Here is a 57671-nt window from a genome sequence, read left to right on the forward strand (position 1 = left end):
CAGCCCCACACGGCTCGAATCCCACCGCACCCTCGATACGACCCCGCACGACTCGATCCAGCCCCACACGGCTCGAATCCCACCGCACCCTCGATACGACCCCACACGACTCGATCCAGCCCCACACGGCTCGAATCCCACCGCACCCTCGATGCGACCCACACGACTCGATTCGGTCCCGCACAGCCCGATTCCGCGCCGCCCGAAGCAGCGATCGCCGGTCCGCGTCAGGCGGCGTTGATCGCGGTGATCAGCGTTCGATTGCCTGCCGTTCGGGTCGTGATGATCTGGGTGAAGGTCTGCGGTTGCTCACCCGGTCGTTGCTGGGTGAGCCGGACCTCCCAGTGCGCCTCCCCCGCATCGGTGCCCGCGCGGGTGATCTGCACGCAGTACAGGGTGCCGGTGGGGACCTGGTTGATGCCGCGCTGGATCTGGTCGGCAGCGGGCACATTCGCGTCATTGGCGACGACGCCGCGCGCCGCGAACCCGGAACGCTGCACGTAATACGCACGCTCGAAGGCGAGGATCGCCGAGGGGCCATCGCTGGTGCCGCCCGGATCCGTGCCGGAGATGACATCGCCGGTGCGCCGCTGTTCACAGCCCGGCGTCGCGACCTGCGACGGTTGATCGCCGGGTGCGGTGGTCCCTGGAACGCGTCCGGTGGTCCCCGGCACGACGGCCGCCGAGGTCGCCGCGGCGGGGCGCTTCTGCTCACCCGAACCGCCGAAGACGAACATCAGCACCGAAACCACCGCGAGCACCACACCGAGCATGATCAGCACCGCGACCACCCGATTGCCGCCACCTGCCGGTTGCTGATCGCGACGTCGCGGCGGATGCCGCAGTGCCGGGCCGGGATTACCGCCGGACCGATCGATGATCGTGGGCACAACGGCCTTGGTTTCCGCAGGTAGCGGCGATTCGGTCGGGACGGTGCGGGTCCGGTCCCGGCTCTGCTCCGCCTCCGGTGGCGCCACGGCGGGATGACGCGGTTCCAGCCATTCCTGCCAATCCCCGGACGGCCGGGCACGCAGTGGCCGCTCGGGTGGGTCGAGCGGATCGACCCGAGGGCCCCGTCGTTGGCCGGAACCGCGCCGCGCGCCCGGACGCCGCCGCCGCTTCGAGGCGGGGGCGGCTGGCCGGATCATGGGCAGTCCGGTATCGAACGGATTGCCCTGGTTCCGGCTCGAGGAGCCGGAATCAGAGCTCGTCATCGTCGAATTCGCCGATCACCGCAGGCGGGACGGTCGCCAGCACGGTCGGCACGGTGACGCCGAGTTGGCCGTCGCGCGGGCGGCGATCCTCATCCGATTGCGGTGACGGCGGCATCGCCAGACCACCGGTGCTGCCCGGCTGGTTCGCCGGTTCCGGCGCGGAGGGGCGCGACGGTGGTGTATCCGTGGCGGCCGGTGCCTGCGGCGCCGGTGCTGGCATCGGCGCGGGAGCCGGTTTCGTGGCGGTGGATCCATTGGGCGGGATCACCGAGCTGGTCCCGGCATTCGGCGCGGGCTTGGCCGACAGACCCGATCCGCCGCCGAAGTCGATCACATTCGTGGGTTTGCTCGCGGACTCGCCGGTGGTCGGGTTCGTGGTGCTGCCCGGATGGATGAGTTCCGGAATCGCCTTGTCGATCGCCTTGTCCGCGGAGGCGGCCACGGTGTCCATGGCGTGCGTACCGACTTCGGCGATCTTATCGATGAGGTGAGTGCCGATATTGACCCCGGCCTCCATGGCGGCGGTGCCGACCGAGACACCCGCGTTGATCAGGTACTGCTGCAACTGGAGTTGGGCCGCCTGCACCGGGTCCAGTGGCGTTGTCGTGGTCACGCCCGCGGTCGTCGTGCCGTCCGTCGTACCGGGCACGACCGTCTGCTGGGTGGTGCCAACGCCCTGCGGTGTGGTGACGGTGAGCGGTCCCATCCCGTCGAGTCGGGCGGTGTGGCCGTCCATTTCCGATTGCGCGGTGCTGACCGCGGTGACGGCGTCCCGCAGCGCCTGGGTCGCCCGCGCAATCACGGCATCGGTATCCGAGGACGCGCTCGCGGTGCTCATGATCTGCCGGGCGTCCCTGCGGAAGTCCGCGATGATCTGCTCCACCTTCTGCGCGGCGCGGGCGCTGGTGGCATGGGCGTCACCAAGCACCGACAGGTACTCCGGTCCGCGGTCGGAGATATCGCCGATCTGAGTTTGCGTGGTGCGCAACGCCGGAACGGCATCGTCGGCGGCGCGCGAGGTCCAGGTCGACTCGAGTGCGTGCAGGCCGTCGCGGTGCGGGCCCTCGGCATCGGCGACCTGTGTGGACGCCGCGGACAGCGCGTCGACCACGGACCGGTCCGGTGTCGCGACGCCGCTGCCGAGCGAGGCGCGCAGCTGTAGCAGCGGCTCCACCAGCGCGGCCACGATCGGCGGATCCACATTCGGGTCGACGGTGCTGACGGGGGTATCGGCGGCGGTGTTGGCGGGCCGCCGTCGGAGCAGTCGTCTCATGCCAGCGCTTCTCCTTGCCGGGCAACAGCGCCCGCGGAATCTACGTCGATGCCCTGCATATCCGCGCTGTAGTCGCGCAGTACCTGCCCATAGGCGGCCACCAATTGTCCTGCGGTAGAAAGCGCTTGGACATGTTCGTGCACCTTCTCGGTGAATCGGGCCACAAATGTGGCGCCGATCGGTCCGAGATCAGCGACGAGTCGCTCCGGATTCACCGCGCCACCCGCGACAGCCGAGGCCGAGGCCAGCTGTTGCGACACCGTATTCGCGATCGCGGTGTAGGCGGCCATCGCCGCCGGGTCGAGCTTCAGCGCGTCCACTGTTCCCCCTTAATTACGGAAACCAATCTGTCGCCTCATATTTCGACACTCCGAGCGTACTTGGGACCCGGACAATGCGCGCCCGATCCCGTGGTCGGATCGAGTCTATGCGGCTGCGGCTGGCGCTTATGCGACACCAGTCCGTTATGACAGAGGCCGAGGTAGCGATTCCGGAAACGATCACTTTCACCTCTCGGCGGTCATATGCTTAACGCTACGAGGTTGGTCCCATCATCACCCTGGCGATCCACGCCCAGGGTGCCCAAGGTGAGAGGGGTCAGTAGCGTGAAGAACAGCAAGCGTTTTCGAAACTGGTCGGTCAGATCCGCAGTGCTCGTCGGTGCCGTGTCGGCCGGACTCCTGATGGCGGGCACGGCGCAAGCAGAACCACTGTGGCCGGGTGGCCCAGATATCGGCACACCGGCGATCATTCCGCCCATTCCGCCAGCTCCCGTTTACGCACCGTGTGCCGAGAACGCACGGATGTGTATGCGGCTGTCCACGAACGAAGCCTGGCTGATGGAAGACGGCAAGGTGACCTACGGTCCGACCCCGATCTCCCACGGTCGGCCCGGGTATGAGACGCCGCCCGGGGTCTTCCGGGTCTCCTTCAAAAGGGAGGACTTCTGGAGCACCATGCACAACGCTCCGATGAAGTGGGCCGTCTTCTTCAACGGTGATATCGCCACCCATATCGGCCCCATCGAGGAACAGTCGCACGGCTGCATCCGGATGACCCCCGAGGGCGCCGAGGCGACCTACCACCACCTCAACCCCGGTGACATCGTCGAGGTCGTCCGCTGACACCGTCACCGAGCAAGGCCTGAGCGGAATCGACCGCCATGGCGTCTCGTATCCGTCGGGTCGGCGGCAAAGTCGTTGCGCACCAACGCCAACCATCGCATCGCATCGCATCGCATCGCATCGATGACACCTCACATGGCCGAGCTCGGGCCCCGTTCCGGACCGACGGCTGACCGGTTCGCGCGGCGAATGCGATCGGTCGTGACAAGGCCCTCATCGACGGGCCCGAGAACCGCTGGACCGAACCAGTGGCACAGCAGCAGGGCGAGCTCGACATCGAGGCGATCCTCGCCGATCGGGCGGCCGCGGCGGTCGACGGCGCGCTGGACACGATATTTCACCGAGTTGAAGTGCAGGTTCAGCTCGTCGGCGGCGGCCTTGTAGCTCGCGCCGTGATGTAGGAAGACGCGCAGGGTGTCGCGCAGTCGCGCATCGTTGTCGGAGTTGGTCGCCAGCGGCCCGAGCACATCGCGCACCCAGTCCCGAGCCTCGGGCAGATCGCCGCTCAGCAGTGCGGCCGCGGCCAGCCCGGGGTCGCCGGACGCCGTGACGCCCTCGCTGCGTGGACCCGCGGCGATGGCGACGTTGCGGACGCTCTCGGCCTGCCGATGGGAGCGGCGGAAGCCCTCGACACCGGGCAGTGGCATGCCGAGGGCGATACACGGAGCATCGTGGCGCCCGGCGATGAACCGACGCACCAGCCCCACGACGGTCGGCGCGGGCTCGGCGCTCAACGGAATCCAGCCCCAACCGCTGACTCGATCGGCGGCGACGAACAACGCACTCCCCTGTGTCGGTAGCGATTCGGTGAGCTCGCGCAGGAAGCGTTCCAGCCGCACCAACTCGTTGCCCTTCACGTCGTCGGAGTACCAGAGAATCAGTGCGAGGTGAATTCGCCTGAGCGGGTAGCGGATTGCCGCGGTGACCGCGTCCAGATCCACTTCGCCGTCCTCGAGCAGCTCGCGCACACGGACGGCGCGCACGCTGTTGCGGTGCTCCGACCACCGATCGCGCTCGACGTCGTACACCCCGACGACCTGCTGGGAAATCCAATCGATATAGCGGAAGGAGACCGTTGTCATCCGCTCGTAGACATCGAGGCTCAGTGTCGGATCGAGGTCTGCGACGCGGATCTCGTCCAGGATCACATCGAGCAGCGCCTGCTGACCGAGCCGGTACGCCCGCACGAGCGCATTGGAGGAGACATCGTGTTGGGCCAGGCGCCGCGCATACTCCAGCGCGGCGGTCGGCGGTTCGACGCGCTCGATCGGGATGTCGTAGTGCAACGCGTGGAAGACCGCATCGATATTTCCCTCGACGCTGGCGCCCAGTAATTCGATGAGCTGCGAATTACCCCGCAGTTCGGAAATCTCGGCGGCCAGGGTCTGCTGAATCGACCGGGATACCTCGCCCAGCCTGGCACGGAGCAGCCCCTCGATCCGCGCGGCGTTCTCTATGACGACTGCATCGTCGAACCGGCGCCGGTCAGCCATAACCAACAGTAGATCGCTGCGCCGACCAGGGTGATCGATTTCCTGATGCGGTTGTCTTCCCACGACAACACCGGCCGCGGACTTCGTATTTTCGCGACGGTGTTTACCAGATGTCCGATTCCTATCGTTTGGTGTATCCCTTCGAGACCCCCAGACCAGGAATTGTCCATGAACCTTTCGGAACTCCCCGACCTACGCGCCACCCGCGACCCGTACGGACCGAGCATCGCCGACGATGACGTCGAGTTGAACAACATTCAGTTCCTCCGGACCGTCCAGCGGGCCGCGGCGACCTTACGCAGCCAGGGCATCGGCGCCCAGGACGTGGTCGCCGTGATGCTGCCCAACACCGTGAGCCTCGTGGTGACCCTGTTCGCCGCGTGGCGTATCGGTGCGGCCGTCACCCCGCTCAGCCCCACACTCGTCCCGTCCGAGGTCGCATACCAGGTGGCGGACGCGGGGGCGAAGGTGCTGGTCACCGATCGGCAGATCGAACTGGCCACACCCGCGCTGTTGCCGGTGCGTGAGCTGACCGCCGAACCCCCGGCCTTCGCCGATCCGGTCCAGCAGTCCGACGACGCGCTGGCTCTGCTCATCTACACCAGCGGCACCACCGGCCGCCCGAAGGGCGTCATGCTCGACCACGCCAATCTGAAGGCGATGTGCCGCATGGTGATCGACGCATTCGAGCTGACCGGCGCCGACCACAGCCTGCTCATCCTGCCGCTGTTCCATGTCAACGGCATTGTCGTCGGCACGCTGTCGCCATTGCTGGCCGGTGGCCGGACCACCATCGCGGGCCGGTTCAGCCCGAAGACCTTCTTCGAGCGGATCGAACGCAGCGGCGCGACCTACTTCTCCGCCGTACCGACCATGTACACGATGCTGGCGGATCTGCCCGCGGATGTGCGACCGGATACCTCGGCCGTGCGATTCGCGGTATGCGGCGCGGCACCGGCCAGCGTCGAACTGCTGGACAAGTTCGAAAGCCGTTACGGCATACCGATTGTCGAAGGATACGGACTGTCCGAGGGCTCCTGCGCGAGCACCGTCAACCCGATCGGCGGCCAGCGCAAGCCGGGCACCGTCGGGCTGCCGCTGCCCGGCCAGACCATCCGGATCGTCGACTCCAACGACCTCCCGGTGGCCGACGGTGAACTGGGCGAGGTGCAGGTGCACGGACCGAATGTCATGCGCGGCTACCTGAATCGCCCCGAGGAAACCGCCAAGGCGCTCGCGGGCGGCTGGTTGCACACCGGCGATATCGGACGCATCGACGAGGACGGCTATCTCGTGCTGGTCGACCGCGCCAAGGACATGATCATTCGCGGCGGCGAGAACATCTATCCGAAAGAGATCGAGACCGTCATCTATCAACTGCCCGAAATCGCCGAGGCCGCGGTCGTCGGCCGGGCCGATGCGGTGTACGGCGAACAGCCGGTGCTGTTCGTCTCGCTGAATTCCGGCGCGCAGATCGACGCCGAGAGGATCCATGAGCACGCGCGCGGCGCGCTGTCGAAATTCAAGCTGCCCGTGGCGATCACAATTCTCGACGAGCTGCCGAAGAACGCCGTCGGCAAGATCGACAAATCCTCGCTGCGTAAATCGCTGCACCTCCAGGGTGCCTGAGATACATTCGAAAATTAGGAGTTCACAATGAGTTTCACAAAGCCGGATCTCCCAGCCGTCGATCCGGAAACATTTCTGCGGAAGCCGCTGATGGAGCGGATGCGCATCCTCGCCGTCAGCTGGGGCGAGCACGGATTCGGTTCGCCGCGAATGGTGCACACGATCTACATCCTGAAGCTGCTGCTGTGCTACGCGCTGGGCGGCATTGTCGTGGCGACCGTGACCTCGGATCTGCCTGCGTTCTGGCATGTTTCGCAGTGGTGGGACCAGCCGATCGTCTACCAGAAGGCGGTGCTGTGGACCGTCCTGCTCGAGGCGATCGGTGTCGCGGGCTCGTGGGGACCGCTCGCGGGGAAGGTAAAGCCGATGACCGGCGGCATCCTGTTCTGGGCCAGGCCGGGCACCATTCGGCTGCGGCCATGGCGCTGGGTGCCGTTCACCGGGGGTGATCGCCGCACCTGGTTCGACATCGTGCTCTATGTGGCCATGCTGGTCGCCGTGGCGGTTCCGTTGGTTCTGCCCGGCGTGCACAGTGACTCGCTATCCGCCGCGGTCCCGGACAACACCTCGGGCCTGGTCGCCCCCGCGCTCATCGTGCCCGCAATCGTGCTGCTGGTGCTAAACGGCCTGCGCGACAAGACGGTCTTCCTCGCCGCTCGCGGCGAGCAGTACCTGCCCGCGCTCGTCTTCTTCACCGTGCTGCCATTCGTGGACATGATCATCGCGCTGAAGCTGCTGATCCTGGTCGTCTGGGTCGGTGCGGGTGTGTCGAAGTTCGGCAAGCATTTCGCCAATGTGGTCCCGCCGATGGTCAGCAACAGCCCCTCGATGCCGTTCACCTGGATCAAGCGGGCGCATTATCGCGACTTCCCGCGTGACCTGCGGCCGTCCCGGGTGGCGGATCTGATGGCGCACGTCGGCGGCACCTTCGTGGAGATCGTCGCACCGCTGACGTTGTTCTTCTCGACGAATATCTGGCTCACCGTGGCGGCAGCGACCGCGATGGTGGTGTTCCACCTGTTCATCGTCTCGACCTTCCCGCTGGCGGTGCCGCTGGAGTGGAATGTGCTGTTCGCCTACACCACGATCTTCCTGTTCCTCGGCTTCCCCAACTGGGACGGCTACAGCGTCACCGATATGTCCGCACCGTGGCTCACCATGGTGATCGTGGCAGGGCTGGTGTTCTTCCCGATCCTGGGCAATTTCCGCCCCGACAAGGTGTCCTTCCTGCCCTCGATGCGACAGTACGCGGGTAACTGGGCGTCGGCGGTGTGGGCGTTCGCGCCCGGTGCCGAGGCCAAACTGGATCGGGTGACCAGGACGGCGCGAAATCAACTCGACCAGTTCATCGAGTTCGGCTACGAACCGCAATGGGCCGAGATCACCCTGCAGAAGACCATCGCCTGGCGCACCATGCACAGTCAGGGCCGCGGCCTGTTCTCGGTGCTGCTGAAATCCCTGCCCGATATCGATACCCGGACGGTGCGCGAGGCGGAATTCATCTGCAATTCGCTGATCGGGTTCAACTTCGGTGACGGACACCTACACAACGAGGATCTGGTCCGGGCTGTGCAGACCGAGGCACAATTCGAGCCGGGTGAGCTGATCGTCGTCTGGGTCGAGTCGCAGGCGGTGGGCAGCAAGGTTCAGCACTACAAGGTGATCGACGGGGCGCTCGGGGTGATCGAGCGCGGTACCTGGAAGGTCGCCGACGCGGTCGCCGAGCAGCCGTGGTTGCCCAACGGTCCGATCCCGACCGAGGTGAGCTGGTCGCTGACCGAACCGAAGCCCACTGCCGCACCGGTCATCCTGGATGAGCACGGGCATGGAGCGCTGGCATGAGCACCGCAACCGTGGTGGGCGGCGGCCCCAACGGGCTCGCCGCCGCCGTCGCCCTCGCGGCGGCCGGAGTACAGGTCACCGTGTTGGAGGCGGCGGACGAGATCGGTGGCGGCACCCGCTCCAGCGAGGCGATCGTGCCCGGTCTGCTGCACGACCACTGCTCGGCCACCCATCCGATGGCCGTCGGCTCGCAATTCCTCGGCAGTCTCGGCCTCGACCGGTACGGGCTGCAGTGGCGCTGGTCCGAGATAGATTGCGTACATCCGCTCGACGGCGGTTCGGCGGGGGTGCTGCATCGCTCGGTCGAGGAGACCGCGGCCGGGCTCGGCCGAGACGGGGCACGCTGGCGGCTGGCATTCGATCGCCCGGTGGCCCGGTACGACGCGCTGGCGCAGGACATCATGGGCCCGCTGCTGCGAATGCCACACCACCCGCTGACGCTGGCCCGATTCGGCATTCCGACCATACTGCCCGCCTCGACGCTGGCACGGGCATTCCGGACCGCGGCGGCCAGGGCGTTGTTCGGTGGCATCGCGGCACATACCTTTCGGCCGCTGCATCAGCCGCTGACCTCCGCGATCGGACTGGGCATCATCACCGCCGGGCACCGGCACGGGTGGGCCGTTGCGGCGGGCGGATCGCGATCGATCAGCGGCGCGCTCGCCGCGCTGCTGGGCGATCTCGGCGGCAAGATCGAGACCGGGACCCGCATCGACGCGATATCGCAGTTGCCGCACACCGACATCACGATGTTCGACCTCGCACCCGGCGCCGTCGCCGATATCCTCGGCGATCGGCTGCCGCGCCGAATCGCCAAGGCGTACCACCGTTTTCGGCAGGGACCCGGGGCTTTCAAGGTCGACTTCGCGGTCGAGGGCGGCGTGCCGTGGACCAATCCGGACGCGCACCGCGCCGGGACGGTGCATCTTGGCGGCGACTACGCCGAGATCGCCGCCGGTGAACGGGATATCCACGCGGGCCGGATGCCGGAGCGACCCTTCGTCCTGGTCGGGCAGCAGTACCTGGCGGACCCGCAGCGCTCGGTCGGCAATGTCCATCCGCTGTGGACCTACGCCCACGTGCCCAACGGATATACCGGCGATGCGACCGCGGCGATCATCGCCCAGATCGAGCGGTTCGCGCCTGGTTTCCGGGAGCGCATCGTCGGGCAGACCGTGCGGACGACGACGGAGATGGCGACCTACAACCCGAACTATGTCGGTGGCGACATCATGACCGGCGCCAAGGATATTCGTCAGTTGGTCTTCGGTCCGCGCACCACACTGTCGCCGTACGACGTCGGCGTGCCGGGAATGTACATCTGCTCCGCGGCCACGCCACCCGGTCCCGGCGCGCACGGTATGTGCGGCGCCAACGCCGCGCAATCGGCGCTGCGCCACCTGGAAGAAATCGGCTAGCAATCGGGTCGCCCGAGATCGATGTCACTTCGGGCCGACCGGCCGCACACCGATAGCGGCACCGCATGTTCGCAGGTCCTGTGTCCGCCTGCCAATGAATCCCCCGGTTCTCGTCTCCCCGAGACGATGATCCCGATCGAATTCCATACGACAGTAATGGCAGCTAGCAACGGTGCGGCATACCAAGATTCCAAATACCCAGAAAGCATCAGGAATGACCACTTCGTACGTTCAAGAAATCCCCGGGCTCGGACTGGGCACCGGAAAACTCACCGGCCGCGTCGCCTTCGTCACCGGTGGCACCCGCGGTATCGGCGCCGCGATCGCCCGCAGCCTCGCTGGCCAGGGCGCCACAGTGGCCGTGGGCTACAACAAGGACGGCGCCGACCAATTCGTCTCGAACCTCACCGAGCAGGCCCGGGCGCACGGCGCCACCGCTTCGGCCCATCAGGGCGATATAAGCTCCGCCGCCGACTGTCGCCGCACCATCGCCGAGGTGATCGAAACCCATGGGCGACTGGACATTCTGGTCAACAACGCGGGTATCACCATGGACAAGACGGTGGCCGCGATGACCGAGGAGGACTGGCACACCGTGCTCGCGGTCAACCTGTCCGGCGCCTTCTTCCTCTCCCAGGCCGCGCTTGCGCACATGGTCGAACGGGGGACCGGACGCATTGTCAACGTATCCTCCGTGGTCGGTGAGACCGGCAATATCGGCCAGGCCAACTACGCCGCCGCCAAGTCGGGGCTGTTCGGGCTGACCAAGACCCTGGCCAAGGAGGCCGCCTGCCAGCTGGACAAATCCGGCCTGCGCACCGACTACGGCATCGGCATCACGGTCAACGCCGTGACGCCCGGCCTGATCGCCACCGAGATGACCGACCGCATTCCGAAGCAGGTGATGAGCAAGCTCACCGCCCAGATCCCGGTGGGACGGGCCGGTCGCCCCGAGGAAGTCGCCAGGGTCGTGCACTTCCTGGCCGCTGACGCCTCCGCCTACATCACCGGACAGGTGTGGAGCGTCAACGGCGGCATGGACATGTGATCCGGGCACCGTCGAACTATCCACCCGAGAGGAGCCATCGTGACGAATACCGTTGATACCGAACGCAATTACCCACCCACCACCGCCCGTGGCGCGGACGAGCTCGCCGCTCCGCTCGATCTGCTGCTGCTCGGGCCCGCCTTCGGCCTGCGCCGCCGCATGACACCGAACACCTCCTGGGCACATATGGCCGCCAATCTGGCCCGCAAGCCGGGGACTGTCGCCGAGCGCGGCCGATCACTGGTCAAGGAATTCGGCCTTATCGCCCGCGGTTCGGCCACCCGGGAACCGGCCAAGTACGACAAGCGCTTCGCCGACCCCGCGTGGCAACAGAATCCGCTGCTGCATCGAGCAGTGCAGGCCTACCTGGCCGCATCCGAGACCGCCGAGACGCTCTACCGAGACGCCGATCTGGACTGGCGCGATGGCGAGCGGATGAAATTCGTATTCGACAATGTGATCGAGGGCGCGTCGCCGAGCAACAACCCGCTGCTCAGCCCGCTGGGCTGGAAGGCGCTCATCGATACCGGCGGACTGAGCGCGGTCCGCGGCCTGCGCCGATTCCTGCGCGATATCGCCAGTCAGCCGCGAGTTCCCGCGATGGTCGAGCCGGATGCGTTCGCGGTCGGCGAGACGATCGCCACGACACCGGGCGCGGTCGTGCTGAAAACACGGATGTTCGAGTTGATCCAGTACACCCCGCAGACACCGACGGTGCACACGGTTCCGCTGTTGATGGTGCCACCGGTGATCAACAAGTTCTATGTCATGGATATCGCACCCGGCCGCAGCATGATCGAGTATTTCGTGCAGCGGGGCCAGCAGGTCTTCGCGATATCGTGGCGCAATCCGCATGCCCGGCACCGAGATTGGGGATTCGACAGCTACGGCGCCGCCATTGTGGAAGCACTCGACGCGGTGCGGCGGATCGCGGGGACCGAGCGCGCGCATCTGATGGCGAGCTGTTCCGGCGGCATTCTCGCGGCCATGGTCGCCGCGCATCTCACCGATATCGGCGAGGACGATCGGCTGGCGAGCCTGACGCTCGCAGTCACCGTACTCGATCAGTCCAAGGCAGGTTTCGCCTCGGCGGCGCTCGGCGAGAAGGAGGCGCATACGGCGATCAGGATGTCCGATCGCAAGGGCTATCTCGACGGACGCGCGCTGGCCGAGGTATTCGCGTGGCTGCGGCCGACCGATCTGATCTGGCGGTATTGGGTCAACAACTACGTCCAGGGGCGCGCGCCCGCGGCGTTCGATGTGTTGTTCTGGAATGCGGACACCACGCGCATGACCGCGGCCCTGCATCGGGATATGGTGCTGCTCGGGCTGCACAACTCGCTGACCGAACCGGGTGCGGTGCGCATGCTGGACTCGCCGGTGGATCTGTCGAAGGTGACCGTCGATTCATATGTGATCGGTGGTATCGCCGACCACATCAGCCCGTGGCAGGCCACCTATCGCAGCGCACGTCTGCTGGGCAGCGCGCAGCAGCGGTACGTGCTCTCGACCAGCGGACATATTGCGGCGCTGGTCAATCCGCCCGGAAATCCCAAGGCGTCCTACCGATTCGGGCCCGCCGACACCGAAAGTCCTAACGAATGGCTGGAAACGGCGGAGCGGGCCGCCGACTCCTGGTGGCCCGATTACGTCGCCTGGCTCGCCGAGCGCGGCGGACCCGAAAAGCCCGCGCCACAACAGCTCGGCGCCGAGGGCCTGCCACCCGTCGGTCCGGCGCCGGGCACCTATGTCCACGAACACTGATGTCGCGCAGTGAGCCGATGATCGCCGCCACCGGGGACCACATCATCACCGTATTCGGCCAACGGATTCGAGTGCGTACCCGGCCGGGACGGGGCATACCGCTGGTGTTGTGCAATGGCATCGGCGCCGGGCTCGAGGTGCTCGCGCCGATTGTCGACGGGCTCGACCTCGAGATACCGGTCGTGAGTTTCGATGTGCCCGGCACCGGCGAGTCACCGCATTCCCCACTCCCCTATGGGTTTCCGTATCTGGCCTGGCTGCTCGGCCGCATCCTGGACAAACTGGGCATCGACCGCGTCGATCTGCTCGGCCTGTCGTGGGGCGGCGCGGTGGCACAGCAATTCGCTTTTCAGAACCCGCGCCGATGTCGCAGGCTGGTGTTGGTGTCGGCGGCGACCGGCGTACTGATGGTGCCCGCCCACCCGCGGGTGCTGGTCAAGATGGCCACACCGCGCCGGTTCCGGGATCCGGAGTACGCCACCGATATCGCCGCGGCCAGCTACGGCGGCACCGCACGCACCGATCCAGAGCGCGTCGCCGAACTGTTTCACCGTCAGGTGCACGCGGGATCCTTGCGCGGCTACCTGTACCAACTCCTCGCGGGTTCGCTGTGGACCAGTCTGCCCGCGCTGTGGGCGATTCGGCAGCCCACACTCATTGTCGCGGGCACCGACGACCCGATCATCCCGGTCGTCAATGCCCGCATCATGCACCGAATGCTGCCGCATTCGACGCTGCACCTACATCCGGGCGGACATGTCGACGTCGTTACCGACGCGGCCACATTCGGTCCGGTGATCAGCGGATTTCTCCGATCGGCCCGCGCGCGCCCGCGTCCGACTCGAGCGCCCACAGCTGGGGACCGGTACCGCATTGACGACGAGCGCCGGGCACCGCGAATATGAACTATGGGCAACGAGAACCTGCACAACAGGCGACACACCCGGCCTCCTGGGATGCCGATCGCCTGATACGAGCAGCTGGTGCGCGACGAATCCGATGTGGCACAGGCACGTGTGTTCTACGACCTCCTCACCGCCGAGGCCGAATCACTGACCGCCACAATCGACAAGAGACTGACCAGACGTGGCAGTCCAAGGGCGACAACCGAATCCCGACTGCTCATTCGGGAACTGCGCGAAGTGCGCCGATGCCTGGACCAGCTCCGGACCCGCTTCCCCGAGGTCGCCCGATCGAAGCGTTGACCGGGCCATCGATCGCCCGGTCAGCGCTTCATCTTTCGGCTGCCACCGCCTCAGCGTTCGGAAACCAGCTCCGGCTCCGGCTCGCCAGCCGCGTCCTGCGCCATCACCGCCTCACCGCGCGCAACCATGCCCGCCTCGTCGGAGAGTTTCAGCTGTGGGATGAACAGTGCGAGCACGAAGGCGATCGCCGCGCCCGGGATCAGGTACCAGAAGCCGGGGACCAAGGCGTCCACGTACGCGCCGACGATGGCGTCGTGCAGCACGTCGGGGAGGTGTTTGACGACCGAGGGAACCAGGCCGCCCGGATCCAGTTTCGCCGCAGCGGCTTCGGGGCCGTGGGAGATGAAGACGTCGGTGAGACCTTCGGTCAGCCGGTTGGTGAAGATCGAGCCGAAGATGGCTACGCCCAGTGCACCGCCCATTTCGCGGAAGTAGTTGTTGGCGCTGGTCGCGGTGCCGATCTGGTTGGGGGTCACCGCATTCTGCACGACCAGCACGATGATCTGCATGATCAGGCCGAGGCCGGCGCCCATGACGAACAACATTGCGGAGACGACCCACATCGCAGTGTCGGCGTCCAGGCGGGTCAACCACAGCATATCCACGATGATCAGCGCCGCGCCGAGGGGCGGATACGCCTTGTAGCGGCCGGTTTTGGTGACCATGGTCATCGAGGCCATCAGCGCGATCATCAGGCCGACCATCATCGGGATCAGCAGCAGACCCGATACCGAAGCCGAAGCGCCCGTCGCCATCTGGAGATAGGTGGGAATGAAGGCCAGGGCAGCGAACATCACCAGGCCGACCAGGAAGCCGATCGCGGAGGTCAGCACGAAAGTGCGGTTGCGGAACAACCAGAGCGGGAGCATCGGCTCCTCGGCGCGCGCCTCCACGAGCACGAAGGCCGCGACCACGGCGATGAACGCGGCGATCATCGTAACCATAACTGTTGAGCCCCAAGCGTATTGCTTGCCACCCCAGTCGGTGATCAGGATCAGCAGCGTGGTCGCCGCCGACATCAACACAACACCGAGGTAGTCGGGCCGGGTCTTGGGCCGGTGGCTCGGAATACTCAGGTAGCGGAACGCGATGAACAGCGCGGCGATACCGATGGGCACATTGATCCAGAAGCACCAGCGCCAGCCGAGATGATCGGCGAAGAAGCCGCCCAGCAGCGGACCGGCGACCGACGTGATGCCGAAGACCGCGCCCATCGGGGCCATATATTTGCCACGGTCCTTGGCGGGCACCACATCGGCGATGATGGCCTGGGCCAGGATCATCAGACCACCGCCGCCGACACCCTGCAGGCCACGGAAGGTGATGAACTCCCAGAAACTCGTCGACGCCGCGGCGCCGATGGAGGCGACCGTGAAGATGGTGATGGCGAACAGGAACGGCCAGCGACGGCCGAACAGGTCACCGAATTTGCCGTAGATCGGCATCATGATGGTCGTCGCGAGCAGATAGGACGTCGCGGTCCAGGCCATATGGGAGATGCCGCCGAGGTCGCCGACGATGGTCGGCATGGCGGTACCGACGATCGTCTGGTCCAGGCTGGCCAGGAACATCCCTGCGATCAACGCTCCGAAGATGAGCCAGATTCGTCTCTGGGTCAACACAATTGGCACGGGCGGCGATTCAGCCGTGACGGTCATTGCTTACCTCTCCTTCTCCTGCCGCCCGGCTGCTCGAACAGCCGGGCGGCCATCGCACCGTGTTCGTGTACCGCTGCCGCCAGCGATACGGTCGGATCATTTGCCGAGGACATGGCCGCCCTCGTGGTGATAGTCGTCATGAATCCCGCTGCCAGACCGACGAATTCGGGTGACAGGCCGGCGCCGAGCCGTGCCGAGAGGAGTTCGCCGATGACGCTCTCCAGTCGAGCACCCGAGGCGACGAAGGCCGCGACCACCCGTGGCTCGGTCTTGATGAGCTCGGCTACCAGCGAGATACCCTCGCGCACAACGGTTTCGGATTCGAATCCGTGGGCGAACAACCAGGTGAGATCGTCCATCAGCACACCGCTCGGTCCGCCAGCGATGAACTCCGCACGCAGCTCCGGTGTGCCGATCTCGTCGACCGGTCCGACAACCGCGTCCATCTTCGTTTCGTAGTAGTTGAAGAACGTGCGCGGGGAAACCCCGACCGCTCTGGCGATGTCCTCGACGGTGGTGGCGTCGAGCCCCCGCTCGACCGCCAGCCGCCGCGCGGCCATACAGAGGTCGAGCAGGGTCTGGCGCTTCTTCTGCTCCCGCAACCCGATCGGTCGCTCGTCGCGATTCGCCTTGGACATGTCCGCCAAAGTAGCACAAACTGCAATTTTTCATAAACTGCAAGTTCAGGGGCCACCTGTGACGGAGCCGGCCTGCAAGGGCCCTGAGCTCAGATGACCGCCACGCCGGGGACGATCGCACCCACTCGTGCCATCCGGAAACGACCGGAGGAACAACCCGTCACACAGAGGTCATCCTACGAATTCGTGCGTGCCTGAATCTCCTTGCGACGTAGGAGAATTGACGCGCATCTGGAACCTAATTAACTCCGATATAACTCAAGTTTCATCGACTCGAGATGCAATTTTCGCTACTGTTGACCTTGCCTACAGCGAGGTGGGATTTCGAGAACCTCACATCGGTCGGGGGGATTACGCCCGTAGGAGAACTCCAAGTGAAGTATCCAGTGTGCGCTCGTGTGTTAGGTCCATTGACGCTTGCTCTCAATAATCACAACGCAACGCCAACCGCGCAAAAGCAACGCCAACTACTCGCATTACTTCTCGTCCGGCACGATACCGTCGTTCCGGTCACCACCCTGGTCGAAGAGCTGTGGAACAACGATCCACCGCGCAGCGCCGTCACCGTCGTACAGACCTACGTGCTCGGAATTCGCAAGAAGATGGCCGAACAACTCGGCATCGGACAGGCCGAAGTGGCCGAACGTTTTCTGCGCACCCGCAGCAAGGGCTATTCGTTCGACGTCAAGGACTGCCTGTTCGATTTGCGTGATTACCAAACTATGTCCGAGGCCGCCCGCTGTGCCGCCAAGACCGGCGACGACTACCGAGCGGTCGACCTGTTCACCGCCGCGGAGGCGCTGTGGAGCGGTCCGGCGCTGGTCGATGTGGAGGGCGGGATGCCACTCGCAGCGGAGATCTCGCATCTGGATCACCTGCGGCTGACCAATATCGAACTGCGCGTCGAGGCCGAGCTGCGGCTCGGCCGCTATCGCGAAGTCTGCCCCGACCTGGCCCGACTCACCGTGCAGCACCCACTGCACGAGCGGCTGCAGGCGTATTACATGTTCGCACTGTGCCGTTCGGGCCAGCGCGCCCGCGCGCTGGCCTCCTACCAGCAGTTCAGTAGGTCGATGCAGCGCGAACTCGGCCTCGACCCGTGCCAGAAGCTGCAGAAGTTGCATCAGGACATCCTTGCCGCCTCCGACGTATCGGTGAGTGCCATGCTCAACAGCCGCCACGCCGGATATCTCATCGGTTGGTACTCCCCCGAATTCCGCTCGGCGCGAGCAAAACCCGCCTAACCGTCCCGCAACAACTCGTCCACCAGCGCGGTCGAATGCGTCGCCGACCGCATGGCCGGATGATCGAGCACCTCGTACAGAAAATCCCGGGTCGTCTGCACCCGTGCGCCCGAAATCCGGAATTCGGCCAGCGCCCGCCGCATGCGCGCGAGCGCCCGGTCCCGGTCCGGCGCCCAGACGATGAGTTTCGCCAGCAGCGAGTCATAGTGCGGCGGAATCGAATAACCGGCGTGCACATGCGTATCCACGCGCACGAAAGGACCGCCCGGCGGTGTGAATTCCGCCACAATTCCGGGAGCCGGTGCGAATTCGGCCGACGGGTCCTCGGCATTGATCCGGCATTCAATTGCCGCGCCGCGCAGGGAAATATCCTGCTGGGCGATGCCGAGCGGTTGCCCGGCCGCGATCCGGATCTGCTCGGCGATCAAATCGATACCGGTAACCATTTCGGTGACCGGATGTTCGACCTGAATTCGGCAGTTGACCTCCATAAAATAGTAATTCCCTTGGCGATCCACCAGAAATTCCACGGTTCCGGCACCGACATAGCCCGCTTCCAGCACCCCGTCCACTGCGGATTTGCCCATCCGCGCCGCGAGCCCGTCCGGCAGCCGGGGCGCGGGCGATTCCTCGATGAGCTTCTGATGTCTGCGCTGTACCGAGCAGTCGCGCTCCCCAAGGTGCACACCGTTGCCGTAGCCGTCGCACAGCACCTGGATCTCGACATGCCGGGCGCCCTCGAGGTACTTCTCCAGATAGACTCGACTGTCGCCGAACAACATTCGCGCGGTCGCCCGGGTCTGCTGGTAGGCGTGTGGAAACGCCGCACTCTCACGCACCACCTGCATGCCGCGCCCGCCGCCACCAGCGGCCGCCTTGATGATCACCGGATAGCCGATCGAATCGGCGAGCGCGTGCGCCGCATCGGGTTCGAGCGGATCGAGACTGCCCGGCAGCAGCGGCAAGCCCGCCTTGGCCATCAGCGTGCGCGCCGACTGCTTATCACCGAGTTGGGCCATGACATCGGCGGGTGGACCGATCAACGTGACCGCCGCCGCACGGCAGGCATCCGCGAAATCCGGTGACTCCGAGAGGAATCCGTATCCGGGATGGATGGCATCGGCTCCGGTCAGCTCGGCGGCGGCCAGCACCGCCGCGGCATTGAGGTAGCTCCGCTTGGCCGCCGCCGGCCCGATCTGCACCGATTCATCGGCGAAGCGCACCACCGCCGACTCGGCATCGGCGACCGAGTGCACCGCGACGGTGCGCACACCCAGCTCCCGGCAGGTGCGCGCGACCCGCAGCGCGATCTCGCCGCGATTGGCGATCAGAATCTTGTCGAACATGGTGTCTCGCACTCTCTTACGCCACCGAACGGACCGGAACCTGCTGCCGTGCACCGAATCGGCGGAATCGCGCCCGCCGCTCGGCCGCGAGGTCCGCACCGCTGCGCCCGGTCAGCTCCCGCAGACTCGCGGTCAGCGCCCGGTGCAGCTGATTCGCCGCCGCCAGCGGTGCGGTGCCGACATCATCGCCCGGTTCGGGCAAGACCGCGTCGACGACGCCGAGCCGCAGCAGATCACTGGCCGTAAGTGACAGCGCGGCAGCGGCTTTCGGTGCGGCGGCGGGATCGTTCCATACGATGGCCGCGCAGCCTTCCGGGCTGATCACCGAGTACGTGCCGTTCGCGAACATCAGCACCCGGTTGGCGACGCCGAGTGCCAGCGCACCACCGCTACCGCCCTCACCGATCACCACACTGATCACGGGCACCCGCAGCGCCGACATCAGCCGGATATTCTCCGCGATCACCACGGCCTGCCCCTGCTCTTCGGCAGCCGCACCGGGATAGGCCCCGGGAGTGTCGATCAGGGTGATCACCGGCAGCCCGAGCTTTTCGGCAAAACGCATGAGCCGCGCGGACTTTCGGTAACCTGCCGGTGTCGGCATGCCGAAGTTGCGGGCCATCATCTCCTTCGGCTCATGGCCCTTCTGGTGCCCGATCACCACGACCGGCTGTGCACCCAGCCACGCGATGCCACCGACAATGGCGGGGCAGTCCCCGGAAATCCGATCCCCCCGCAACTCGTGGAAGCCGTCGAAGGCGAGGGCGAAGTAATCGAGCGCGGTCGGCCTGCTCGGCGTCCGCGCACGCCGGACCTGCGCCCAGGGATCGCTGTCTGGCATCCGGGACGGATCGGTGATGGTCCCTGCATCGAGTTCGGTGACCGCATCGCCGGTCTGGTCGACCGGACCGGCGACTCGCAGCAGGGAACCCAACGCCTGCCGCAGACCCGCGCGCGGCACGATCATATCGATAAGGCCACGCTCCAACAGGAATTCGGCGGTCTGGAACCTCGGCGGCAACTCCTGGCGGATGGTCTGCTCGATCACGCGGCGGCCCGCGAAGCCCAGCCGTGCACCCGGCTCGGCGATCAGCACATCCGACAGCGTCGCGAACGAGGCCGCGACACCGCCGTAGGTCGGATCGGTGATCAGGGTGATGGTGAGGATTCCGGCGCGGTCCAACTGTTCCAGCGCCGCACTGGTCTTCGCCATCTGCATCAGCGATAGCGGCCCCTCCTGCATCCGCGCCCCACCGGAAGCGGTCACGATGAGCAGCGGAATCCGTTCGGCGAGTGCAGTTTCCGCGGCAGCAGTGATCATTTCCCCGACCGCGGTGCCCAAACTGCCGCCGAGGAAGCGGAAATCCATTGCCGCGACGATCACCGGATTGCCCTCGATCTCCGCGAGCGCACACAACACCGCATCGTGCATGCCGGTGCGTGCCCGCGCGGCGGCGAGCCGGTCCGGATAGGGCTTGGTGTCGGTGAAGGTCAGCGGGTCGTCGTCGGTGGGGATGACGGCGAGGGGTTGGTAACGGCCCTCGTCGGCGAGCTGGACGATGCGCTGCTCGGCGGTGATCGGGGTATGTCTGCCGCATTCACCGCAGACGCCGAGGTCGCGGGCGAACCGCTTGCCGTACAGCGGAATCAGACAGGCCGGGCAGAGCACCCAGTCCGCGGCGCCGTCCGAGCCGAGTGCTGACTTCATCACGCGTATCTCCTGTGCTCGAGGAAGGTGTGACCCACAGCCTGCGCGCGCCCGCTCGAGAACAACTCGACTCCGGCACTCGAGTCAGGTTCGAGGACCGCCTTCGATGCTCGAGTACACGATCGAAGGGAGATAACGCCATGAACCCCAACGCATCCGGTGGTGCGGAATGAGCCGCCGCGTTGTCGTCACCGGACTCGGTGTCCGCGCGCCCGGCGGTTCCGGTAAGGACGAGTTCTGGAAACTGCTGTCCGAAGGACGCACCGCCACCCGCCGGATTTCATTCTTCGACCCGACACCGTACCGATCCCAGGTGGCTGGCGAAGCCGACTTCGACCCGATTCGGGAGGGCCTCTCGCCGAGGGAGATTCGCCGCATGGACCGGGCGGTGCAATTCGCCGTGGTGTGCGGACGGGAAGCGGTGGCCGATAGCGGCATTGATATCGGATCGCTCGACCCGCACCGGCTCGGCGTCAGCCTCGGCAGCGCGGTGGCCGCCGCCACCAGCCTCGAACAGGAGTACCTGGTGCTGTCGGACTCCGGTAAGAACTGGCTGGTCGACCAGACCTATCTGTCCCCACACATGTTCGACTACATGGTGCCCAGCGTGATGCCCGCCGAGGTGGCCTGGAGTGTCGGTGCCGAGGGCCCGGTCGCCATGGTCTCCAACGGCTGCACATCCGGACTGGATTCGGTCGGCCACGCGGTGCAATTGATCCGCGAGGGTTCGGCCGATGTCATGCTGGCCGGGGCCGCGGATACCCCGATCACGCCGATCGTGGTGGCCTGCTTCGACGCGATCAAGGCGACCACCTCGCGCAATGACGACGCCGAACACGCCTCGCGCCCGTTCGACAATTCGCGCAACGGCTTCGTACTCGCCGAGGGCGCCGCGATGTTCGTGCTGGAGGAGTACGAGAGCGCGCGCAAACGCGGCGCACACATCTACGCCGAGATCACCGGATACGCAACACGCTGCAACGCCTACCACATGACCGGCCTCAAGGCCGATGGGCGGGAAATGGCCGAGGCGATCCGCGTCGCACTCGACGAGTCGCGCATCGACCCCACCGGCGTGGACTACATCAACGCACACGGTTCGGGCACCCGACAGAACGATCGGCACGAAACCGCCGCGGTCAAGCGCAGTCTCGGCCAGCACGCCTATGCGACACCGATGAGCTCGATCAAGTCGATGGTCGGGCATTCGCTCGGTGCGATCGGCTCGGTCGAGATCGCCGCCTCACTGCTGGCCCTGGAATACCAGGTGGTGCCGCCGACGGCCAATCTGCACGAGGCCGATCCCGAGTGCGATCTGGACTATGTGCCGCTCACCGCGCGCGATCACCGGATGGACACCGTACTCACCGTCGGCAGTGGATTCGGCGGCTTCCAGAGCGCGATGGTATTGCGCAAACCGCAGGAGGTGGCGGCATGATCCTGGTAACCGGAATGGGTGTGCTCGCGCCGAACGGCCTTGGCGTCGAACGGTTCTGGGATGCGGTACTGGACGGTCGCGGCGGTATCGCGCCACTCACGCGGTTCGACGCGAGCCGCAGCAGCGCGCGATTGGCGGGGCAGGTTGCCGATTTCGACGCGGGCGAACATCTGCCGAGTCGATTGCTGCCGCAGACCGATATTTCCACCCGGATGGCGCTGGTCGCCGCGCAGTGGGCGCTGGACGATGCCAAGGTCGATACCGCGGCACTGACCGACTACGACATGGGCGTGGTCACCGGAAATGCCTCCGGCGGTTTCGAATTCACCCACCGCGAGTTCAATAAGCTGTGGTCGCGCGGTTCCGAACATGTGAGCGTCTACGAATCGTTCGCCTGGTTCTACGCGGTGAACACCGGGCAGATCTCGATCCGGCACGGTATGCGCGGACCGAGCAGCGCGCTGGTCGCCGAACAGGCGGGCGGATTGGACGCGGTCGGACACGCCAGGCGCACGGTGCGTCGCGGTACCCCGCTGGTGGTCACCGGCGGGGTCGACTCGGCGCTGGATCCCTGGGGCTGGGCGGCACATCTGGCCAGCGGTGCGGTCAGCACCTCGGACGCACCGGAGCGCGCCTACCTGCCCTTCGATGTCGAGGCGTCGGGATATGTGCCCGGTGAGGGCGGGGCGATGCTGGTGGTCGAGGATGCGGCGGCGGCCCGAACCCGTGGGGTGCCGAAGGTGCACGGCGAAATCGCCGGATACGCATCGACATTCGATCCGCCCCCGGACTCCGCAAGGCCCTCGGGTCTGCGCCGAGCGGCCGAGCTCGCACTCGCCGATGCCGGTGTCGGGCCGGAGGACATCGATGTCGTATTCGCGGACGCGGCGGGCGTGCCCGACCGCGATCGAGACGAGGCGGCCACCATCGAAGCCGTCTTCGGGGCCGGCACAGTCCCGGTCACGGCGACGAAACCGCTGACAGGACGACTGTTCTCGGGTGCGGGCCCGCTCGACATCGTGACCGCGCTGCTGGCCATCCGCGATTCGGTGATCCCGCCAACCGCCCACACCACCACCCTCGCCGAGGACTACCGGATCGACCTGGTTCTCGGCGCACCCCGGCCCGCCAGCGTCGGCGGCGCCCTCGTCCTGGCGCGTGGCCGTTGGGGTTTCAACTCCGCGGTCGTCGTACGCGCCGTCACCGACTGATTCGAATATCTAGGGAGCCGATCATGACCATGACCATCACCGAATTACGCCGGATCCTCGTGGAATGCGCGGGCGGCGAGGACATCGCCGAGCTCGCCGGCGATATCGCCGGCGTCGACTTCGAACAGCTCGGCTACGACTCCCTGGCGCTCATCGAGACGGCCTCCCGGATCCAACGCGATTTCGGCGTGACGATTCCAGAGGAGCAGCTCATCGATGTCAAGACGCCACAGGAGCTGGTCGATATCGTCAACAGTCAGGTGCCGGGTGCGGCATGAATATCGAGGTGATGAGCCACAGCAGGGTGGTGCAGGCGCCGCCCGAGATCGTCTACGCCCTGGTGGCCGATGTGACCAAGTGGCCGGTGATCTTCGCGCCGAGCGTACTGGTGCGCCATCTGCACCGCGGACCCGATGACGAGCGGTTCCGGTTGTGGGCCACCGTCAATGGCGAGGTGAAGAACTGGACCTCCCGCCGGGTGCTCGATGCGGCGCAGCGGCGCATCGTCTTCGAACAGGAGCGCAGCCAGGCGCCGATCACGTCCATGGGCGGTAGCTGGTCGATCCGCGAAATCGACTCCGACACCACGAAGGTAACCCTCGACCATCGCTTCACGGTGGTGGACGGGGCCGACCGGAATGTGGTCGCGGGCGCGGTGGATCGCAATAGCGAAACCGAACTGGCCGCGCTGGCGCGCATAGCGGAGCTCGGCCATCCGGTCGAGGATGTCGTGCACACCTTTGAAGACACTGTCACGCTGGATATTTCGGCGGCCGAGGCATACGACTTCGTCTACCACAGCGAGCGCTGGCCCGAACACGTCCCGCATGTCGGGCGGATCGAGCTCACCGAGGACGCCCAGGGCGTGCAGCTGATGGAGATGGATACCGTGACCGAGGGTGGTATCCCGCACACCACCAAATCGGTGCGCGTCTGCTCGTCCAATGAGCGCATCGACTACAAACAGCTGCTGCCACCGACCATGCTCTTCGGGCACAGCGGCGCATGGGAATTCACCGACGGTCCCGATGGCGCGGTGGTGACCGCTCGGCACACCGTGGCGATCAATCCGACCGCCGCCCGCGAAATCCTCGGGGCCACCACCGATCTCGCCGACGCACGCGCCTATCTCACCGAAGCGCTATCGACCAACAGCCGCAATACCCTGCGGTGCGCCGTAAGGTATGCCGAGACCGTGGAGTCACCGACATGACGGCCATCGAACCACCGCAGGTGGCCGGTGACCCCGTGGTGCGCGAAATCGCCGATCGGGTCTACGCGTACACCCACCACCGAGGCGGCTGGTGTGTCAGCAATGCGGGTGTACTGGCCGGTCCGGACGGGGCAGTGGTGATCGATACGCTGGCGACCGAGGGGCGCACCCGCGCGCTCGTCGAATTCGTCGACGGACTCGATATCGGCCCCGCCAGAACGATTGTCAACACCCACCACCACGGCGACCACAATTTCGGCAATCACCTCTTCGGCCCCGCCGCGGTCGTCGTCGGCCACGACCGGATCCGGCCGGAGATGATCGAAACCGGACTCGCCCTGACCCAACTGTGGCCCCAGGTGCAATGGGGCGACGTGCGTGTCACGCTGCCGAGCATCACCTTCAGCAGCCGGATCACCCTGCATATCGGCGAACGCCGCGTCGAGCTCATCCACCTCGGACCGGCCGCACACACCACCAACGATGTGGTGGCGTGGCTGCCCGAGGAGAAGGTGCTCTTCGCCGGAGATCTGGTGATGTCGGGTGCCGCGCCGTTCTGCCTCATGGGATCGGTCAGCGGATCGATCACCGCGATCAGCAGACTTGCCGCATTGGGTGCGCGGACCGTGGTGTCCGGACACGGTCCGGTCACCGGACCCGAAATCTTCGACCGGACACTGCGGTACCTGCGGTGGGTGCAGGAACTCGCCGCCGAGGGACGCTCGCTCGGCCTCACCCCGTTGGCCATCGCGCTCGAGGCCGATCACGGCGAATTCGCCGACCTGGTCGATGAGGAACGGATCGTCGGCAATCTGTACCGCGCCGATGCGGAATTGGCGGGCGGTCCGATCGGCGAACCCCTCGACGTGCTGTCGATCTTCGACGAGATGATCGTCTACAACCACGGGCAGGTGCCGACATGTCTGGCGTGACAACCGAATCGGTGCAGGTCTGCGTGGTCGGCGGCGGACCGGCCGGGCTGATGGCCGGTCTGCTGCTGGCCCGCTCCGGCGTCAAAGTGCTCGTGCTGGAAAAACATCCGGACTTCCTGCGGGACTTCCGCGGCGACACCGTGCATCCGTCCACACTGCGGGCCATGGACGAGTTGGGGCTCGCGACGGAATTCCTCGCGCTACCGCACGTCGAACTGCCGCAGCTGCCGATGGCCACCGCGAGCGGTCCGGTGATCTTCGCCGACTTCCGCACGCTGCCGGGTGGCTTCCCGTTCGTGGCGTTCATGCCGCAGTGGGATGTGCTGAACTTCCTCGCCGAGGCGGGCAGGCGGTATCCGGGCTTCCGGCTCATCCAGCAGGCCGAGGTCACCGAGCTGATCCACGAGGACGGTACGGTGGTCGGCGCACGGGCCAGCACACCGGACGGTGCCCTCGAGGTGCGGGCCCAGCTGGTGATCGCGGCGGACGGACGCAATTCGATCGTGCGCGGCCTACTGGACGTCGCCGCCAGTGCCGCCCCGATGGACGTGCTGTGGTTCCGCGTCGGCAAACCCGACGGCGAACGGCTGCCCACCGTGCGCAGCGGCAAGGGGTTCTTCATCGTCTGCATCGACCGCGGCGACTACCTCCAGGTCGCGTACATGATCCCGAAGGGCGGATTCGTGACCGTCGAGGCGGGCGGACTCCCCGAATTCCGAGCCGGACTCGCCGCGATCTATCCCAGCCTGACCACCCAGCTGGCGGCGGAAATTCGCACCTGGGACGATGTGAAACCCCTTGACGTACGGGTGGATCGGCTGCGCCGCTGGTATCGGCCTGGTCTGCTCGCGATCGGCGACGCGGCCCATGCCATGTCGCCCGCGGGCGGGGTCGGCATCAATCTCGCTGTACAGGATGCCATCGCGGCCGCCCGCCTGCTCGCACCCACGCTGAGCACGGGTGCCCGACCGAGCCTCGCCCGGTTGCGCGCCGTGCAGCGCAGACGCGAATTCCCCATGCGCGTAGTCCAATTCGCGCAACTGCGGCTGTTATCAGATCTGTATCCGAACGCGGGGCGGCCGGGCACCGATAAACCCGTGCTCGTGCGCCTGCTGCGCCGCTTTCCCCGCCTGCCGCGGCTGGTGGCCCGCGTGATCGGACTCGGCATTCGGCCCGAGCCGGTGCCACCGGCGGCCGCCATCGCCGGAACCGTCACCGCCCTATCGAAATTCAGGGAGAACTGATCGTGTCGACATATCTGCTCGTCCACGGGGCATTCCACGGCGGCTGGGTCTGGCAGCGGGTGACACCACTGCTCGAGGACGCCGGACACCGCGTATTCGCGCCATCCCTGGTCGGCCTCGGCGACCGCGCCGACCAGCTGACTCCCGAGGTCGGCCTCGACACCCACGTCGAGGATCTGGTCGGCCTGCTCACCTTCGAGGACCGCACCGATGTCATCCTGGTCGGCCACAGCTATGCGGGCATCGTGGTGACCGCCGTCGCCGACGCCGTACCCGACCGCATTGCCGAACTCGTCTACATCGACACCTTCGTCCCACGCAACGGTGAGGCGGTCGCCGACATCATGCCCGATATGGTCGATGCCTTCACCGCCGCGGCCGACGCGCACGGCGACGGCTGGCGGGTACCACCGCAGACCGAGCCGATGGGCGACGGCGGACTCTACGGCGTCACCGAGGAGCCGGATCTCAGCTGGGTGGCCTCGATGCAGACGGCACAATCGCTGGCGACCTTTCAGCAGCCCATGCTGCTGACGAATCCCGAAGCGCTGAAGGCGATTCCGGTCACCCATGTGCACTGCAGCGAGGGCGGCGCGGATTTCAAGGCCATGCGCGCCGCCATGCCGCGCACCCTGCCGCCCGCCGACCTGCCACCGGAGCGGCTGCATGTGCTGCCGACCGGACACGACTGCATGATCACCATGCCGCGGGAATTGGCCGGACATCTGCTGGCTTTGGCGCCGCAACCGGCGCCGACCGCTCCGGCCTAGTGCAAGACGCCGTAGGTCGCGGCGATGGGGAACCCGTTTCCAACTGACGCAAACGCTGGGTCAGGGACGGATGAGGACCTTGAGTGCTGTGCGGGTGTCCATGGCGCGATAGCCGTCGGCGATGTGGTCGAGGTCGGTTTCGCGGTCGAAGACCTTGCCGGGCTCGACGCTGCCGTCCAGTACGCCGGGCAGCAGGGTCTCGATGTAGGCGCGGACCGGCGCCGGTCCTCCGGTGAGAGTGATGTTGGGGGCGAACAGGCTGCCGAAACCGATAGGGGCGCTTTTGTATTGCGGAACACCGACACGGCTGATCACACCGCCGGGGCGAACGACACCGACGGCCTGCTCGTAGGCGGGCAGGTGGCCGACCGCTTCGATGACGACGTGAGTTCCATCGCCGCCGGTCAGGTCGCGGACCACGGCAATACCTTCCGCGCCGCGCGCTGCCACGACATCGGTGGCACCGAATTCCAGGCCCAGATCGGTGCGGTCCTTGTGGCGACCCATGAGGATGATCCGTTGGGCGCCGCGCTGGGCGGCGGACAGCACGGCCATCAGTCCGACTGCGCCATCGCCGATGACGGTGACGGTGCTGTCGGTCCCGACCCGGGCTCGACAGACGGCGTGGTGTCCGGTGCCGTAGACGTCGGACAGCGTCAGCAGTGCAGGGATCAGAGGCGAATTCTCCTCGACCGGAACCACAACGAGTGTGCCGTCTGCGAACGGGACGCGCACCGCCTCGGCCTGTCCGCCACCGACGCCCTCGGAGTTCCAGTAGCCACCGCGCCGGCAGGAGGTGTGCAGGCCTTCGCGGCAGAAGTCGCAGGTGCCGTCGGAGTACACGAAGGGCGCGATCACGAGGTCGCCCTTTTTCACGGTGCGCACGTCGCTGCCGATGTCCTCGACGACACCGACGAACTCGTGCCCCATGGAGGTGCCCAGCGGCGTGGGCCGCATCGAGTGGTAGGGGTGCAGGTCGGTGCCGCACACGCAGGCACGCACGACGCGGACGATCGCGTCACCGGCGTCGTGGATCGTCGGGTCGGGCACGTCGATGACGCGGACCTCGCCCGGGCCGTACATGTAGGTCGCTCGCATATGGAACCTCTTCGTAGCGTCGAGATCTCGATGGTGGTGCTCGGTGCGCGCACGCGTTGCGCCCGGCTCACCACTGTCGGTGAGCGCATGCGCGCCCACCGACAGTGGTGATGTGGCAGCCGATCTTCCGCCGGGGGGTGGTCGGCGGCAGCGTTATCGCGGACCGCGGGTCGGTCTGCCGGTCAGGCCTGGTGGCCGATGATGCGGGGCCGGTCGTCGCTGACCGCGGTCACATCCACCGGCGGATGGGAGCGTGCACCGAAATACAACAGCTCCCACACGGTTTTCGCGCTGAGCGCCTCGGCCTGACCGTCGCGGGTTTCGATGAGATCGACATCGCCCAGGAACCGGTGGTAGGCGCCGTGTTGGCCGAAATCGATCCGGAAGATGTCCGCGTTGTAGCGGAACGTGACGGTGTAGGTGGTGCCGGACTCCCCGATCGAGTACTGCACGAGCCGGTCGACCGGCACACCGCTGTCGGGATGGATCGACTGGTCCGCGGTCACCACCGCGACGCCGTCGCCCACTCTGGCCGCCACGATCTCGCTACCTCTCGCGATCATCAGCACGGGAACCGTTGTGCCGCCGTAGTTGTCGTTGACGACGAAGGTCAGTGACACGATGGTGTAGTCGCCGAGCAGCGCTCTGCCCCAATACCAATGATCGAGCACCTTGCGCGGGGCGATATTGCCCCAGTTGTGGTCGTGGTAGCCGAGCCCACTCAGTGCGGCGGTACGACCGTCGACGGTCAGGGTGGCCTCGACCGCGCCGCGCGCCACGACCGGCAGCCACGCGATGTAATGCTCCTCGTCGGCGCCGAAGTACAGGAATCCCGACTCCGGCCGCCACGGCGGCACCTGTGGCGTGAGCGTGAGATCCACCGTGAAATCGTCGATTTCGATGTGGATCTCATAGTGCCGGTCCACGATGCGAAATACGTTGGGGCCGATGCGCACATCGCAGGCGTCGGTCGCGGCGGAGAACTCCGTCGGCTTTCCGCGGTAGGTCTGGTCGAGCCGACTGCCGTCGGCGCGGGTCAATGTCACCAGCACGAACGGGGTCAGGGGTGCCTTCGGTGACACATAGGGGGGTTTGGTGTGGAACTCGACGGTCAGGACCGAACCATCGTCGAGGTGGCCGTCGAAGTACCACCACTCGAAGGTCCCATCGGCCGCGCCGGTCCGCAGACCGTCTTCCCAGCCGTGGATCACTCCGGGGGTTTCGTTGACTCGTTGATAGTGGCTTTCGGTCCGGCCGACAACGGCTTTCATCCCGCGCTCCTCATCTCGGGCGGCCACGTTCGACGCGGCCGCGACTGCGACGGCGTCGATCACGCCGACTCGTTCTTGACCGCGATCACCGACAGCGGCGACACGACCGGAGGTCCGGCGAGCAGTTCGGCGCCCTCGCCGAGGATCAGCTGCGCGGCCGGACCGGCCATGTGGGCCTGCTGCGCCTCGGGTGAGGCAAAGATGTCGACCAGATGGAACGTCGACGGTTCGGTCGCCGACCGACCCGCCAGCCACACCGCTGTCCCTTCCTCGGCTCGGATGTGCGGCAGGGCACGTTCGAGGATTTCCGCGAACGCGTCGGCCTTGCCGTCAGCGGTGGTCAAGGTGACCAGGATGGCTGTGTTGGTGCTCGTTGTCATGACCGTGACTCTAGGAGCGCAAATAGTCACGATTGCGACAAATCAGCTACTATTTGCGACATGAGGATCGGTGTTGCCGCAATCATGGGCGGCTGGGACTCCGGCCTGACCACTGTGCTCGATGTGCTGCGGACCGCAGAGGCGGCCCGTGAACGCGTCGATCGCGATATCCCCGCCATCTCGGTACAGGTCGTCGCGGCCGTTCCGACGCCGGTGCCGACGCAGGGCGGGCTGCTCGTCCCGATCGACTTCACCTTCGACGATCCTCGGATGGACCAACTCGACGTGCTGGTCGTTCCCGCGATCGGCGCGAACAGTCCGCCCGGTGTGATCGATGCGTTGATGCGTCCCGACATCTCCGGTTTGCGGGCTCGATTGCGGGACTGGGCCGACGAGGGGCGTCAGCTCGCGGCCGCCTGTACCGGCACGCTGCTGCTCGCGGAGTCGGGGATCCTCAACGGGCGCCGGGCCACCACCAGCTGGTGGCTCACCACCGAATTCCAGCGACGCTATCCACGGGTCGATCTCGATATGTCCCGAATGGTGGTCCAGGACGGGCATATCACCACCGCGGGCGCGGCATTCGCGCATATCGACCTGGCAATCAACCTCGTTGCCCGGGTCAGTTCGCAACTGGCCGAGTTCACCGCCGCGACACTGCTCATCGACCAGCGTCCGGCCCGCAGCGTCGAATCCGCGCTGGGATACCTGTCGACTGTCGATCGGCTGATCACCGACTTCGAAACCTGGGCGCGGCTACACCTGGCCGAACCGATCTCGGTTGCGGATGGCGCGGCGGCCATCGGCACGACCCGCCGCACCCTCGAACGCCATATCCGTCAGCGGCTGGGCACCACCCCCAATGCGCTCGTCCAACAGATGCGCGCTGAACGGGCTCGACACCTGCAGCGCACCACCAACCTCACCCTCGCCAAGATCGCGCCGATGGTCGGATATCAGAGCACCACCGCGCTGCGAAAGGCGCTCAACGCCACCGAAAGTCGCGACGACACCGAAGCGGAACCGTTGGACGCCACACACGACTGAGCAGCGCCGCGGAAGCGGCAACTGCCGTACCAGGTATGTCGCAAACGTTGCCTGCCATGTCGCATCAGTGACGTTCGTGCTGCGTAGCGTCGACCGCGATGGCGAATTGGTCGCCATTGCAGTCGTGAACTGGAGAACGCTATGAAGGCAAGTCAGGCATGATCAAGAATTTGCGGCCCAGCGAGGTCCTCACGGTCGAGAAGTCGGGCCACGTTTTGCTGATGGGTCTGAACCGGCCCGCCAAACGCAATGCGTTCGACATGGACCTGCTGCGAGCGCTCGCAAACGCCTACTACGTGCTCGACACCGACGATGACCTGCGCTGCGGTGTCCTCTACGGCAACGGCGACAACTTCACCGGCGGACTCGATCTCGCCGATGTGCTGCCGCAGATCGTCGACGACAATGTCGATTGGGCCGAAGACGAACTCAACCCGGTGGCCACCACCGGCCCCGCGCGAACAACCCCGGTGGTCGCGGCCGTGCACGGATGGTCCATGACCATCGGTATCGAACTGCTCTTGGCAGCCGACGTCCGAATCGCGGCCGCCAACGCCCAGTTCGCTCAGCTGGAGGTGCAGCGCGGGATCTTCCCACTCGGCGGTGCCACCTACCGGCTGCCACGGGAAGCCGGGTGGGGCAATGCGATGCGTTGGCTGCTCACCGGAGATCCGTTCGACGCGCACGAAGCATTGCGGTTGGGGCTCGTCCAGGAAGTCGTCGAAACCGGCCAACAGCTCAGCCGCGCAATCGAACTGGCGCATCGGATCAGCGAGCAAGCCCCGCTCGGCATCCGAGCGACCATGGCGTCGGCTCGGCTCGCACTCACCGATGGGGAGGTGGCAGCAGGCGACGCCATCCGAGACGAGCTGCGGCGCATATCGACCAGCGACGACGCCAAGGAAGGCATGCTGTCGTTCATGGAGCGACGCCGAGCACAGTTCACCGGGCGTTAGCAGCGCGCGCGGCTGCAGGCGTTCGGTAGCAGCCTCTGCAGCCGCGGAATATCGATGACGAATCCGGGTGCTGTCCAGTCGAATCGGGACTTCGGCTCAGCCTTCGACAGTGTCGTAGGCGGCCCGAGCCGCCAGCACCTCGCTGAGATGTTCGCTCGACCAGTCCACGATGCTCGCGAACACCGGCCGCAGTGTCACCGCGAGCGGGGTCGCCTCGTACTCGACCCGCGGCGGCACCTCCGCATGGTAGGTGCGGGCCACCAGGCCATCCCGTTCCAGCTGACGCAAACGCTGAGTCAGCACCTTGGGGGTGAGGCCCGGAATGCGCTGCTGGAGTTCGGTGAAGCGCAGGCGGCCGTCGTGGGTGAGCACCCAGAGCACCTGGGTGGACCAGCGGCCGAAGACGAGGTCGATCACCGGGGTGATCGGGCAGGGATCGACGCTCGCGGGCGCACCCGTCGCCCGGCCACCGCCCGTCATCGGATCGCTACGCATATTTTCTCCCGGGGGTCACTTTCCTCTTGGTAACTACTATACTTTGGAAAGTACTGTGAAACCAGGGGTCGCGAGCGAGCACCACCGCACGCGAAAACCGAAGGGAGCACAGTCATGACGACGATTTCCGTGGACGGGCGCATCGACCTGCCGCCCCGCAACGGCGAACGCCCGAGCACCCGGGCACACAATCCGCATCAGCAGCTCAGTCAGCTGGCGCCACCGGAGCTGCAGGAGACGCTGTGGTCGCGAATGACCACGCTGAACGGAGTACTGCTCGGTCGCAGCGGTGTATCGCTGCCCGACACCCGTGCGCTGCATCTGCGGCCGACCATGGCCAAGGGGCCCGGCGAGGCATATCTGGTAGGCACCGAATTCGCGCATCTGCACGGACACGGCGACGGCAGCCTGCACATCTGCCTACCGAAAGATATCGCCGCCGAGGCGATCGCGCGGGGCTGGGCGGAGCTGCATCCGATGGCACGTCAGCGTTTCCTGCCGCAGACATTGGTAATGGTCTACGGGCCAAGGGATCTCGACGAGCTCGAGGTCGCGTGGCGGCTGGTGCGGATCAGCCACCGGTTCGCGCGCGGGTCGGCTACAGCGTGATTAGAGCGGCGGCCGCCATCGTGGGCGATATGAACGCCACCGATCTCATCGGAACCTGGGAACTGATGTCCTACTTCGATATCGACGAACACGATGCGACCAGCACCGGGCCATTGGGAGACGCACCGCGCGGCCTGCTGATCTACGGCGCGCACGGCTATATGTCGGTGAGCATGATGCGCACCGACGGGGCAACGGGCACACCGCCGTTCATGGGCTATGCGGGCTCTTGGCGCCGCCGCGGCACGGAAATGGTGCACGCGATCACCGTGTGCTCCAATCCGGCCTGGGCCGATACCGAACAGGTGCGCCAGATGTCGCTGCACGGCGACATCCTGACGCTGATCGGGGCCGCGCAGGTCGGCGGGCGGGTGCAGCGCCGGGTACTGACCTGGCGCCGCACCTGCCCGCCGTCCTGAAATCCCATGTCATTCAGGAGAATACGAGAATAAGGGCTCATCGAATTGGACCGGTTCGTTGTTTTCCTTGAGTATTTCGGTGATCACGCCGCTGGCCTGCGCGGTCACCGGGATCATCAACTTCATCGCCTCCACGATGCCGATCTGCTGTCCGGCCGTGACTCGGTCGCCCACCTCGACGAAGGGCTCCGCGCCGGGTTCCTGGCTGCGATAGAACACCCCGACACTCGGTGCTCGGAAGACCGCACCAACCGTCGGACTATTCTGCACGGCAGAGGTTTCGACCGCTCCCCCCGCGACATCGACCGTTCCGGCGGCCACCGGGGCCGCGATGACCGGCGCGGGCGAGACCTGCCATTCGGCCTCGATCGTCACTTCCCCCACCTGGACTCGCAACGCACTCGGCTGATGCGGGAATCCCGCGAGCAAATGCAGCGCGCCGGTCTGGATGGCATCGAGGATGCGCAGATACTCGTCGTGGCCGGTGGCCGTGTTCTCTGCAATTGCGGCGTTGTCTTCAACTGCGGTCATTGTCCCTACCTCTCAGTAATTGCCGAGTCCGCCACAGACATTCAGCGCCTGTGCGGTGACCGCACCCGCGCCGGGGCCGATCAGGTAGTCGACCATTGCCGCCACCTCGAACGGCTGCACGTAGCGCCCGATCGGCACCCGTGCGCTCACCCTGGCGTGCACCTCATCGGTGTCGACACCCCACAGACCGGAGTAGACCTCCCGAACCCGTTCGGCCATCGGCGTTTCCACGAAACCCGGGCATACCGCGTTCACCGTGATCCCGGTCTTGGCCAGTTCCAGTCCGAGCGCCTTGGTGAACCCGACAACGCCGTGTTTGGAGGCCGAATACGGCGCCCCGTGCACGACGCCCTGTTTGCCGCCGGTGGATGCGATGTTCACGATGCGGCCGCTGCCGCGCTCGAGCATGCCGCCCGCGGTCAGCACCGCCTTGGTCATCAAGAAGACGCTGTTGAGGTTGGTATTGATCACGTCGAACCACAGCTCGTCGGTGACCTGCGCGGTGACGCCGCCGCCGCTGCGGCCCGCATTGTTGACCAGGATGTCGATCGGGCCGTACCGCCGCACCCCCGCGTCGACGTACTCGCGGATCTGGGCGGCATCGACCACATCGCAGACCGTGCCGTCGACCTCGTGCCCGTCATCCTGCAGGCTTTTGACCGTATCGGTCACCTTTTGCTGATCACGAGCGCAGATGAACACCGCGATGCCCTGGGCTGCAAGGCTTTTGGTGATCTCCAGACCCATACCGCTGGTCGCTCCGGTGACCAGCGCGACGCGCTTGCTTTCCGCCATGACTCCTCCATCGGTCTTTCCGGGCTTTTCGACCTCCAGACTCGTCGCGGGACCTATAGCCCGGGTCAACCCGCGCGCGGCTCGAGCCAGCCTCTAGCGGCATCGGCGACCGTTGCGTGCAGCCGCGCCCCGCCGCAACGAAGGAGCCACCATGACCACCGTCGCCAGCCGCACCGAGTTGTACGCCGAGGTCCAGCAGTTCTATGCCGATCAGATGCAGCGGCTGGACAACCGCGATATCCCCGGCTACGCCGAAACCTTCACCGAGAATGCGGAATTCGAGCACACACCCGGTCGGCCACCGGCTCGGACCAGGGCGGGCATCATCTCGGACCTGGTCGAATTCCACAAGCGTTTCGAGGCCGATCCGATGCAGCGCAGGCACTGGTTCAACATGATCAACCTGCAGCCACAGGACGACGGAACCATTGTCTCCACCGCCTACTGCCTGGTGGTCAAGATCCGGCCGAACAGCAAGCCCGAAATCGCGCCGAGCTGTGTCGTGCACGACGTGCTCGTCCGCGTCGACGGCAATCTGCTGACCCTGTCCCGGCGCGTCGCCCACGACTGAATCCGCTGTCCCCGACTACTTTTCGAGGAGAACCACGTGAACACCGTGCAGCCACAGACCCTGCTCACCCTTGCCGCCGAAGCCCAGGACCTGCTGTTCCGGGAGGCACGCACCGCGAATACCTTCACCGACGCACCGGTCACCGACGACCAGATCCGCGATATCTACGAACTGGTCAAATACGGCCCGACATCGATGAATCAGCAGCCGCTGCGCATCGTTCTGGTCCGCAGCCCCGAGGCGCGGGCCCGCCTGGTCACCCACATGATCGAGGGCAATCGGCCGAAGACCGCCGCCGCACCCCTCACCGCAATCCTGGCCGCCGACTTGAACTTCCACGAAAATCTGCCGAAGGTCTTCCCACACGCCCCCGAGGCAAAGGACTACTTCGCCGAGCCCGGCTACCGCGCCGAATCGGCCCGCTTCAACGCCCTGATCCAGATCGGCTATTTCATCCTCGGCATCCGGGCCGCGGGCCTGGCCGCGGGCCCGATGAACGGTTTCGACGCCGCCGCCCTGGACCAGGAATTCTTCCCCGACGGCACGCACAACTCCCTGGTCGTGGTCAATATCGGCTTCCCCGGCGTGGACGCCTGGTTCCCCCGCTCTCCCCGCCTGAGCTACGACGAGGTCGTCACCATGGCATAGCTGCAATGCCCATTCAACCGCAGCCATCGGGGCGACTACGGTGTCTGCCTGCTGGTTGTCGGGAACCTGTTTCAGGCGGTCGGATCCGGTTGGGAGCGTTCGGCGAGTTCGGCGATCAGCGGTTGTGCTGCGTCCGGGATCTGCGTGTCGGTCCAGTGATAGGTGCTGGTCTGCTGGCCGTCGGTGACGGTGAGTTCGTACTCGAACTGATCCGGCATCGCCGGACCGCGCGTTGGCGTGTCCTGCTCGAGCGGTGTGTCGTTGAGCAGGTCGGTGATGACCGGCGCCTGCTCGGCGGGCAGGTCGCGCGCGTCGAGCGAGGTTGTCATCTCTATTCCGGCGAGGCCGCCGCTTCGCCGGAATTCGAGATGGACATTCGGTGTGGCCATGGACACGATGGTATTCGCGGCCGGTTCAGCGCAACGGAACCTTCACGGCATCCCATGCGGATTGCACCGCATGCGCTTCATTACTGGCCCTTCCGAAACGGTAGCGGGCCTGTTTCAGGGTCAATGCGGCGAAGTTGCTGAAGGTGGCGTTGGGTTTGAGCCCCGGGTCGATGAGCGCGTCGTACCAGACTGTTCCCGGCGTCTTCCAGGCTTCGCCACCCAACGTGGTGGCGAGTACATAGAAGGCGTGGTTCGGGATGCCGGAGTTGATGTGGACGCCACCGTTGTCCCTGGTGGTCTGCACATATTTGGACATATCGGCGGGTTGGTTGTCGTGGGCGTTGGCCGTGCCGGGGGCCTTCAGCGATCGCAGTGCAGGTGACAACAGCGGTCCCACGATATCCGCGCCGATCAACCAGTCGGCTTGATCGGCGGTCTGGCTCAGGTGGTACTGCTTCACCAGCGATCCGAACACGTCGGACATGGATTCGTTGAGTGCGCCGGACTGGTTGGAATAGGTGAGATTCGCCTCGAACTGGGTGACCCCGTGGGTCAACTCGTGTGCGATCACGTCGAGGCTGCGGGTGGTGTCGGTGAACAGCGGGCCGCTTCCGTCACCGAAGAACATATGACCCTGGCCGTCCCAGAACGCGTTGTCGTATTTGGTGCCGAAATGGACCATCGCGGCGATCGGCATGCCCTGATCGTCGATGGAGTCGCGTTGGAAGACGTTCCAGTAGAAGTCATACGTGGCGCCGAAATTGTCATAGGCGGAATTGATCGACGGGTCGGCAACCGGCGGCTGACCTTCGGCTCGGGCCAGCGTGCCCGGCACCGTTGCAGTGGAATGCTGCTGGTCGAAGATCGATCGCTGCGGTACACCGTTGGATACCGCGCCGACGGCCTGTTGCGGTTGCGGTCCCTGTCGTCCGGCGGCCTCGGCGCGCAGCATTCGGATGCTGTTGTCGAGATCCATGGTTGCGAGCAGTGCTGCTCGCTGTTCCGGCGGGAGTTCACGGGCGACCGACTGCAGTAGGTCGGGTGGGAGGATGCATGCTCTTGGGTATCGCATTTTCTGCTCCGTTTCGGATGCTGTGCGGCGGCTGATTCTGGATGCGGGCGGCCGGTTGGGGTGCGGCAATGGCTCGCGCGGAGTCGAGGTTTGCGAGGACCGTTCCGGCCGTTATCCGGGTGTCTATGGCCGTCGAAAACACTTGTGGTGCTATCGATTTGCTGTCTCTTGCCGCAGCGGTTGAGCGGAACAGATGAATGACTTGTGCCTTACCCCCAGACCAGCATCTACCTGCGCATTCATTCTCGAGCGGCGCATCGCCGCGGACACGGGTATGCGACTACTCTTTATTTCCTGTCCGGGCGACCCCTGGGGCAGGTAGTGCCCGAAGGCGCAATTTCTTCCGGACACATGCTGCAGCCGTTGATCTGGTAAGCGCGGATCCGTGCCTCAGTGGGTCGACGACGCGGTGGGTGGGGCGTGACGTCTCGATCACCCCAACCGTCGAGTTGGGCCGCCAGATGTTCTGGTAGGCCCGCCGGGCAGGCTCGCGGGTAGGGGTGGGGATCTGGTGGCAACCTCGGTGTCGGTGGCACCGTCGAGCGGCCACGGAATAAGCTGCGGCGCATCGGGTCCGATGCGCGAACCGTGGACCTGACCGAAGTTGGCCCACCGCGCCGCAGTGACAACCGCGTCGATCAGGGGCAACGCCGGGTTCCCCGCTGCCCCGCCGGACCTAAGACGAGGTGCCTGCACCTCACTGTACTTAGCATCGGCGACACCGATCAGGTGTCCGATTGCACGCTCACACGGTTGATCGATCTCGCCCGTCGTCGTCTGGCCGGGGTCAAGTCATTCGATCTGAGCATCGGTCCCCTCTCTGGATCTCGCAGTGCGATAAGGTTTTCTGTTACGCCTTGGGATCCGTTGCTCGACCTTCACCGGTTGCTCGGCGGTCGACAGATCCTGCCCCAGGATCCGGTCGGGCAACCTGGTCGAACTGGTCCGACGAGCCACGGGGTAGAGCCCATCGATCAGCGTGCGCCAGGATGTACGGCACCCGATATCGTGTTTCATCTCCGGGGATTCCGGAGAGGTTCGCATCCGCATCTTCGATCTGTCGAGATACCTGAAGGATGTGTATCGACCATGCCTGTCGATCGACGTGGTTTTCTCACCTGGAGTGGTCTGGCCGTACTGACGGGCGCGGGAGTGGGCAGCGGCGCAATGGCCGGGTGTTCCCACACGCGGCCCAATCCCGGCAAGGCCGACTACACGCTGCGTATCGACCGCGGCCAGATCGAGGTGGCTTCGGACCGGACGGTGTCGACCACCACCTACAACAACCAATTCCCCGGCCCGCTGCTGAGATTCACCGAAGGCAAGCAGGCCACGGTGGAGGTCCACAACAACACCGACACACCCGAACAACTGCACTGGCACGGGCAGCGCCTGCCCGTCGATATCGACGGCGCCGCCGAAGAAGGCACCCCGTTCATCCCCGCCCACGGCACCCGCCGCATCACCTTCACCCCCGGCCCGACCGGGTTCCGGCTCTACCACACCCACCTCACCCCCGGCCCTGACCTCACCGGCGGCCAGTACACCGGCCAGATCGGACTGGTCTACATCGAACCGAAGCAGTATCCCGGCGCCTTCGATCAGGAGATCTTCCTGACACTGAAGGAATTCGAGCCCATCCTCAACCAGAACGAGGAGATGCCCGCCGACTTCCTGGTCGGCGAGGAAGTAGCGGAACTCAAAGACCGCGGCGAGGCCGCGATGACCGCGTCACTGACGCGCGGCGAACCACACGGCTACGAGGTCGGCTACCGCACCTTCACCATCAACGGCCGAGCCCTCGGCCACGGCGACCCGATCCGCGTGAGATTCGGTGAGCGGGTCCTGCTGCATGTACTCAACGGCAGCGCTACCGAAACCCGCAGCCTCGCGCTGCCCGGTCACACCTTCACCGTTGTCGCCCTCGACGGCAACCCCGTCCCGAATCCGGTCGCGGTGCCGACACTGTGGCTCGGCACCGCCGAACGCGTGTGCGCGATCGTCGAGATGACCAACCCCGGCGTGTGGGTGCTCGGCGACACCTCCGACGACGACCGCGAACACGGCATGGGCATCGTGGTCGAATACGCCGGTCGAACCGGTGACCCGCAGTGGGTCGCCCCGCCACCGTTCCGATGGGACTATCGGTTGTTCACGACAGCGGATCAGCCCGCACCGGCACCGGATCAGGTGATCGACATGCTGATAGACAAACGCAACGCCGCCCAGAAGGGTTTCAACGTGTGGACCATCAACAACACCCCGTTCTCGATGGCCGACAAGCAGCCGGTCTACGACATCACCCTCGGCAAGCGGTACCGGCTGCACCTGCGCAATGCCACCGACGACGTCCACCCCATGCACCTGCACCGGCACACCTTCGAAATAACGAACGTCGCGGGCACACCCACCGCAGGGGTGCGCAAGGACGTCGCGATGCTCGGCGGCTACCAGAGCATGGACATCGACTTTCTCGCCGACCAACCCGGCCTGTCACTGCTGCACTGCCACAGCCAGCTGCACATGGACTTCGGCTTCATGGCCCTGCTGCACGCCACCTGACAGCGATATCGCAATCGCTCGAGCAACTAGGCCCCGGTTAGGGCCGGGGCTATCAACCGATGAGTCGGTTTTCAGATGACACGCGGGGTCAGTACGGGCGGTTCACACAATGTGCTCGGCGGCCGCGGCGACTCGCAACGAAGCCGAACATGGTGACCGACTGCCATTCCGCACCCAGACGCCGGAGGTAGCCCAAGACCCGTCGCGCTCGCGGTGGATGGCAATCAGCATGTCAGAACTCATGATCGAGCTCCAGGAGTGATTTGCGGAAGTCTGTCCTGGACCGCAGCGATGACCTTGTCGGTCTGCGCGCGCAGCGCGGCCAACCCCGCGTGCTCGTCGGCCGACCCGATGTAGGTGTCCATATCCGCGCGGACGCCGTGTTTCCATACGGCCGCCACGCGCTGAGTGTCGGTGATGCGCCGGTCCGGTCGCCCGTCGACCAAGACCAGGTCCGCACGTAGTCCGGGGCGGATGCGGCCCCGGTCGGCAAGGCCGAACACGTCGGCGGTGCGCGCCGTCGCGGCCGCCAGGGCCTGGTCGGGTGCCAGGCCGGCAGCAACCAGTCGCTGAAGTTCACGATGCACACTGGCCCCGTGCACCGTGCCCGGGTTGGGGGCGTCTGTGCCGGCCAGCACCGGTACCCCGGCGTCGTGCAGCAGGCCGACGTTGTCGGCTGGCGCGGCGAAATCCGGCAGCTGCGGCGGGAGCCACCGCTGTGCCTGCCGCTGGATGACTCCGGACCAGGCGGGCCCCAGCCGCCGGACCAACTCGGGCTCGGCCAGCAGCGGCATCCCCTCGCCGTCACCGGGAAACCCGTCGGCCACCGACAGCGTGGCTATGACCGCGACACCCGCGTCCGAGATGGCCCCGACGTGGGCGTCGGTAAGTCGGTCGAAGGGTACGTGGGCCAGGACATCCACGCCGGTGGGCAGCAGGTCTACCGCCGCCCGGGCGGTGGTCACATGTGCCACCACGATGAGAGCGGCTCGGTGCGCGGCGTCGACGAGCGCGGCCACGGTTGGGATGTCCAGCGATGGCATGGGCATTGGACCGCCGCCCGCGCCGTCGTCGTAGAGGACTTTCAGGTGATGGGCCCCCTCGGCGAGGCGGTCTGCCACGAACGCCTCCGCATCCCGCGGTCCGGTCACGTACGGGAAGGGCGCATACATCATGGTGGGATGCCCGCCGGGCGCGGTCGCGCCAATGCTGGAAGAGCGCACCTCGGCAGCGTCCGGCCCGGCGCCCTGGGCCACGGCTCGGCGCACGCTGTCGGGTTTGCTGAACATGTCCAGCACCGTGGTGACCCCGAAGGACAGGGCCTGGCGAGGCGCGCCGGGCAGCAGGTGGATGTGCGCGTCGATCAGCCCGGGCAACAGGGTGCCGCCATGCCCCTCCAGATGTTGGTCACCGGCCCGCAGTAGCTCGAGGCCGCCGACCGCCTCGATCAGGCCGCCCGCAATGCGCACGGCGGTGTGCTCGGTCAGGCGTTGGCCGTCGAAGACGCGGACCCCGGTGATTGTGGTTGCCATAGCGGCCACGGTAAAAGTTGACATTGTGTGAAGGTCAAGCCGATAGGGTGGTTGCGTGCGGTTTTCCATCAGCCAGGTCGCGAAGGCCTCCGGCGTGTCCGCCCGGATGCTGCGCCACTACGACGCGATCGGCTTGCTCGCCCCCAGCACGGTCACCACCAACGGGTACCGCTGGTACGGCAGGGCGGAACTGCTGCGGTTGCAGCGCATCCTGGTGCTGCGCCGCCTTGGGCTCGGACTGGAACAGATCGGACAGATCCTGCGCGAGCAGGCCGACGAGGCCGCCGCGCTGCGCGGACACCTGGCCCACTTGGAAGACGAACGCCGCCGCCTCGACCAGATCATCACCACTGTCAAGGAGACCATCAGCGATCTGGACGCGGCCCGGATCCAGGATCCGCAGCGATTTTTTGCTGGTCTGCGCGAGGGCCGAGCCACTATGCGGGACACCCTGGGGAAGTCCTTCGGGCAAGCCAGCCTGGCCGCGTTCGATGCCGCAAACACGGCCCAGGACGGCCGCACCACCGCAGACTACGAGCACGCCGCAGCCCAGGGGACCGCCCTGTTCCGGCGACTGGCCGAGGTCATGCGGAACGGGATCACACCGGAGGAGCCTGCCGCACTGGACGAAGTCGCCGAGCATTACGAGTCCGTCCGCAGGTACTGGCAGCCCACACCCGAGGCGTATGCGGCCCTGGGACGGATGTATCTGACCGACCCCCAGCAGCGGCAAATAGCCGAGCAGGTGGACCCAGACCTATCCGCCTGGCTGGCCGCCGCCATCCCCGCCTACGCGCGGCACCGACTGGGACTGCACCAGCCTCCGGACGGCCAGCCGACATCAGTGCACAGGAGTTCGGACATACGTGCAGCCGACTAAGGACGTTGACAAGCGGCAGCATGTTTCCGCAGGCCGGATCTGTAATGCATGCCGTGTACGCGCCAAAGTAAACCTGCCGGGGGTTCCGATGCATTCTGTGGCGTGAGAATCGGCTGCGCGCGTGTACCGACCACCGACCAGAATGCACCGTCGCTGTTCGGCCGAACAACAACTCACCGAAACGATCGCGCGGTCATCTCGCCCGCCATTCAGCGATCCTCCAGCGCAGCGAAATGCCGCGCTGGTGAAGACCATTCGCGCAGGGTGCCCGTGTAGTCCTCGGACGTTGCGGCCGAATGACGTTTGGCTACGGCGGTCAGTTTGCGTCGGTCGACACTTGACGGCGTGCACGTCGCCTACCGTCTCGGGGAGATCAAAATGCCGGAGCCGCTAACTTTCTCCCTTTTCAGCGCTCCCCGATTTCCGGTCGGCGTATTCGCCGTGGAGCATGCCGGTGGCCTGGCCGATCTCGATGAGGTAGCCGTCCGGGTCGCGGAGATAGCACCGGATCTCGGCTTTGCGGTCGAGTGGTTCGGTGAGGAATTGTGCCCCTTTGGATTTGGCATCGGAGTAGAACGCGGCGATGTCGGCGACCCGCACATTCAAGAATGACGAGACCGGATCACCTGGTTCACGGGCAGTCAGAATGGTCTCGGGCTTATCCGGGGTCGGTCCGCCGCCCGGGTTCATGATGATCCAGCTGTTGGCGACCTTGACGATGGCCGGGTTCTCCTCCAACACGACCCGGCCGCCAAAGATTTCGGCGTAGAAATCTCGAGACCGAGCCACGTCGCGCACGGTCAGGAAATGCGTCAGAAGCAATCCCTGTTCGGGAGCAGGCAGGTCGTTCCGATTGGTCACGGTTCCCTCCGTTCGTCCAGTGTTCTGTCCTTCTGGTCCCACCGGTGCGGATCGCATTCGAGTGCTGATCGGTCCCACTTGCCGCGTTCGGCGGCCGCTCGATAGGTGGTCTGCAGGAATTCCAGCAGGCTTCGTTCCGGATCTGCTGCGGTGCGCACCGCCTCGTAGGGCAGCAGAAACTGGCGGTATTCGGCGCTGTAGAAGGCGTGCCGAGGACCGACCGGATAGTCGGCGAAGCCGTCGGGTTCGGGATAGGCGTAGGCGTAGAAGGCGCCTTCTTCGCCGCCACCCGGCCAGAAGCCGCAGCTGCTCAACTCGTGGGAGTAGCCCTCCACCATCACCCAATTACCGCAGTTGGGTGCGCCGCCCGGATGCTTCGGCGCGGTGCGGCCGGAGAACCTGGTGCAGGCCAGATCCATGGCGCCCCAGAAGAAGTGCACCGGGCTCACCTTTCCGATGAAATATGAGCGAAACTCGCTCATTACTCGATGGGCCGCGATGAGTTGACGCCAGAACAGTTGCACGGCGTCGCGATCATAGGAAGCATGCTCGTAGTCATCGGCGAACGGGATCGCGGGATCGACCTCGTTGGGCTTCGCCTGAATTTCTACCGCAACGCCGAGCTCGTCGAGCGCACCCATCGTTTCGGCATAGAAATCGGCAACCGGCTTGGGTTCGAGCGCGATCTGCCGGGCGTGGCCATTACTGGTTCTTATATGCAACCGATGCTCGGTGAAGTCGAACTCGATGTCGAACACACCGGCCTCGTAGGGCATCGCGGAGGTGGTCAACCCCCGCGGGCTGACGTAGAGGGTGACCTGCCACCAGTGGTTGATCATCGGCGCATGAGCGAGTCGAATCTTGCCGATGATCTGGGTCCACATGTGCACCGTATCGCGGGTAGCGGTCCAGTCCTCGACCCGCAGCCGCGGCCAGCGTTGCGACGACGCGATCTCTGTGCGAGTGGTCTCGGCCATCAGACTTCCTTGGTCCGTCGGTTTCGCTGCCGGTCGCGGCACGGATTCTGCTGCCATGCCGTGGCGCCGCGGGCGTCGGCCCGGTGTCCGGCATTCAGGAAGGCGAGCAGGTCCGCGTTGACGATCTCCGTCCGGGTGGTTGCATGCCGTGCGGGAAGCCCTGATAGGTCTTCAGCGCGCCGTTCTCGAGAAGCTGCGTGGACATTGCCGGAAGCCTGGTACGGAACCATCCGATCGTCCTCGCTGTGCATCACCGGCGCGGTGATCATCTTCAGGTCTTCAGTGTAGAAGATCCCTGTGCCGTCAATGGTGGTGATCGTGGCATATGAAAAAGGTATACCGACCAGTGGGTCGGTTTTCAGATTTCACGCGGAGTCAGCACGGGCTGTCGACAAATATCGAATGTCGTTGCGACAATAGCCGAAAATAGTTGGTAAGAATGCGTCCCATGACAGGGACCGCCTCCAGCGAATTGATAGTTCGGCAGGCCGACTCGAACGACCGGATAGACGACGGGCGGCCTGCGCGGGCGGAATTTCGTGCTGACGTCGAGGGGCTGCGTGCGGTCGCGGTGCTGGCCGTCGTCGTATTTCATGCGGGTGCGCCTGATGTCAGTGGTGGGTTTGTCGGTGTCGACGTTTTCTTCGTCATCTCTGGGTTTCTTATCACCGGGATGTTGTGGCGTGAGGTGGCGGTTACCGGCACGATCGGGCTTGCGCGGTTCTATGGCGCTCGGGCGCGCAGGTTGCTGCCTGCCGCGGGCATCGTGTTGGTGGCGACTGCGGTCGCTGCGGCGATGCTGTTGCCTCCGTTGCAGGTTCGCGAGGTGCTCGGCGACGGGATTGCCAGTGCGTTGTACGCGGGAAACTATCGGCTTGCCCTGCACGGCACCGACTATCTCGCCGCGGATACGCCGCCTTCGCCGTTTCAGCACTACTGGTCGCTCGGGGTGGAGGAACAGTTCTATTTGTTGTGGCCTGCGCTGATCATCGGCATCGCCTGGTTCGTGCAGCGCCGCCGCAGGCCAGGGGCGCACGCCTCGCCGGTTCCGTATCTGCTTGTCCTCGCGGTGGTTGCCGCGGTGTCGTTCGCGGTTTCGCTGGCCTGGACCAGCACGCTGCCGTCGTGGGCGTTCTTCGCGCTACCCGCACGGGGGTGGGAGCTGGCTCTCGGCGGCATCGTGGCGCTCTCGGTCCCCGTATGGCGCCGATTTCCGGCACCGCTGGCCACCGTCGCCGGGTGGCTCGGGCTGGCATTGATCGTCCTGAGTTGCACGCACTTGGACGGGCGGACACCGTATCCCGGTACCGCGGCGCTGCTGCCCGTGCTGGGCGCCGCGCTGATCGTCGCTGCGGGCTGTGCCGCACCCCGGCTCGGAGTCGGTCGCGCACTGTCGGTGGCTCCGCTGCGGGCGCTCGGTCGTCTTTCCTACTCCTGGTATCTCTGGCACTGGCCGGTGCTGCTGCTTGCGCCACGGCTGGTCGGTCACCAACTCGATGCGGTCGGCTCGGTGGGCGCGGTCGTCACGGCCGGTGGCCTCGCCATGCTCACGCTGTGGCTCGTCGAGGATCCCGCCCGTTTCGCGGCGCCGCTGCGGCATTCGGCCACGCTCAGCCTCGCGGGCGGCGGTGTCGTCACCGCGGTCGCCGTCATCGTTGGGGTGGTGCTGCTCGCGCTCGTGCCCGTACCGGTGGGCCGTGGCGCGGCGGCCGAGGCCCTTACTGTGGCAGCGCCGGGCGCGCCGCCGTCGGAAGCCGTCGATCCGCAGGACGCGGCGGTTCAGCAGCTGACCGCGCAGGTGCAGGCCGCCGTTGCGGCATCGGCCGAATCGCATTCGATTCCGTCGAATCTCTCCCCTGCGCTCGCCGACGCCGCTGCCGACAAGGCGGCGGTGTTCGGAAATGGTTGTGTGCGTTCCTGGCTCGATGTCGGACAGCCCGAGTGCGCTTCGGGCGATCTCGGATCGGCGAGCACGGTGGCACTGGTGGGCGATTCGCACGCCGCGATGTGGAGCCCGGCATTCGAGCAGATCGCCGAGCAGCGGCATTGGCGCCTGGAGACGATGAGCAAGGTCACCTGCCCGCTGATGGAACTGCCCATCACCAGCCCCTACCTGGGCCGGGAATACACCGAATGTGTGCAGTGGCGCCACCAGATCATGGCCCGGCTGCAGGCCGAGCATCCGCGGCTGATCGTGCTGAGCATGTCCCGGCGATACGGCGGCGACTTCGGATTCACCACCTACGACCAAGCCTGGATCGATAGCCTATCCGGCCTGACCACACAGCTGCGCGCGACCGGCGCGAATGTCCTTGTCCTCGGGCCGATTCCGGATCCGCACAGCACCGTGCCGACCTGCCTGTCCGACCATCTGGACGACGCGCTGGCCTGCTCCCCGCCACGGCCGGTCGCCGTGAACGACGCGGGCATCGCAGCCGAACGGGCCGCGACGACGGCGGGCGACGGGCAGTACGCCGACCTCACCGCGCTGTTCTGCACCACCGACCGCTGCCCGCTCATCACCCGCAACAACCTGATCTACCGGGACGACAATCACCTGACGGTCGCCTACGCCAAGTCGCTCGCGCCGATCGCTGCCGCGCTGGCCGACCGCGCCCTCGCCCGCGGCTGAACCCCGGCCAGCTAGCCCAGAGCGCGGGTGAATCCCTCGGCGAGTTCGTCGACCTGGTCGTCGGTCATCACGAACGACGGCGAGATCTGCATGGCGCCCTGGCCGGCCGCACGTCCCGAGATGCCGTGTTCCCGGAGGGTTTTCACCAGCGGCAGCCCCTCGGAGGGATCGGCGAGCTGGATCGCGGCGACCGCGCCGAGACCGCTGCGTACCTCGGCGACGCGCGGGTGATCCGCGAGCGGGGCGAGCTTTTCGTGCAGAGTGGATTCCAGGCGCTTCGCCTCGTCCAGCAACCCCTCGCGTTCGACGATGGCCAGATTGGCCAGGGCCGCGGCGGCGGCTCCGGCGTGGCCGCCGTAGGTGTAGCCGTGCCGCCACCAGACGCCGCCGCTGAAGAAGGGAGCGGCGATATGGGGGGCGATGAAGACCGCGCCCATCGGGACATAGCCGGAGGTCAGGCCCTTTGCGGTGGTCATCAGGTCGGGTTCGAGATCGAAACGGGATGCAGCGAACCAGGATCCGCCGATGCGGCCGAAGCCGGTGACGACCTCGTCGATCACGAAGAGGATGTCGTGGTCGCGGCAGATGCGGCGGACCTCGGCGAGGTAGCCCTCCGGCGGCAGATACACCCCACCCGCGCCGATAATGGGTTCACAGAAGAAGGCGGCGATGCGCTCTGCGCCGATCTCTTCGATGAGCGCGAGCAGCGCCTTCGCATCGTCCCATGCGACGGTGCGGGCATCGGGCATCAACTCGCCATAACCCTCCCGGTTGACCGGGATACCCGCCAAAGCCGTTCCCGCGACATGCATTCCGTGATAGGCGCGCTGACGTCCGACCACAATCGTCTTATCCGGGCGACCGAGCTCGTGCCAGTAGCGGCGGGCGAGTTTCGCGGCGGTGTCCACCGAATCCGAACCACCGGAGGTGAAGAAGATCTTGCTGCCGGGCACCGGTGCGATGCTCGCCAGCTTCTCCGCCAATTCCTGGGTGGCGGGTTCGGTGATATCACCGAAGTTCGAGTAGTGCGCGACCGTGCGCAGTTGCTCGGCCACCGCGTCGGCGATCTCCGTGCGACCGTGCCCGACATTGGTGAACCACAGCCCGGCCGTCGCGTCCAGATACCTGGTACCCGCCTGGTCGTAGACGTAGGCACCCGCACCGCGCGCGACGACGAACGCACCGTCGCGTTCGACGGCGCCCATATCGGCGAACCCGTGCCATAACGCACCCATATCAACCACCTCTACCTCGACGACCACATCACTTCGTCCGCACTGCACCGGTCGCTGCCCGATGCGCCGAACGCGACCACCGCGAGTGCGAACAGCGCGAACCCGATGACCGGGACCACCGGGCCGATCGCCGTCGACACCTGTCCCCGTTGGCACGGATCGTGAACGGGTACCTATACCAGTCGACGATCGGCCCACGGATCAGGGTGTACGCACCGCAGCCGGGCGGGTGGACCGGCCAGCAAGCGATCAGCCGCCCGGAAACGCCCAGCACGACCGGCGCCAGCACCCGATCCACGACCATCACGATAGGCATGAACCGGTGCGCCACCTCATCCACCCACCTCTGTTCGTCCCAGCGGGCGATATGGGCGAGCAGCACCCGCGAACGCGAAGCGCAGCCGCCGCAATGTCAGCCATCACTCGATCGGACCGTAATGTCGGTGCGGTGGAACAGTTTCCGAGTCGGGCGCTGGTATTGGGCGCCGGTGGTGTCGCCGGAACCGCCTGGATGGCCGGTCTGGCCGCCGGATTGCGTCAGCACGGCATCGATCTCGCCGCCGCCGACCTGATCGTCGGCACCTCCGCGGGCGCGATCGTCGGCGCGGTCCTCGCTTCCGGCCGAGATCCGGGCGAACTCGCCGAACCCCGGCAATCTGCGCCGTCCGACCCGCAACTACCTGCGCCCGACCCGCGCGCGCTTGGCCGCGTGTTCGCGGTCCTCGGCGATAGCGAAACGGCACCGGAGCTCAGGCGGCGACGGGTCGGCGAGATTGCGCTCGAGATGAGCGCCGAACACGATGCCGTCCATGTCGAGCGCATGCGAACCCTGATCGGCTCGGCACAGTGGCCGGACCGATTGCTGGTCGTCGCCGTCGAGGCCAGTTCGGGCCAGCGCCGAGTCTTCGACCAACGCGATGCCGCCGCACTGCCGGACGCTGTGGTCGCCAGTCGCGCGATGCCCGGCGTCTACCCGCCCATGACCATCGGCAACCGTCGCTTCATGGACGGTGGCATGTACTCCGCCACAAATGCGGATCTGGCCGCCGGGGCCGAACTTCTCGTCACCCTTCATCCACTGGCACACCTGTTTTCGACCACCGCCCTCGACGCAGAACTGCAATCCGCGCGGCCCGGAGAGTCATCGGTAATCACCCCGGACCAACGATCGATCGATGCCTTCGGCGGCGACCTGCACGACCGTGCACACTGGATACCGTCCTTCCGAGCCGGATTCGCCCAAGCGGATGCGGAAGCCACACGCCTCCAAGGGATCTGGCCGACCGCGCGGTAGCCTGAGGAAAGCTCGCGGACGGTGTGCTCGATGACCGGCTTCTCGCCGACCGGGAGCATCTCCTTGGGGATTTGCTCGTGGTCGAAGGCCGGTCGACTCGGGCCCGAGGCCCGACCGCCGGGAGGAATATGACGATCAGCGAACCCGTTCGAGCCCGGTATCCGCTCCTTTCATCCTCCGGCTTCCTGTGGTTCTGGTCCGCCGACAGCGTGTCGATGGTCGGTACCTACATCACGGCGCTGGCGCTACAGGTGCTCGCGGTCGAAACGCTGCGGGCATCGCCCATCGAGCTCGGCGTGCTGGGGGCCGCGCGCTGGCTGCCGTATCTGCTCTTCGGTTTGATCGCCGGAGTGCTCGTCGATCGGTATCGGCGGCGGCCGGTGCTGGTGGCCGCCGATCTGGTGCGGGCGGGTTTGCTCGCGCTCATCCCGCTGTCGGCGGCGACAGGCGTGCTGAGCATGCCGGTCTTGATCGCGGTCGTACTGGTGTTCGGCACGGTGTCCCTGGCCTACGACGCCGCACATCAGTCGTTTCTGCCGACTCTGGTGCCACCGGAACTGCTCACCCCCGCCAATGCCCGGCTGGAACAGTCCTCGGCGGTGGCGCAGACCTGCGGGCCGGTCATCGGCGGTTGGCTGGTCCGGATCGTCGGCGCACCGCTGGCGATCCTGGTGGACGCGGTGTCGTATCTGCTCTCCGGGCTGATCGTGGCGCGGCTGCGCGTGGCCGAGCAATCCGATACGCCGCAGGACCGGAATCTGCGCAAGGAACTGCGCGAGGGGCTGAGGTGGGTGTACGGGCATCGGATGCTCGCCCCGCTCGCCATCGCTTCACACGGCTGGTTCTTTTTCAGCGCGGTGGTGTCAACGGTGTACGTGCTCTTCGTAATCGACGAACTCGGCTTCGACGCTTCCGCCCTCGGACTGAGTTTTGCATTCGGCGGCGTCGGTGCTGTGGCCGGGTCATCGGTCGCCGACCGCGCCGGTCGCCGATTCGGTATGGGGCCGGTGATCATCGGCTGCCGATGGCTGACGCCCATGGGATATGCGCTGATCCCGTTGGCGCACAACGGAGCTGCAGGTCTGATACTGCTGTGCTCCGCCCAGTTCCTCTTCGGTCTCTCCATCGGCGTCAGCAGTCCGCTCGAAATGGGCTACCGACAAGCCGTCACTCCCGACCGTCTGCTCGGCCGGATGAATGCGACCATGCGCTCATTGAACCGGGCCGCGATCGTGATCGGCGCACCGACAGGAGGCGTGCTGGCCGCGTGGCTCGGCATTCGGTGGACCCTGTGGATCGCGGTGATCGGGCTGCTGATCTCGGCGATCGCATTCACCGGATCGGAATTCCGTCATGCCCGATCGGGAGCGGACCTGCCCGGCTGATCACGGTCGCATCGGCGGTCGACCTGCACCGAGCGCGGCGACGGCGCGAAGACGCCGGTGCGGAGGACCAGGCCGATGACGAGGGAGAGCCAGCCCTGCTGACGAGGATCGTTGAACGGGCGGATCTTCCCAGATCAGAACCGCTGCGATCGGTGCGCCGAGCCGGTCGACAAACGTCGTCACCACCCCGGTCGCGGGTGTGCGCACCGGATGCTCACGCCCGCCTCGGATTCGACGCGCCGGTTTCGCTACCCTGGTGAACGCAATGACCAGGACAACCGACGCGAATCTCCGCGAGCTCCGGACCCGCCTGGCCGCCGTAACGCTCCGCGATGAACACCGGTTGCGCCGAAGCCTGGACCGGGCCCGCGGCGGCGATCTCACCGGTATCGCGGCCGAGATCGCGGCGGCCGAGCAGCGCGTCGAGGCTCGCCGCGCCGCGGTACCCGAAATCCGCTATCCCGAGCAGCTACCCGTCTCCGCGCGCCGCGAAGATATCGCCAAGGCGATCATGGAGAACCAGGTCGTGATCGTGGCGGGCGAGACCGGATCGGGTAAGACCACCCAGATTCCGAAGATCTGCCTGGAACTCGGCCGGGGCATTCGCGGCACCATCGGACATACCCAGCCGCGTCGGCTGGCCGCGCGCACCGTCGCCGAGCGCATCGCCGAAGAGTTGGACACCGAACTCGGCGACGTCGTCGGCTATACGGTGCGCTTCACCGATCAAGCCTCCGATCGCACGCTCATCAAGCTGATGACCGACGGCATCCTGCTCGCCGAAGTCCAGCGCGACCGGCTGCTGCGCCGCTACGACACGATCATTATCGATGAGGCGCACGAGCGCAGCCTCAATATCGACTTCCTGCTCGGCTATCTGAAGCAATTGCTGCCGCGCCGACCGGATCTCAAGGTGATCATCACCTCGGCGACCATCGATCCGGAGTTGTTCGCGCGGCACTTTGCGAAGCAAACAGACGACTCGAGCGCGAAGCAAACAGACAACCCGAGCGCGGACGAATCGGGCACTCCCGCACCGATTGTCGAGGTTTCCGGCCGATCGTATCCGGTACAGATCCGCTACCGGCCGCTAGCGCTGGAACTACCCGGCAGCGCCGATGAAGACGACGAGGACACCCGGATCGTGGATCGCGACCCGGTCGATGCCATCGGCGACGCGGTGCGCGAACTGTTCGCCGAGGGCGACGGCGATGTGCTGGTGTTCCTATCCGGCGAACGGGAGATCCGCGATGCCGCGGATGCGTTGCGCGACTTGAAGATTCCGCGCACCGAGATCCTGCCGCTATACGCGCGCCTGTCGACCGCCGAGCAGCATCGGGTATTCGCCCCGCATAACGGTCGACGAGTCGTCTTGGCCACCAATGTCGCCGAGACCTCGCTGACCGTCCCCGGTATCCGGTACGTCGTCGACCCGGGTACCGCGCGCATCTCCCGCTACTCGATGCGCACCAAGGTGCAGCGCCTACCCATCGAAGAGGTTTCCCAGGCCTCGGCCCGACAGCGCGCCGGACGCTGCGGCCGGGTCGCCGACGGCATCTGCATCCGGCTGTACTCCGAGGACGATTTCGAATCCCGGCCCGCCTTTACCGAACCGGAGATCCTGCGGACCAATCTGGCCGCCGTCATCCTGCAGATGACCGCACTCGGCCTCGGCGATATCGAGAAGTTCCCGTTCGTGGAGGCGCCGGACCGCAGGGCGATCCGAGACGGTATCGCGCTGCTGGAGGAGTTGGGCGCACTCGCGCCACGCGCCACCGCGACACCCGCGCGGCGCGCCGCCGAACCGGACGTTGTCGAGAAGACCAACACCAGCACGACTCCGGGACAGCGCGGCGCCGATAGCGTTGCGGGCAAACAGATCCGAGCTGACGAATCCACCGACACACGGTCCGATGCGACGCTGACACTCACTCCGACCGGTCGCGAGATGGCGCAACTGCCGGTCGATCCCCGCATGGCACGGATGCTCGTCGAGGCGCAGCGCAATGGCTGTCTGGCCGATGTGCTGATTATTGTGGCCGCGCTGTCCATTCAGGATGTGCGCGAGCGGCCCGCGGACCAGCAGCAGGCCGCCGATACCAAACATGCGAGGTTCGTGGTCGAGGGCTCGGATTTCCTGGCCTACCTACGGTTGTGGGAGTACCTGAACGAGCAACGTAAGTCGCTGTCGTCCAATCAGTTCCGGCGCATGTGCCGCGAGGAGTTCCTGCACTACCTGCGGATCCGGGAGTGGCAGGATCTACACGGACAGTTGCGGACCATCACGCGGGGGCTCGGGTGGTCGACGCATGGCGATGGCTCGAATGGCGACGAAACCGGTTTGCGCCGTGGACGATTCGGCGGGTCGGACAGTTCCGCCCCGGCTCGGGCCAGCGGCGGAGACTCCAGCGGCGGACGGCGCGGGACCGACTCGTCTGCTGCGAACCCATCCGGCACTGGCGCGAGCCGTCGTCGCGGTCGCGCACGCGCTGGCGCGGCGTCGGCAGCGCAGGCGACCCGAGGCGGACGTGTCGCCGAGCCCGCACCGCAGGCAGCGTCGCTCGAAAACGATGGCACCCCATGGGATTCGACCGCGATCCACCAGGCACTGCTGGCAGGCATGCTCTCCCATATCGGCGTCCGAGAGGCCGAATCGCGCGAATTCCTCGGCGCGCGCAATGCCAAGTTCATGATCTTCCCGGGCTCCTCCCTGGCGAAGAAGCCGCCCCGCTGGGTGATGGCCGCCGAACTCGTCGAAACCTCGCGGCTCTGGGGCCGGATGGCGGCGCGGGTGGAACCCGAATGGGCCGAGCGCCTCGCCGGTGATCTGGTGAAACGCACCTACTCCGAACCGCATTGGTCGTCCAAGCGCGGTGCGGCGCGAGCCTATGAGCGGGTCACGCTGTACGGCGTTCCGCTGGTCGTCAGCCGCGCCGTCGATTACGGCCGTATCGATCCGGAGCTGTCGCGCGAACTGTTCATCCGGCATGCGCTGGTACAGGGTGAATGGCAGACCAGGCACGAGTTCTTCCACCGCAATCGCGAACTCCTCGACGACGTCGCCGATCTGGAGCACCGCGCCCGCCGCCGCGACATCCTCGTCGATGACGAGGTGCTCTTCGAGTTCTACGACAAGCGCCTGCCCGCCGATATCGTCTCGGTGCGCCATTTCGACAGCTGGTGGCGCAACGCCAAGCGCAAAGATCCCGCGCTGCTGGACTTCTCGACCGAGACCGTGGTCAATGAGGCGGCCGCGGTCCTGGATCCGACCGACTTCCCGGATGCCTGGCGCCAGGGCGAGCTGAGCTTCCCGCTCACCTACCAATTCGAGCCCGGCAATGACGATGACGGCGTCACGGTGCGGATACCGGTCGAACAACTGGCGCATGTGCGCGCCGTCGGCTTCGACTGGCTGGTCCCGGGCATGCGCGAAGAGCTGGCCACCGCACTGATCAAGACACTGCCGAAGGCATTGCGCCGCACCGTCGTTCCCGCACCGGACTTCGCCGCGGCCGCACTCGCCGCACTCACCCCGCGCGCCGAACCCCTGCGCACCGGCCTGGCGCGAGAACTGTCGCGCCTCGGTTCGGTCACCATCGCGGCGAGCGATCTCGACCCCGCCGCGCTCCCCGACCATCTGCGCATGACCTTCGCCGCGATCGATGCCTCCGGCACGACAATGGCCCGAGGCAAGAATCTTGCTCAGCTGAAAACCAAACTGTCCGAACAGGTTTCCGCCTCGGTCGCCCGTGCGACCGCGGGCGCCGAGCGCGCCCCCGCCACGGTGTGGACCTCGGAATCGCTCGGGACGGTCGCACCGACGGTGCGCAGCGAGGTCGCCGGACAGACGGTCACCGGTTATCCGGCACTGGTGCCCGAGGGTGAGGGTGTCGCGGTCCGGGTGCTCAGCTCGCCCGCCGAACAGGCCGCCGCCATGCGAGCCGGCACGCGCACCCTGGTGCTGGCCGCCATGCCGACCTCGGTCCGTACCGTCACCGCGAGTCTGCGGCCGCAGGATCGGCTGGCGCTGAGCCAGAATCCGTACGGTTCGCTCGACCTACTCATCGAGGACTGCCGCGCCGCCGCCGCTGACGAACTGATCGCCGCCGCCGGTGGCCCGGTGCGCAGTCCGGACCAATTCGATGCCCTGGTCGCGCGGGTCCGCCCCGAATTCGTCTCCGCCGTTGCCCGCATCGTGCGCCTCGCAGTGCCGATTCTGGCCGGGGCACACCAGGTTTCGTCCATCCTCGCGGAGACTTCCGAACGCGATATCGCCGACGATGTCCGCCACCAACTCGACGACCTCGTCTTCCCCGGATTCATTTCGGAATGGGGCGGCACGCGTCTGCGCGAACTCCCCCGCTACCTCCAGGCCGCGCGCATCCGCCTCGAATCACTGCCCGGATCCGCCGTCCGCGACCGCCAGGGCACGGTCGAGATCGACCGCGCCCTCACCGCCTACGACCGCCTCGTCAACGCCCTGCCCGACACTCGCAAAGACGCCCCCGACGTCACCGAGATCTGGTGGATGATAGAGGAATTCCGGGTGAGCCTGTTCGCCCAGAAATTGGGCACACCCTACCCGGTCTCCACCAAGCGCATCGAAAGGGCGATCGCCGCCATCCGCCGCTGACGCCCGGCGAAACTCCCGGTACCGGTAGTTCTGGGGGCGCGACGAGGTGCCGATACGCGGCTACTGTCGCCGGACATGGTGGCGCGCATGAGCATTGCGGCCGCTGACCACATCCGCCGCGCGCCGGAAGCCGCCTCGGCAGTCCGGCGCGAATTCTCGAAAGAAGAGTTCGCTATGCGGAAATCCCTCGCAGCGATCCTCGCCGTATGTGCCGTCACGCTCGCCCCGGTGGCGGCCGCTTCCGCGGAGCCGGCGACATCGCAGCCAGCGCCGGTCCGCGCCGACAGCGACCTGCTGCGACAGCTGGTCCGTCTGCTCGACACCGGATCGGTCACCATCTGCCCCGGGCAGGCGATGGGCAGCTTCGGCTGCTCCTGCCCGCCGGGCATCTGCCTATAAGCGGGGTGGTCAGTCCGCGCTGGCCGCGACGGTCGCTTCCTCGCGATGTTTGCGCAGGTCGGCGATTTCGCGTTCGAAGTCGTCGGCCGAGGTGAAGGAGCGGTAGACCGAGGCGAAGCGCAGGTAGGCCACCTCGTCCAGATCGCGCAGCGGGCCGAGGATGGCCAGGCCGACCTCGTGGCTGGGGACCTCGGGGGAACCCTTGGCACGCACCGCGTCCTCCACCTGCTGGGCCAGCAGGTTCAGGGCGTCCTCGGCGACCTCGCGGCCCTGGCAGGCGCGGCGCACACCGCGGATGACCTTTTCCCGGCTGAACGGCTCGGTGACACCGCTGCGCTTGACCACCGATAGGATCGCGGTCTCGACCGTGGTGAATCGTCTCCCACACTGCGGGCAGGAGCGCCGACGGCGGATGGCCGCGCCTTCCTCGGCCTCACGCGAGTCGACGACCCGCGAGTCGGGGTGTCGGCAGTAGGGGCAATGCATCCGAGAGATCCTTCGTCGATGCGCGCGCCCGCGTCCGAATCGGCTCCGGTTCGGCGTTCCGATCCGGCGAGCACGTGTACAGGGGTCTAGACCTATACGTCCATATCGGTTCCAGGATACCCGGGACGGGTCACCAGGCGTCTCACCCGTCCCACCTATCCCGCGCGCGGGCGGTTATCCGAGCTGCCACTGGGTGGTGAGATCGGCGATCAGTTCCGGGATGCGCGCGATCATCCGGCCGTGCGCGAGCTTGTTCCAGAAGGATTCACCGAGCACGACCTCGGCGAAGGGCCGGTTGCTCTCCATATCGATATGGCGCGGCGCCAGGTCGCCCATGATGTAGGTCCAGCGGGTATCGCGGTCGGCCCAGTTGAAGTCCGGCAGCGGGGTGCGCAGCGATACCGTGCGACCGGCGATATCGCCGCCGACGGTCGCGGGCGCGAAGACGCCGGGGGCGCGGACACCGGGAACGGCGGGCTTACCTGCCACGGTGCTCACATAGGTCAGCACCCGACCCATCGTGCCGCGGCCCGTCGAGGTCACGTCCCACTGGTCGACGATGACGCGGTTCTGCTCGCGGTCGGTCATGCGGATCAGCGCATCGATATTGCCGCTCTGCGTGTGGGAATCGATCGACCGCCATGCCGTGCGAATATCGGCATCGATCACCCCTGCGGCATACATTTCGTCGATTCCGGCCATTCCCAGCGCCGCGTAGGCCTCGTGCATCGGGACCAGGTCGGTAAAGATGTGCTTCTGCATGATCATCAGCCGGGTCTGGTACCAGGTGACGTCGTCAGCGCCCAGCCGTGACCCCTCGGTGGCCAGCAGCCGGATATCGGCGGGCACCTCGGCCACCAATTCCGGTGGGGTGCCGCGCAACAGGTCGGCGACCACATCGCCGAGCTGGTGGATGCCAGGCACATCGAGCACCACGCCGATATCGCGGAGGTCGAAGAAGCCCGAGGCGAAGGAGCCGCCCGCGATCCCGGCCAGCCCCGCCCACCAATAATCCTGATGCTGATTCGCCAGCCGGAAGTAGTTGACGTAGACCTGGCTGAAGGTGCGCTGGTTGGCGCGCACGCCGAGCGCCGGATCCCAG

51 protein-coding genes and 1 pseudogene (1 of these 52 running past the window's edge) are annotated in these 57671 nt (G+C 66.2%); 29 read left to right on the forward strand and 23 right to left on the reverse strand.

The genetic code is table 11. The features are described from left to right. Positions 1-227 precede the first annotated feature (227 nt). From ACWEO2_RS35010 to ACWEO2_RS35020, 3 genes are read right to left on the reverse strand one after another with little or no spacing between them, the layout of a single operon-like run. Entirely contained in the window at positions 228-1214 is a 987-nt protein-coding gene (locus tag ACWEO2_RS35010; RefSeq protein ID WP_452409279.1) for a hypothetical protein, read from the reverse strand. Next, on the reverse strand, positions 1201-2487 hold the full coding sequence (locus ACWEO2_RS35015) for a hypothetical protein (RefSeq protein WP_452409280.1): 1287 nt from the start codon (positions 2485-2487) through the stop codon (positions 1201-1203). The genes ACWEO2_RS35010 and ACWEO2_RS35015 overlap by 14 nt, the downstream gene beginning before the upstream one ends. Then, the gene (locus ACWEO2_RS35020; protein ID WP_452409281.1) at positions 2484-2807 is read right to left on the reverse strand and encodes a hypothetical protein; all 324 of its coding nucleotides are present in this window, start codon (positions 2805-2807) and stop codon (positions 2484-2486) included. Before ACWEO2_RS35020 ends, ACWEO2_RS35015 begins: the two co-directional genes overlap by 4 nt. A gap of 285 nt (positions 2808-3092) precedes the next feature. Between ACWEO2_RS35020 and ACWEO2_RS35025 the strand changes: the two genes are divergently transcribed. Continuing rightward, positions 3093-3611, forward strand: coding sequence for a L,D-transpeptidase (locus ACWEO2_RS35025; protein ID WP_355186855.1), 519 nt, complete (start codon positions 3093-3095; stop codon positions 3609-3611). Positions 3612-3742: 131 nt separating this feature from the next. Here ACWEO2_RS35025 and ACWEO2_RS35030 read toward each other — a convergent pair whose 3' ends face one another. Continuing rightward, entirely contained in the window at positions 3743-5104 is a 1362-nt protein-coding gene (locus tag ACWEO2_RS35030) for a PucR family transcriptional regulator (protein WP_452409282.1), read from the reverse strand. 168 nt (positions 5105-5272) lie between these two features. Between ACWEO2_RS35030 and ACWEO2_RS35035 the strand changes: the two genes are divergently transcribed. The 7 genes from ACWEO2_RS35035 to ACWEO2_RS35065 all read left to right on the forward strand — a co-directional run bounded on the left by ACWEO2_RS35035 (position 5273) and on the right by ACWEO2_RS35065 (position 14010). After that, positions 5273-6733 carry a class I adenylate-forming enzyme family protein gene (locus ACWEO2_RS35035; RefSeq protein WP_452409283.1) on the forward strand — a complete coding sequence of 487 codons (1461 nt, stop codon included), beginning with the start codon at positions 5273-5275 and terminating at the stop codon, positions 6731-6733. A 27-nt stretch (positions 6734-6760) separates the two neighbouring features. Further along, the gene (locus ACWEO2_RS35040; protein WP_452409284.1) at positions 6761-8575 is read left to right on the forward strand and encodes a DUF3556 domain-containing protein; all 1815 of its coding nucleotides are present in this window, start codon (positions 6761-6763) and stop codon (positions 8573-8575) included. Beyond that, positions 8572-9993 (forward strand): phytoene desaturase family protein, encoded by a 1422-nt coding sequence (locus ACWEO2_RS35045; RefSeq protein WP_452409285.1) that lies wholly within the window; start codon positions 8572-8574, stop codon positions 9991-9993. The genes ACWEO2_RS35040 and ACWEO2_RS35045 overlap by 4 nt, the downstream gene beginning before the upstream one ends. Positions 9994-10207: 214 nt before the next feature. After that, complete coding sequence (gene fabG / locus ACWEO2_RS35050; RefSeq protein ID WP_452409286.1) at positions 10208-11041, forward strand: 3-oxoacyl-ACP reductase FabG; 834 nt, start codon at positions 10208-10210, stop codon at positions 11039-11041. Positions 11042-11080: 39 nt separating this feature from the next. After that, positions 11081-12805 (forward strand): PHA/PHB synthase family protein, encoded by a 1725-nt coding sequence (locus ACWEO2_RS35055; protein WP_452409287.1) that lies wholly within the window; start codon positions 11081-11083, stop codon positions 12803-12805. Continuing rightward, positions 12805-13710 (forward strand): alpha/beta fold hydrolase, encoded by a 906-nt coding sequence (locus tag ACWEO2_RS35060; protein ID WP_452409288.1) that lies wholly within the window; start codon positions 12805-12807, stop codon positions 13708-13710. The genes ACWEO2_RS35055 and ACWEO2_RS35060 overlap by 1 nt, the downstream gene beginning before the upstream one ends. 78 nt (positions 13711-13788) lie before the next feature. Beyond that, complete coding sequence (locus tag ACWEO2_RS35065; RefSeq protein WP_452409289.1) at positions 13789-14010, forward strand: hypothetical protein; 222 nt, start codon at positions 13789-13791, stop codon at positions 14008-14010. A 50-nt stretch (positions 14011-14060) separates the two neighbouring features. Here ACWEO2_RS35065 and ACWEO2_RS35070 read toward each other — a convergent pair whose 3' ends face one another. Both ACWEO2_RS35070 and ACWEO2_RS35075 read right to left on the reverse strand, forming a co-directional pair. Then, positions 14061-15668: an MDR family MFS transporter gene (locus ACWEO2_RS35070; RefSeq protein WP_452409290.1), complete on the reverse strand. Its 1608-nt coding sequence runs from the start codon at positions 15666-15668 to the stop codon at positions 14061-14063. After that, positions 15665-16306, reverse strand: a complete 642-nt coding sequence (locus tag ACWEO2_RS35075; protein WP_452409291.1) for a TetR/AcrR family transcriptional regulator — start codon at positions 16304-16306, stop codon at positions 15665-15667. Before ACWEO2_RS35075 ends, ACWEO2_RS35070 begins: the two co-directional genes overlap by 4 nt. Positions 16307-16680: 374 nt before the next feature. On the opposite strand from ACWEO2_RS35075, the gene ACWEO2_RS35080 reads away from it, so the two are divergent. After that, positions 16681-17550 (forward strand): AfsR/SARP family transcriptional regulator, encoded by an 870-nt coding sequence (locus ACWEO2_RS35080; protein WP_452409292.1) that lies wholly within the window; start codon positions 16681-16683, stop codon positions 17548-17550. Here ACWEO2_RS35080 and accC read toward each other — a convergent pair. Beyond that, entirely contained in the window at positions 17547-18896 is a 1350-nt protein-coding gene (gene accC, locus ACWEO2_RS35085) for an acetyl-CoA carboxylase biotin carboxylase subunit (RefSeq protein ID WP_452409293.1), read from the reverse strand. The two genes, ACWEO2_RS35080 and accC, sit on opposite strands and share 4 nt — an antisense overlap. Before the next feature lie 16 nt (positions 18897-18912). Beyond that, a complete protein-coding gene (accA, locus tag ACWEO2_RS35090) occupies positions 18913-20604 on the reverse strand; it encodes an acetyl-CoA carboxylase carboxyl transferase subunit alpha (protein ID WP_452409334.1) in 1692 nt (563 codons plus the stop codon). A 169-nt stretch (positions 20605-20773) separates the two neighbouring features. Here accA and ACWEO2_RS35095 point away from each other — a divergent pair, with 169 nt between their 5' ends. The 7 genes from ACWEO2_RS35095 to ACWEO2_RS35125 are packed head-to-tail and all read left to right on the forward strand — an operon-like array spanning position 20774 to position 27412. Continuing rightward, entirely contained in the window at positions 20774-22042 is a 1269-nt protein-coding gene (locus tag ACWEO2_RS35095) for a beta-ketoacyl-[acyl-carrier-protein] synthase family protein (RefSeq protein WP_452409294.1), read from the forward strand. Further along, positions 22039-23253, forward strand: coding sequence for a ketosynthase chain-length factor (locus tag ACWEO2_RS35100; protein ID WP_452409295.1), 1215 nt, complete (start codon positions 22039-22041; stop codon positions 23251-23253). Before ACWEO2_RS35095 ends, ACWEO2_RS35100 begins: the two co-directional genes overlap by 4 nt. A gap of 23 nt (positions 23254-23276) precedes the next feature. After that, the gene (locus ACWEO2_RS35105; RefSeq protein WP_452409296.1) at positions 23277-23531 is read left to right on the forward strand and encodes an acyl carrier protein; all 255 of its coding nucleotides are present in this window, start codon (positions 23277-23279) and stop codon (positions 23529-23531) included. Next, positions 23528-24466: an aromatase/cyclase gene (locus tag ACWEO2_RS35110; RefSeq protein ID WP_452409297.1), complete on the forward strand. Its 939-nt coding sequence runs from the start codon at positions 23528-23530 to the stop codon at positions 24464-24466. Before ACWEO2_RS35105 ends, ACWEO2_RS35110 begins: the two co-directional genes overlap by 4 nt. Next, positions 24463-25398 (forward strand): MBL fold metallo-hydrolase, encoded by a 936-nt coding sequence (locus ACWEO2_RS35115; protein ID WP_452409298.1) that lies wholly within the window; start codon positions 24463-24465, stop codon positions 25396-25398. Before ACWEO2_RS35110 ends, ACWEO2_RS35115 begins: the two co-directional genes overlap by 4 nt. Then, a complete protein-coding gene (locus ACWEO2_RS35120) occupies positions 25386-26642 on the forward strand; it encodes an FAD-dependent oxidoreductase (protein WP_452409299.1) in 1257 nt (418 codons plus the stop codon). Before ACWEO2_RS35115 ends, ACWEO2_RS35120 begins: the two co-directional genes overlap by 13 nt. Before the next feature lie 2 nt (positions 26643-26644). Then, positions 26645-27412 carry an alpha/beta fold hydrolase gene (locus ACWEO2_RS35125; RefSeq protein ID WP_452409300.1) on the forward strand — a complete coding sequence of 256 codons (768 nt, stop codon included), beginning with the start codon at positions 26645-26647 and terminating at the stop codon, positions 27410-27412. Positions 27413-27472: 60 nt separating this feature from the next. Here ACWEO2_RS35125 and ACWEO2_RS35130 read toward each other — a convergent pair whose 3' ends face one another. From ACWEO2_RS35130 to ACWEO2_RS35140, 3 genes are all read right to left on the reverse strand, one after another. Continuing rightward, on the reverse strand, positions 27473-28510 hold the full coding sequence (locus ACWEO2_RS35130; RefSeq protein ID WP_452409301.1) for a zinc-binding dehydrogenase: 1038 nt from the start codon (positions 28508-28510) through the stop codon (positions 27473-27475). Between the two features lie 182 nt (positions 28511-28692). Beyond that, the gene (locus tag ACWEO2_RS35135) at positions 28693-29844 is read right to left on the reverse strand and encodes a lipocalin-like domain-containing protein (RefSeq protein ID WP_452409302.1); all 1152 of its coding nucleotides are present in this window, start codon (positions 29842-29844) and stop codon (positions 28693-28695) included. After that, the gene (locus ACWEO2_RS35140; protein ID WP_452409303.1) at positions 29841-30161 is read right to left on the reverse strand and encodes a putative quinol monooxygenase; all 321 of its coding nucleotides are present in this window, start codon (positions 30159-30161) and stop codon (positions 29841-29843) included. Before ACWEO2_RS35140 ends, ACWEO2_RS35135 begins: the two co-directional genes overlap by 4 nt. Positions 30162-30221: 60 nt before the next feature. Between ACWEO2_RS35140 and ACWEO2_RS35145 the strand changes: the two genes are divergently transcribed. Continuing rightward, on the forward strand, positions 30222-31208 hold the full coding sequence (locus ACWEO2_RS35145) for a GlxA family transcriptional regulator (RefSeq protein WP_452409304.1): 987 nt from the start codon (positions 30222-30224) through the stop codon (positions 31206-31208). Between the two features lie 158 nt (positions 31209-31366). After that, positions 31367-32164 carry a crotonase/enoyl-CoA hydratase family protein gene (locus ACWEO2_RS35150; RefSeq protein ID WP_452409305.1) on the forward strand — a complete coding sequence of 266 codons (798 nt, stop codon included), beginning with the start codon at positions 31367-31369 and terminating at the stop codon, positions 32162-32164. Positions 32165-32260: 96 nt separating this feature from the next. Here ACWEO2_RS35150 and ACWEO2_RS35155 read toward each other — a convergent pair whose 3' ends face one another. Beyond that, on the reverse strand, positions 32261-32659 hold the full coding sequence (locus ACWEO2_RS35155) for a winged helix-turn-helix transcriptional regulator (protein WP_355186898.1): 399 nt from the start codon (positions 32657-32659) through the stop codon (positions 32261-32263). 114 nt (positions 32660-32773) lie between these two features. Between ACWEO2_RS35155 and ACWEO2_RS35160 the strand changes: the two genes are divergently transcribed. Further along, positions 32774-33268 (forward strand): luciferase domain-containing protein, encoded by a 495-nt coding sequence (locus ACWEO2_RS35160; RefSeq protein WP_452409306.1) that lies wholly within the window; start codon positions 32774-32776, stop codon positions 33266-33268. A gap of 29 nt (positions 33269-33297) precedes the next feature. After that, positions 33298-33687 (forward strand): lipocalin-like domain-containing protein, encoded by a 390-nt coding sequence (locus tag ACWEO2_RS35165; RefSeq protein ID WP_354952151.1) that lies wholly within the window; start codon positions 33298-33300, stop codon positions 33685-33687. Positions 33688-33696: 9 nt separating this feature from the next. Here ACWEO2_RS35165 and ACWEO2_RS35170 read toward each other — a convergent pair whose 3' ends face one another. Together ACWEO2_RS35170 and ACWEO2_RS35175 are read right to left on the reverse strand one after the other, a co-directional pair. After that, positions 33697-34218, reverse strand: coding sequence for an acetyl-CoA carboxylase biotin carboxyl carrier protein (locus tag ACWEO2_RS35170; protein WP_452409307.1), 522 nt, complete (start codon positions 34216-34218; stop codon positions 33697-33699). Positions 34219-34230: 12 nt separating this feature from the next. After that, on the reverse strand, positions 34231-35013 hold the full coding sequence (locus ACWEO2_RS35175) for an SDR family NAD(P)-dependent oxidoreductase (RefSeq protein ID WP_452409308.1): 783 nt from the start codon (positions 35011-35013) through the stop codon (positions 34231-34233). 151 nt (positions 35014-35164) lie between these two features. Here ACWEO2_RS35175 and ACWEO2_RS35180 point away from each other — a divergent pair, with 151 nt between their 5' ends. Together ACWEO2_RS35180 and ACWEO2_RS35185 are read left to right on the forward strand one after the other, a co-directional pair. Beyond that, positions 35165-35584, forward strand: coding sequence for a nuclear transport factor 2 family protein (locus ACWEO2_RS35180; RefSeq protein ID WP_433684083.1), 420 nt, complete (start codon positions 35165-35167; stop codon positions 35582-35584). 36 nt (positions 35585-35620) lie between these two features. Beyond that, positions 35621-36232 (forward strand): malonic semialdehyde reductase, encoded by a 612-nt coding sequence (locus ACWEO2_RS35185; protein ID WP_452409309.1) that lies wholly within the window; start codon positions 35621-35623, stop codon positions 36230-36232. A gap of 71 nt (positions 36233-36303) precedes the next feature. Here ACWEO2_RS35185 and ACWEO2_RS35190 read toward each other — a convergent pair whose 3' ends face one another. Further along, positions 36304-36621, reverse strand: coding sequence for a protealysin inhibitor emfourin (locus ACWEO2_RS35190; RefSeq protein WP_452409310.1), 318 nt, complete (start codon positions 36619-36621; stop codon positions 36304-36306). Positions 36622-36646: 25 nt separating this feature from the next. Then, positions 36647-37693: a M4 family metallopeptidase gene (locus ACWEO2_RS35195; protein WP_452409311.1), complete on the reverse strand. Its 1047-nt coding sequence runs from the start codon at positions 37691-37693 to the stop codon at positions 36647-36649. A gap of 1089 nt (positions 37694-38782) precedes the next feature. Here ACWEO2_RS35195 and ACWEO2_RS35200 point away from each other — a divergent pair. Then, positions 38783-40255 (forward strand): multicopper oxidase family protein, encoded by a 1473-nt coding sequence (locus ACWEO2_RS35200; RefSeq protein WP_452409312.1) that lies wholly within the window; start codon positions 38783-38785, stop codon positions 40253-40255. A gap of 239 nt (positions 40256-40494) precedes the next feature. Here the strand turns inward: ACWEO2_RS35200 and ACWEO2_RS35205 are convergent, their stop codons facing one another. Continuing rightward, positions 40495-41787, reverse strand: a complete 1293-nt coding sequence (locus tag ACWEO2_RS35205; protein WP_452409313.1) for an amidohydrolase family protein — start codon at positions 41785-41787, stop codon at positions 40495-40497. Between the two features lie 55 nt (positions 41788-41842). Between ACWEO2_RS35205 and ACWEO2_RS35210 the strand changes: the two genes are divergently transcribed. After that, positions 41843-42667 (forward strand): MerR family transcriptional regulator, encoded by an 825-nt coding sequence (locus ACWEO2_RS35210; RefSeq protein WP_452409314.1) that lies wholly within the window; start codon positions 41843-41845, stop codon positions 42665-42667. Between the two features lie 390 nt (positions 42668-43057). On the opposite strand, the gene ACWEO2_RS35215 is transcribed toward ACWEO2_RS35210, so the two are convergent. The 3 genes and pseudogenes from ACWEO2_RS35215 to ACWEO2_RS35225 all read right to left on the reverse strand — a co-directional run. Then, positions 43058-43528 (reverse strand): VOC family protein, encoded by a 471-nt coding sequence (locus ACWEO2_RS35215; RefSeq protein ID WP_452409315.1) that lies wholly within the window; start codon positions 43526-43528, stop codon positions 43058-43060. Beyond that, entirely contained in the window at positions 43525-44505 is a 981-nt protein-coding gene (locus tag ACWEO2_RS35220; protein WP_452409316.1) for a DUF5996 family protein, read from the reverse strand. Before ACWEO2_RS35220 ends, ACWEO2_RS35215 begins: the two co-directional genes overlap by 4 nt. Positions 44506-44600: 95 nt before the next feature. Further along, positions 44601-44792 (reverse strand): annotated as a pseudogene (locus ACWEO2_RS35225) (alpha/beta fold hydrolase); the annotation flags it as partial. Between the two features lie 161 nt (positions 44793-44953). Here ACWEO2_RS35225 and ACWEO2_RS35230 point away from each other — a divergent pair. Beyond that, positions 44954-47137: an acyltransferase family protein gene (locus tag ACWEO2_RS35230; RefSeq protein ID WP_452409317.1), complete on the forward strand. Its 2184-nt coding sequence runs from the start codon at positions 44954-44956 to the stop codon at positions 47135-47137. 11 nt (positions 47138-47148) lie between these two features. Here ACWEO2_RS35230 and ACWEO2_RS35235 read toward each other — a convergent pair whose 3' ends face one another. Then, the gene (locus tag ACWEO2_RS35235) at positions 47149-48372 is read right to left on the reverse strand and encodes an aminotransferase family protein (RefSeq protein WP_452409318.1); all 1224 of its coding nucleotides are present in this window, start codon (positions 48370-48372) and stop codon (positions 47149-47151) included. Positions 48373-48820: 448 nt separating this feature from the next. Here ACWEO2_RS35235 and ACWEO2_RS35240 point away from each other — a divergent pair, with 448 nt between their 5' ends. The 4 genes from ACWEO2_RS35240 to ACWEO2_RS35255 all read left to right on the forward strand — a co-directional run bounded on the left by ACWEO2_RS35240 (position 48821) and on the right by ACWEO2_RS35255 (position 56083). Beyond that, the gene (locus ACWEO2_RS35240) at positions 48821-49666 is read left to right on the forward strand and encodes a patatin-like phospholipase family protein (protein ID WP_452409319.1); all 846 of its coding nucleotides are present in this window, start codon (positions 48821-48823) and stop codon (positions 49664-49666) included. 128 nt (positions 49667-49794) lie between these two features. Next, positions 49795-51051, forward strand: coding sequence for an MFS transporter (locus tag ACWEO2_RS35245; RefSeq protein WP_452409320.1), 1257 nt, complete (start codon positions 49795-49797; stop codon positions 51049-51051). A 265-nt stretch (positions 51052-51316) separates the two neighbouring features. Then, on the forward strand, positions 51317-55684 hold the full coding sequence (hrpA, locus tag ACWEO2_RS35250; RefSeq protein WP_452409321.1) for an ATP-dependent RNA helicase HrpA: 4368 nt from the start codon (positions 51317-51319) through the stop codon (positions 55682-55684). Positions 55685-55771: 87 nt separating this feature from the next. Continuing rightward, positions 55772-56083 carry a hypothetical protein gene (locus tag ACWEO2_RS35255; protein ID WP_452409322.1) on the forward strand — a complete coding sequence of 104 codons (312 nt, stop codon included), beginning with the start codon at positions 55772-55774 and terminating at the stop codon, positions 56081-56083. A gap of 9 nt (positions 56084-56092) precedes the next feature. On the opposite strand, the gene nrdR is transcribed toward ACWEO2_RS35255, so the two are convergent. Both nrdR and ACWEO2_RS35265 read right to left on the reverse strand, forming a co-directional pair. Continuing rightward, positions 56093-56569 (reverse strand): transcriptional regulator NrdR, encoded by a 477-nt coding sequence (nrdR, locus tag ACWEO2_RS35260; protein WP_063038396.1) that lies wholly within the window; start codon positions 56567-56569, stop codon positions 56093-56095. Between the two features lie 174 nt (positions 56570-56743). Next, on the reverse strand, positions 56744-57671 hold the 3' portion of the coding sequence (locus ACWEO2_RS35265) for a hypothetical protein (RefSeq protein WP_452409323.1). It continues 326 nt past the right edge of the window; only the last 928 of its 1254 coding nucleotides appear in the window; the start codon falls outside the window, past its right edge; the stop codon is at positions 56744-56746.

The organism is Nocardia sp. NPDC004278 (genome assembly GCF_053602975.1).

Coding starts and splice junctions, on each gene's coding strand:
- ACWEO2_RS35230 (WP_452409317.1), top strand. CDS start 44,954: ATGACAGGGACCGCCTCCAGCGAATTGATAGTTCGGCAGGCCGACTCG.
- ACWEO2_RS35110 (WP_452409297.1), top strand. CDS start 23,528: ATGAATATCGAGGTGATGAGCCACAGCAGGGTGGTGCAGGCGCCGCCC.
- ACWEO2_RS35220 (WP_452409316.1), bottom strand. CDS start 44,505: ATGGCCGAGACCACTCGCACAGAGATCGCGTCGTCGCAACGCTGGCCG.
- ACWEO2_RS35155 (WP_355186898.1), bottom strand. CDS start 32,659: ATGCGTAGCGATCCGATGACGGGCGGTGGCCGGGCGACGGGTGCGCCC.
- ACWEO2_RS35115 (WP_452409298.1), top strand. CDS start 24,463: ATGACGGCCATCGAACCACCGCAGGTGGCCGGTGACCCCGTGGTGCGC.
- ACWEO2_RS35165 (WP_354952151.1), top strand. CDS start 33,298: ATGAACGCCACCGATCTCATCGGAACCTGGGAACTGATGTCCTACTTC.
- ACWEO2_RS35015 (WP_452409280.1), bottom strand. CDS start 2,487: ATGAGACGACTGCTCCGACGGCGGCCCGCCAACACCGCCGCCGATACC.
- ACWEO2_RS35075 (WP_452409291.1), bottom strand. CDS start 16,306: ATGTCCAAGGCGAATCGCGACGAGCGACCGATCGGGTTGCGGGAGCAG.
- ACWEO2_RS35200 (WP_452409312.1), top strand. CDS start 38,783: ATGCCTGTCGATCGACGTGGTTTTCTCACCTGGAGTGGTCTGGCCGTA.
- ACWEO2_RS35060 (WP_452409288.1), top strand. CDS start 12,805: ATGTCGCGCAGTGAGCCGATGATCGCCGCCACCGGGGACCACATCATC.
- accA (WP_452409334.1), bottom strand. CDS start 20,604: ATGAAGTCAGCACTCGGCTCGGACGGCGCCGCGGACTGGGTGCTCTGC.
- ACWEO2_RS35130 (WP_452409301.1), bottom strand. CDS start 28,510: ATGCGAGCGACCTACATGTACGGCCCGGGCGAGGTCCGCGTCATCGAC.
- ACWEO2_RS35045 (WP_452409285.1), top strand. CDS start 8,572: ATGAGCACCGCAACCGTGGTGGGCGGCGGCCCCAACGGGCTCGCCGCC.
- ACWEO2_RS35070 (WP_452409290.1), bottom strand. CDS start 15,668: ATGACCGTCACGGCTGAATCGCCGCCCGTGCCAATTGTGTTGACCCAG.
- ACWEO2_RS35255 (WP_452409322.1), top strand. CDS start 55,772: ATGAGCATTGCGGCCGCTGACCACATCCGCCGCGCGCCGGAAGCCGCC.
- ACWEO2_RS35140 (WP_452409303.1), bottom strand. CDS start 30,161: ATGACAACGAGCACCAACACAGCCATCCTGGTCACCTTGACCACCGCT.
- ACWEO2_RS35120 (WP_452409299.1), top strand. CDS start 25,386: ATGTCTGGCGTGACAACCGAATCGGTGCAGGTCTGCGTGGTCGGCGGC.
- fabG (WP_452409286.1), top strand. CDS start 10,208: ATGACCACTTCGTACGTTCAAGAAATCCCCGGGCTCGGACTGGGCACC.
- ACWEO2_RS35205 (WP_452409313.1), bottom strand. CDS start 41,787: ATGGCAACCACAATCACCGGGGTCCGCGTCTTCGACGGCCAACGCCTG.
- ACWEO2_RS35245 (WP_452409320.1), top strand. CDS start 49,795: ATGACGATCAGCGAACCCGTTCGAGCCCGGTATCCGCTCCTTTCATCC.
- ACWEO2_RS35095 (WP_452409294.1), top strand. CDS start 20,774: ATGAGCCGCCGCGTTGTCGTCACCGGACTCGGTGTCCGCGCGCCCGGC.
- ACWEO2_RS35170 (WP_452409307.1), bottom strand. CDS start 34,218: ATGACCGCAGTTGAAGACAACGCCGCAATTGCAGAGAACACGGCCACC.
- ACWEO2_RS35180 (WP_433684083.1), top strand. CDS start 35,165: ATGACCACCGTCGCCAGCCGCACCGAGTTGTACGCCGAGGTCCAGCAG.
- ACWEO2_RS35035 (WP_452409283.1), top strand. CDS start 5,273: ATGAACCTTTCGGAACTCCCCGACCTACGCGCCACCCGCGACCCGTAC.
- ACWEO2_RS35030 (WP_452409282.1), bottom strand. CDS start 5,104: ATGGCTGACCGGCGCCGGTTCGACGATGCAGTCGTCATAGAGAACGCC.
- ACWEO2_RS35040 (WP_452409284.1), top strand. CDS start 6,761: ATGAGTTTCACAAAGCCGGATCTCCCAGCCGTCGATCCGGAAACATTT.
- ACWEO2_RS35160 (WP_452409306.1), top strand. CDS start 32,774: ATGACGACGATTTCCGTGGACGGGCGCATCGACCTGCCGCCCCGCAAC.
- nrdR (WP_063038396.1), bottom strand. CDS start 56,569: ATGCATTGCCCCTACTGCCGACACCCCGACTCGCGGGTCGTCGACTCG.
- ACWEO2_RS35145 (WP_452409304.1), top strand. CDS start 30,222: ATGAGGATCGGTGTTGCCGCAATCATGGGCGGCTGGGACTCCGGCCTG.
- ACWEO2_RS35175 (WP_452409308.1), bottom strand. CDS start 35,013: ATGGCGGAAAGCAAGCGCGTCGCGCTGGTCACCGGAGCGACCAGCGGT.
- ACWEO2_RS35105 (WP_452409296.1), top strand. CDS start 23,277: ATGACCATGACCATCACCGAATTACGCCGGATCCTCGTGGAATGCGCG.
- ACWEO2_RS35150 (WP_452409305.1), top strand. CDS start 31,367: ATGATCAAGAATTTGCGGCCCAGCGAGGTCCTCACGGTCGAGAAGTCG.
- ACWEO2_RS35010 (WP_452409279.1), bottom strand. CDS start 1,214: ATGACGAGCTCTGATTCCGGCTCCTCGAGCCGGAACCAGGGCAATCCG.
- hrpA (WP_452409321.1), top strand. CDS start 51,317: ATGACCAGGACAACCGACGCGAATCTCCGCGAGCTCCGGACCCGCCTG.
- ACWEO2_RS35190 (WP_452409310.1), bottom strand. CDS start 36,621: ATGGCCACACCGAATGTCCATCTCGAATTCCGGCGAAGCGGCGGCCTC.
- ACWEO2_RS35195 (WP_452409311.1), bottom strand. CDS start 37,693: ATGCGATACCCAAGAGCATGCATCCTCCCACCCGACCTACTGCAGTCG.
- accC (WP_452409293.1), bottom strand. CDS start 18,896: ATGTTCGACAAGATTCTGATCGCCAATCGCGGCGAGATCGCGCTGCGG.
- ACWEO2_RS35100 (WP_452409295.1), top strand. CDS start 22,039: ATGATCCTGGTAACCGGAATGGGTGTGCTCGCGCCGAACGGCCTTGGC.
- ACWEO2_RS35235 (WP_452409318.1), bottom strand. CDS start 48,372: ATGGGTGCGTTATGGCACGGGTTCGCCGATATGGGCGCCGTCGAACGC.